Source organism: Limosilactobacillus gorillae (assembly GCF_001293735.1).
Lineage (GTDB): Bacteria > Bacillota > Bacilli > Lactobacillales > Lactobacillaceae > Limosilactobacillus > Limosilactobacillus gorillae.
On the sequence record NZ_BCAH01000022.1, the window covers coordinates 1 to 57,671 of the forward strand.

The window sequence follows — 57,671 nt, forward strand, 5'->3', positions numbered from 1 at the left end:
TAATATATCAATGAAAACCGCGCCCACTAAGCGGGTTAACCACCTTGAGCGTAAAATGGAGGCCCGCCACATCCAGATGATTTCTCTGGGCGGAGTGATTGGAACCGGACTGTTCTTAAGCTCTGGCTATACCATCAGCCAGGCTGGCCCGATTGGCACCATCATCGCTTACGCCGTCGGGGCGCTCCTGGTTTATACCGTCATGCTTTGCCTTGGTGAGCTATCAGTGGCCATGCCCTACACCGGTTCCTTTCACGTCTATGCCCGTAATCTGATCGGTCCAGCAACCGGCTTCACTGTTGCCCTGCTCTACTGGCTAACCTGGACGATTGCACTGGGCTCGGAGTTCACAGCTGCCGGGATTATCATGAAGGAATGGTTCCCCCACGTACCGACTTGGTACTGGAGTTTAGCTCTGATGATATTAATCTACCTATCCAATGTCTTCACCGTCCGTATTTTTGCCGAAAGCGAGTTTTGGTTTGCGGCCGTTAAGGTCTTTGCCATCGTCTCTTTCATCCTCTTGGGGGCCCTGGCAATCGTTGGCTTAATTCCGGTGAAGGGCTACAATCATGCTCCAGGATTAACCAACCTAACTAAGGACGGTCTCTTCTCGACTGGGATCGGTGGGGTCTTCACAACGATGCTGACGGTCAACTTCGCCTTCTCAGGTACCGAACTGATCGGGATCACGGCCGGAGAGGCCAAGGATCCGGAACGCACCCTGCCTAAAGCGATTCATACCACCCTTTGGCGCCTGGTCCTCTTCTTCATTGGCTCCATGATCGTAATGGCCGCCTTAATTCCCTACAAACAAGCCGGGGTTGACCAAAGCCCCTTTGTCCACGTTTTCCAAATGATGGGGATTCCCTATGCCGCTGATATCATGAATTTTGTTGTCTTGACCGCGATCGTATCAGCCGCCAATTCCGGCTTATACGCCTCAACGCGTATGTTGTGGTCTTTAGGCAACGAAGGAACCATCCCGCGTATCTTTTCCAAAACCAATAGCCATGGGACCCCGGTTCTCGCCGTTAGTTTTAGCATGCTAGGTGGTATTTTATCCTTACTATCCAGCATTTATGCGGCCGGCTCGATCTACTTGGTCCTGGTCTCTATCTCCGGCTTGGCAGTGGTAATCGTCTGGATGGCCATTGCCATTTGCCAACTTAACTTCCGCAAGCATTTCCTAGCAGCAGGTCTTCGGTAAGTGAGCTTAAATACAAGACCCCCTGGTACCCGGCGGTGCCCTGGTTCGCCTTCCTAGCCAGCCTGGCCTCGTGCCTGTTAATCTGGTTTGATCCGGCCCAGCGCGTTGCCCTCTACTGGACGGTTCCCTTCGTGGCCCTTTGCTACGGTAGTTACTACCTGGCCCGCTATGTCAAACACGGCAGGGCGCTGCCACCGTCAACCAAATCAAACAGGTAAAATCGTCGCTAATAAACCAAAGTGATAAACGGGATCATGGCGAGACTGCCGACCTTACAAAATAGCCCTGGGTAGGAAACTACTCAGGGCTATTTTTCAAAAATTTCGGTTTTATTTTTCATATAAAATTGTGACTGGCCCATCGTTGACCAGAGCCACCTGCATATCAGCACCAAACTCACCAGTGGCTACCGGGATCCCAGTAGCGGCTAGCTTTTCGTTAAAGCACTGGTAAAGTGGCTTGGCCAAAGACGGTTTCGCGGCCTGAGAAAAACCTGGCCGGTTGCCATGTTTGACGTCGGCGTACAGAGTAAATTGGGAAACCGACAGGATCGAGCCGTTGATATCTTTTAGACCCAGGTTCATCTTACCCGGTTCACTTTCGAAGACCCGTAAATTGGTGATCTTGTGGACCATGTAATCCAGCGTTTCATCGGTATCATCTGGACCAAAGCCCACTAAAAGCAGGAAGCCCCGGTCTATTTGACCGACAACTTCTTGAGCAATGGTGACACTAGCCGATTTGACCCGTTGCAATACTACCCGCATAAAAATCCTCCTAGTGAATGACTCGCTTGACTACGTACACATCCGGCAGGTTCTTTAGCGAATCCATGATCAGCTGAAGGTGTTGAAAGTTGCGTACCCCAACAGTTGCCGAGATAACGGCCATCTTATCGTGATCAACCTTCCCATTTAACGACGTCAGATAGCGAGTATTATTATTAATCGCCCGAATGATGTCATTGAGCAAACCGTTACGATTGTAACCTTCAACCTCAATGTCAGTGTTGTAATTAGTCTTATCGCCGGATGGATTAGCCCAATAAACACTAACCACCCGCTGGCCACTCTTTTCGGCGGCCTTGATGTTCGGGCAGTCAATCCGGTGAACCGAGATCCCGCGTCCCTTAGTAATGTAGCCGACGATGGCGTCGCCTGGTACCGGTGAGCAGCAGTGTGACAGCCGGGTCAAGAGGTTATCGACCCCTTCAACGACCACACCTTCGGAAGACTTAGCAACCTTCTGCCGAGTTGGCGGTTCCTGTTCCAAGGTCTTGTGCTCTTCCAAGAGCGCTTTTTGAGCGGCGTTTTGCTTCTCCTCTTCCTTGTGCTTACGGATATCTTCAGTGAAACGATTCCGGAGTCCAATCGGGGTCAGGTCACCGAAGCCCAGGGCCGCATACATATCATCGGCGGTCTTGTAATGAAGCTTTTGCGCCACGGCCTCCTCTTTGTCGCTGGTCATCAGCGGAGCCGGATCGTAACCAGCATCCCGGAGCATTTGTTCCAGACTATGGCGCCCGTCAACAATATTTTCCTCCCGGTCGTGAGTCCGGAAGAACTGGCGGATCTTGTTCCGGGCCCGCCGGGTGGAGACCAGGTCCAACCAATCCCGGCTTGGACCGGCCGAAGAAGATGACGTTAGAATGTCGACAATGTCACCGTTTTTAATCTCGTAATTGAGTGGCACGATCCGGCCGTTGACCTTCGCCCCGGTAGTATGGTTTCCAACCTCGGTATGGATTTGGTAGGCCATATCTAACGGACCGGCGCCCTTTGGCATTTCAATAGCGTCGCCCTTTGGCGTAAAGGCGTAAACCTTGTCAGCAAAGACATCGGACTGAATTCCCTGCATGAACTCATCGGTCCCGTCGGACTCACTACGCAGTTCGAGGATTTCCTTAACCACGTTGAGTTTCTTGGAATCAAGACTGGCCTGGTCGACCCCGTTGGTCTTCCCCTCCTTATATGCCCAGTGAGCGGCAACCCCATACTCGGCAACTTCGTGCATTTGGTGGGTCCGAATTTGGATTTCCAGCGGCCGACCCTCGGGGCCAATCACGGTCGTGTGCAAGGATTGGTAACCGTTCGCCTTTGGCATGGCAATGTAGTCTTTAAAACGGCCTGGCATCGGGGTCCATGAGGTGTGGATCGCCCCTAAAACAGCGTAACAATCCTTGATTGAATCAACCACCACCCGAATTGCCAGCAGGTCATAAATCTGCGAGAACTGCTTGTGCTGGGTAACCATCTTACGGTAAATCGAATAGATATGCTTAGGACGTCCGTAGATCTCAACGTCTGGTCCCAAGTCAAGGTCTTGAATCGCCTTTTTAACCACCGTAATAGCGGCGTTAATGTAGTTAATCCGTTGGTCACGCCGGGAATTCATCAAATGAACGATCCGGTAGTACTGCTGAGGGTTCAAGTAACGAAGAGAGAGGTCCTCTAATTCCCACTTAATGGTGGAAATCCCTAGCCGGTCAGCAATCGGAGCGTAAATTTCAAGGGTTTCGTTGGAGATCCGCCGCTGCTTGTCAGGGCGGAGATGTCTTAAGGTCCGCATGTTATGTAGACGGTCAGCCAACTTGACGATCATCACCCGAATGTCCTTGCTCATCGCCAACAGGAGCTTACGGTGATTTTCGGCCATCTGTTCCTTGTTGGACTTATAGTGAATCTTGGAGATTTTGGTATCACCATCAACGATCATCGCAATTGTGGGCCCAAATAGTTCCTTGATGTCACTTAACGTGGCGCCGGTATCCTCCACCAAGTCGTGTAAATAGCCGGCACAAACAGTTTCCGGATCCATTCGTAGCTCGGCCAAGATCCCGGCTACCTGGATCGGATGGATGATGTATGGTTCCCCTGACTTACGTACCTGTCCCTGATGGGCAACTTCAGCAAAGTAATAGGCCCGTTCCACCAAGTCGACATGCTCTTCGTTCATGTACTTGGAAACCATTTTTTTCACATCGGTGTGAGTTAATTCCTTTATTTGCGACATCAAGACACCTCCAATCAATTATTCTTCTTGGTTCTAGCCATTGACCAAGCTAGGTAAGCGATGGCAAGGTAGGCAGGTGCAAAATACAAACTGTACCTTGGCCCAAAGAGATAGGCGGCCACTAAGAAGCTAACTGGAAAGATAAAGGCCCGCCAGCAACGGGGCTCCTTCGTTAAGGCTAATCCCGTCCAGATAGCAAAAGCCCCATAAATCACCAGGTAAAAAATTACAAACCGTGCCACCTTATCGATGAACGGTAAAACGTTAACTAACCAAGTTAAGCCAAACCCAACTAAGATACTTAGGACCCACAAACGACGGTCGGCCCGTTGCCATAAACTCTTCAAACTCTTCATCCCTTATTCGATTGATTGCTAAGTAGTACTATTTTAGCACAAACCGTCTGGTTAATCGGCGGCTAATGTTCGGCTAATTCAAAATTATATGAAACGGCGGCCATCAAATAAAGTGGCGCCGTTTCGGTCCGCAAAATCCGTGGCCCCAAGCCGCAGGCCACTACGTCCCCTTCGGTCAGTCGGGCAACCTCGTTTTCGGTCAGGCCTCCCTCAGGCCCAAAGATGGCCAATAAACTCTGGCCCTTCTTAAGGCGATTAAAGACAGCGGCCAAAGCTGATTGTTCACCTTGTTTGGCCGATTCTTCCCAGGCTACAATTTGTTGGTCACTCCGAAAATCAGTTAACAACCCCGCCAAGTTTTTGACGTAGTGAACTTCAGGAATTCGGTTACGGTGTGACTGCTCGGCCGCGGCAGCCGCAATTTTTTGCAGCCGCTCGATCTTCTTAGCCTGGCGCTGGTCATTCCAATGGCTGACTGACCGGGCGCTTTCAAAGAAAACAATCCGACTTGCCCCCATTTCAGTGGCCTTTTGAACGATTAGCTCTGGCTTCTCCTTGGTCTTAGGCAGGCCACAAGCCAGGGTAACTTCAATTGGTAGCTCGCTATCGGTACCGAGGCCCTGATCAATCTTAACCTCGGCAGTAGTCGGGTCCAGCAGGGTCGCCAGGTAGGCGTGATGATCACTCAAGACCAGCTCAACCTGGGTGCCTGCCGTAGCTCGCATCACCGTGATCAGATGGTGGGCAACGTCAGCAGGGAGTTTTAAACGCCGGTGAGCTGGCAAGGGGTGGTTAATAAAGTAGCGCTGCATTATTCTTCCTCCTGGGATGGCTTATGAGCAATGATACCGTACCAATCCTTGATTCGCATCGTCTCGTCGATCAAGAAGCCTTGGTTTTGAATTGCCTCTTTAACCGTTTCAAACTTGGTGTTAATGATCCCAGAGGTTAAGAACTTACCGCCCGGCTTAAGGTTTTCAAAGGCCTGGGGTACCAGTGGCAAAATAATTTCGGCTAAGATATTAGCCACCACTAGGTCAACCTGAGTGTGAATACCGTCCAACAGTGAGTTAACGCCGGTATGAACATCCTTGGCAATTGGGTTTAGGGCCAGGTTCTTTTCAGCTGACTTAACCGCTATGTCATCAATATCGTAAGCCCAGACCTCACCGGCCCCTAATTGCTTGGCTGCAATTGACAAAACTCCAGAGCCGGTTCCAACGTCAATCATTGATTCCCCGCCACGCAGGGCCATCGTTAGGGCCTGAAGCATCAACTGGGTAGTTGGGTGCGTTCCGGTCCCAAAGGCCATCCCAGGGTCTAAGACCAGTAGTTTTTCGTCCGTTGTGGTCGGCGTGTATTCCTCCCACTGTGGCACGATCGTCAGCTCCCGGGTTACACGGACCGGGTGGTAGTACTTCTGCCAGGCCGTTGCCCAGTCCTGGTTGTCAATCTCTTCAGCCGTTACCCTTGCCGGAGCTGGATTAAGGCCAAAATCAGCTAACTTAGTCACCCGTTGGCGGATGTCTTCAATCTTTTCGGGAACAAAAACCGTTGGCGGGTAGTAACCAGTCACGGCGGCCCCAACTTCACGGTGAGGCAAGGTGGCTGGATTAACTATTTCACCGTAGGGACCGTACTTACCAGGTTTGAGCTTTTCAAAATCAGCGGCATCATCGATTTTAACCCCAGTCGCCCCGGTATCAGTTAGGATGTAGGAAACCGCATCAACGGCCTCAGTGCTGGTTTCAACCACAATGGCTGTCCAATTCATTTCTTAATTCCTCCTTAAAAAAACAATGGGAAAGCAAAAGGCGCCCCCGCGGACGCCCATTGTTTTATTCATCCTTTTGCTCGGTGTGAAGCCGGGCAGCGTTTTCTTTGGCTTGACGCTTTTCCAAGTGGTGGGCCAAGTATTCCACCATATCATCTTCGGTCTTGAAGATCCGGGGATGGCGTTGGTGGTGCATCCGGACATCAATTTCGTTAATCTTAACCCGTCCCGTCCAGGTGTGGGAGTAGCGAATGATTACCCGATTGTTCAGCCGGTGCTTGCCGAAGCGAAATACGTAAACGTGTTCCGGAGTCATCATCGGCCGGATATACTCCTTCTTATAAGTAAGATCATGTTCGCGCATGAATTGCTTTGTTCGATTTAGCATGGTAATCACCTCCTTATCATCGGACCCGTCGTGGGTTCTTTCGTCTTTAATGGATCTATTTTAACACACGGCGCCCCGCTTGCCAAAGGTCTCTGACCAGGATTAAGCAATCTAAAAGGATTCGGAGACCCGTCCCAACTTTGAAGATTAATTCTTCCCTAACAAAGTCGTCTCACCCGTCCTCTCAACCGGTACCATGCTATAATTTAGATACCAATAAACGAAAAGGAGGAGCCTGAATGGGCCTAATTTTATTACTACTTTTCTTGTGGATCATGTGGAAGCTTTTCAAGCTATCCTTTTGGTTACTAGGAGTTTTGATCACTATTGCACTGATTGTTTTCACCGTGAAAGTCCTTGTCATTCCCGGAATTATTCTAATCTTCTTGATTTTTGCAGGAAGAATTTTCACAAATTAACCATTTACTGAGCAAACATGCTATAATTACTATTGACTTAATAACATTTAAGTGGTTAAGAGATTTTTTAAGGAGTGTATTACTGTGTCTAAAACTCATCAAAAAGTTGTTTTAGTTGGTGACGGAGCCGTTGGTTCTAGCTACGCCTTCTCCATGGTTCAACAAGGTCTGGCCCAAGAATTTGCCATTATTGACCTAAACAAGAAACGGACTGAAGGGGACGCGCTTGACCTTGAAGATGCGACTGCCTTTACTGCCCCGAAGCTGGTTTACGGTGCCGATTACGACACTTGCAAGGACGCTGACCTGGTTGTTATCACGGCCGGTGCCCCACAAAAGCCGGGTGAAACCCGTCTTGACTTAGTTGACAAGAACTTGAAGATCATCAAGTCCGTTGTTGAACCAGTTGTTAAGGCTGGTTTCCAAGGAATCTTCTTAGTTGCTGCTAACCCAGTCGACATCCTGACTTATGCTGTCCAAAAGTTCTCTGGTTTCCCACGCAACAAGGTGGTTGGTTCCGGTACTTCTTTGGACTCTGCTCGTCTGCGGGTTGCCCTTTCCAAGAAGTTTAACGTCAGCCCACTTGACGTTAACGCCAACATGATGGCTGAACACGGTGATACTGAATTCGCCGCCTTCTCTTCCGCAACGATCGGTGGTTTGCCACTGTACGACCTGGCAGAAGCCAAGGGAATTTCCAAGGAAGAACTTTACCAATTGGAAGATGATGTTCGTAACAAGGCTTACACCATCATTAACTCCAAGGGAGCAACCTTCTACGGGGTTGCAACTGCCCTGATGCGGATTTCCCGTGCAATCCTACGTGACGAAAACGCAGTCCTCCCGGTAGGTGCCCCAATGAGTGGTGAATACGGTTTGAAGGATATCTACATTGGTACGCCAGCCGTTGTTAACGCCAACGGGATCGCCGAAGTCCTCGAAGTTCCGCTGGATGAACGCGAAGCAAAGGCCATGGCTGATTCTGCCAAGACCTTGGAAGAAATCGCCAAGAATGGAATGGCTAAGCTGCAAGGCTAATCACTCCCCTTGTGATTCATAATTAAAAGTGTAACGCCCCGACTCTCTACGCGGAAAGTCAGGGCGTTATTTTTTTACTAACTACCAAATCCTGTTAACGAACTACCACTATGGTAATTTGTTGACGGGACTTTTTTGACTACTAAGGTACAAAAACGGCACCCGGGTAATCTTCATACACCGGTTGCCGCCTAAAGCCCCTATCAATATTTGCAAAGTGCCTTAAAGATTGAGTCTGCCTGGATAAGCTGACCGACAATCTCTAAAGGTGATCACTGACAATCCCCCGTAGCTAACCAGCTGAATGATTGTCAGTGGTAAGAGATTAATTACACTATCGATTTGCAGGAGGTAGCGTATATACACAATGGTACTGATGACTACCGCCACTACGGCCACCCCCACTAACCGACGGTCTAAGCAGGCTAACATAGCTAGCAAAACCATTACTAAGTAGGTGTAACGATCGTGCATCGAGGGTAAAAACATGACGCAAGTCCAAAAGCTCCAGGTTGCCACCAGCAAGAAACACTTGGGCGTCAGGTCCACGCGTTTCAAAAAGCTGAAGCCGACCAGGAGGATCAGGCCCGTTAAAGCGATCAACCCCCACTTGATAGATTCGTAGTACGTAAGGCTTATCCCCGGCCAGAGGAGCTGAATGAGCTTGGGAAAGTTGGCAATATTTAGAGCTAACGTCTTATAGGTGGTTGTCTGGGCCGCGTAAACCGTAAGCGGGGTCAAGAAGCTACGTCCAGCCAGGAAGCCAGGTAGGTTCATGGCGTACAAACTGACGGCTGCCCAACCAAACTGAGCCCAATGACGGAGATCACGACGGATCCAGTAAACAAAAGCAAAGAACGGTAATAGCAAGATTGCCTGCAGCTTAAAGGCCAGGGCGATGCCGTAAAAAAGCATCGCCCTTACGTTGTTATGGTTAAGTAAGTACCACAGGGCAATCAGAAGCCAGGCCACATAGATTGAATCAGCCTGACCCCAGGCACTGGAGTCCAAGACCACGGTTGGCAGGGCCAGGACCAGCGTGTATGGGAGAACAAAGTTAATCTTGGGGTTAACCCTGGTAACCAACTTAGCGCTATAAGTAGCCACGATAAGATCGAAAAAGACTGATAGAGCCTTATAGAGATACAGAGACTTGATTGGCAAGTAGGAAAATAGGGCGATTAAAAACTGGTATGGAACACCGTAGTTGCCGACCTGCTGATGTAAGGCAGCCAATCCCCCTAATTCCTTAATCTTAGTAGCCCAGTCCTGCAGGTAAATTAGGTAGTCATTAGACTGAACATTAAACCAGAGCAGCCGGACCCCGACCAAGCCAATAGTAATACCAATTAAGCTAATTATTTGGCCCCGGGTTAACCGGGTTGATTTGAATTGATCCATGACGATCCCTCACTTGGTTAGGTATTGATAATAGCGACCGCCAAAAGTAACGTGGTAGCCTTCAGAAAGAGCCCGTTGCACGTTACTTCCCCGGCGGACAATCAGAACGGCATGGTCGGGCAAGTGATCCGGTAACTGAGCACTAAAGTGGTAGCGCCCGTAGCGGTAGTAGTGGATGAACTCCCCGCCCCCAGCCTTGACGGCCTGTTTTTGAAAGGTTACCGGTTTTACCGGGTGGTTGAAGAGGGCCACCGTGTAGACCGAGCCGGCCGAATGATTATTGGTAACCAAATAAATTGGCTCCCCCGTCGCCCGGGCTCTGGTTAGCAATGTCTGCAACTCCAGCGGGGTTTCACTTTGCCCTGCTTCTAACGCCCGATGATACGTCCCGAAGTAAAGTGATGCCCAAACACCAAACGTTAGACCGAAAATGGCTAGCCCCACCACTGGCCACTTGGCTCCTGGGCGAATGGTAAAGACGGTCGCGGCCAAGTACAGAGCCGGGACCAGTAAGGCGTTCAGGTGAGTATTGTTGGGGGCAATCAAGAGAACGGTCGGCAGATTGGCTCCCAACATCATTAGCATCAAACTATCAAAATCACTTCTGGGGTGCTGTTTGATTAAATATAACGCCCCAACGATCGCAGCAAGGACCAGCACGGGTGTTATAATCCCAATCCCCGGCAGACCGTTTTTTAGGTAGCCATCTGAGCCAGTAACCAGTAAGGCCGCCGTTTGACCCAGGTTCTTGATCACGGCGCCGATCCCGTGGCCGTGACCAATCACAAATTGAGAGCCGCCCCGTGAGGCCACCAGGTGAGTGATGGTTAAGCCCAGAACCCGGATCTGATGATGGCTTACATAGTTGACCCACAAAAAGAGGGCCAGTGGCCATGCTAAGGCAAGGTCAAGTATGCAGGCAAGCCCTAGTTGCCTCAAGGAGGCTAAATGACGGCGCCAGCCAATCAACCAAAAACCAAGGATAAAGGTGGCTAAAAAGAGCCAGTTATTAGCGTAAGTATAGGCCCCTAACACCAGGAGGATGTTGACCAAATAAAAATAACGCGCCTGGCGGGTAGTCGTCCACAGCAAAAGGACTGCCATCACTAAGGTCATTAACGCTGGGAAGAGATTACTTTCGACTGCCCAGCGGCTGGTGTTGACCATTCCTGGACTAAGGGCTAGCGCGGCCAATACCAGGAGCAACCGCCAGTTTGACCAGCGGGCCTTTAGCATCGCTGCCGTTAAACACAATAGGCTGACAACCCCAATTAAAATCATCGGGAAGCGGTAAACGGTGATCGAAAGCCCCCAAAATTTAACTAAGGGGCTTACGATCAAGGGGTAAAGCAGGTTCATACCTGACCCCCAGGCGTAGAGATAGACCGGATGTGGCGCCAAGGTAAAGTAATCAATCCCCCACTTAGCCAGTGACCAGGCGTTAATCCCACCCATTGCCTCATCGTAATCAATTCCCATTGCTGAATTGTACTTATACAGCCGGGCAACGGTGGCAATTAAGATAAGTAAAAACAGGGTGATTTTAAACCACCGGGGGCGGTTTTGAAAGGCTGGGGCCTTGGTAAAGGCAATTAGAGCGATAGCATCCACCAGCAAAAGCATGATTGTTGCAGTGAGCATTGATAGGAATCCCTTCCGCCGGGTCATCACGAACCCGGCGCCACTTTTTTATTCAATCTATCACTTTCTTTATTGGTTAGTTAAGCGCCCTTTAAAAGCTTTAAAAAGTCTTCACCTTCTTGAAAAGTACTCACCCCCGCCTAGCATGAAAGATGCTAAACAGGGGTGATTTTAATTGGTCTCTTAAGGAAATTGATTTTTTTATGAACTTCAAAACTACTGATCTGACACTCATCCAAGACTTGTAAGCTAATGCGGGCAGAAAGCAAGTGGTATTCGGAACTACTGATCTGACACTCATCCAAGACCGCCATAGCAAACCATGCTTACCAAGTAGCGTATTCGGAACTACTGATCTGACACTCATCCAAGACGTCAGATACCAGAACTTTGTTTTCTTGGTTGTATTCGGAACTACTGATCTGACACTCATCCAAGACTTATCGTTAGCAATAATAACGGTAGTATCAGTATTCGGAACTACTGATCTGACACTCATCCAAGACAATGCTTGAGAACTCAACGGTAATATCAGTGTATTCGGAACTACTGATCTGACACTCATCCAAGACTGCTTAGCAAGCTTAAAACCGGGGTCGTGAGTATTCGGAACTACTGATCTGACACTCATCCAAGACTTTATCACGTGGGGCGTGTCGGCGACATCAGTATTCGGAACTACTGATCTGACACTCATCCAAGACTACTTCTTGCGGTTATTGGTAAGGGTTGCGGTATTCGGAACTACTGATCTGACACTCATCCAAGACCATAGTTGCCAGACAGCACACCCATGTCAAGTATTCGGAACTACTGATCTGACACTCATCCAAGACTTAAAAATCGTAATGATTTGCATCTCAAAGGTATTCGGAACTACTGATCTGACACTCATCCAAGACAGCCGCACGTGACGGACCTGTAAGCCCGCGGTATTCGGAACTACTGATCTGACACTCATCCAAGACAGTTCGAACATTTCATCTTGGGTGAACTCGGTATTCGGAACTACTGATCTGACACTCATCCAAGACTCGTTACGGCTTGGCTATCCTGCGTAAATTGTATTCGGAACTACTGATCTGACACTCATCCAAGACCATTAAGACGATCCATGACTTCTTGCGTTGGTATTCGGAACTACTGATCTGACACTCATCCAAGACAGTTGAAGTACCAATCACGAGAAGTGATCGGTATTCGGAACTACTGATCTGACACTCATCCAAGACCCGCCGGTCGTCTTGATGGCGTTCACGTCGGTATTCGGAACTACTGATCTGACACTCATCCAAGACTAAAACTGTGCCTTAGCGTAAGGCGTCGTGGTATTCGGAACTACTGATCTGACACTCATCCAAGACCACAGTCAGGTGTGAGCTTAGGTAATGGATGTATTCGGAACTACTGATCTGACACTCATCCAAGACCGCTGTTTTCTAATCAAAAACTAACGACCTAATTATGCCAATCATCAAAGTCCCGATCAATTCGGTAAATTTCTTGTTTGAGTTGCTGTAGTGTTTCTCGCTTTTCTGAGAATTCTACTAATAAAACTGCCACATTGGTATCCTGAACAAGAGTAGCGAATTCTTGTATTTGCTCGGGTAATAGATAATTAGCGACATTACAATACCCAAGAACCTGACAGTCATTTAATTCGAGATGTAATTTAAAATCTGTTTCCATTATACCATACGGTTTATTTATTGCCTGAGGTAAATATTGAATTCTAGAATATTTGTATAACCGCTGTAAATTTTCGTCATACCTTACTTCTAAGGGGAGATCAAATTCAAACAGCGACTCTTGAATTTCTGAAAAGACCTGCCGTGCTAATTCATTCATCGCTTCCCGCTGTGTAACACTTAATTCTTGCACAATTCGCTTATCTAACGCTGTTTGATAACTTCCAAGCTTTTCCGGGTTTAAGATTAGGTCTCCTTCCCATTTAACACATCTGCTCATATTCAGCTCTTGGTAATCATCATCAAGTAATCGAATACTGTCATTGCGGCCCTGCATCCCCTGAATGAAGTCAGTATTAACACCCGGATTTTCAATTTGAAGAATTGTTACCTTTCCCCCAGAAAGCTCAATTGCATCGTGACCATGATATTGTAACTTCATAGAATCACCGTCCTTTTGGATGAATTCCGAACTTCTTCAATCATCTTTCCACGTAAAAAGTGCATATCACTATATTGCTTTTCAGTTAACACTAGAGACTGAATAATTCCTTCATCAGGTAGAAAATCTTTAATTCGTTTTTCTAAAAATTCCGCCGCACTTTTAGTGGTACACACTCGGACATACACGGAGTACTGAATCATGATAAACCCTTCATTGATTAGCTTTTTTCGGAATTGTCGATACTGCTTTCGTTGCTTACTTGTTTCGGTTGGTAAATCAAACATGACCATCAAGCGCATTATTCGGTACCTCATTTTTTATCCCCACCTTGATTTCAATCTCGTCTTGCTCCCCGCTGAGGTAAGCAAGACACTCCCGCACATATTGATGAATTGCATTTTCTGTTAACATAGAGACGCCGTTATACTCGATCTCCAGGTGCATTGCATCCACTAGCCCCCATCTTACATATGAGGTAAATTCATTAAATGTTTGTCCCCTTACCCAATAATCAATCACTGGCCGAAATGGTTCCATTAAATCTGACCCTAAATTAAACCGATTTCCGCGGTTTTGATGATGGATCCCTAACTCCATCAAGTATCCATTCTCAGTAATTGACTGGTTCGTTTCAGAAAGCAAGATCGAATAACCGTAATTCAGTGCCGCATTATAATGATTGTCTTGCTTACGACTGAAATCGTCCCCAAAAAGCATTGGAAAATATTTTCGAGCTACTACCGCCTCACGGTTTGTAACATCGTTGACTTCAAGTAGTTCTAACTCATCTTCTAGCTCCTTAACTGGACAGCCATTATACTTGGCCACCGCAATTTGTCCCTGAATCTTTGCATGTGCGATCTTAGTCCAAAGGTGATTCCTTCGCTCCGGCGACCACATGAACTGTCGTTCCAACAATTCATAATCTCTTGCTGCCGGCTGATAACCAACCGTTTCCCCCACCGGTTGGTGCTGACGATCGATAAAAATAACTTTAATGTTACGCCGTAAACAAGCACTCATGAAGTCAGATGACATCATTGCTTGCGTTGTTTCAACTAAAACCTTACTAACATCATCCAACGGAATTTCATTAATCCCATCATTTGTCTGAACAACCATCATGTGTGCTGAATGTGAAATCTTTGCGTGCTGGGTGATAACTACCGAACGCCATCCCATTTTTCAAAACTCCTCCTTGCCAAATAGATTTAAATTCCATATAATTAATTTGTCGGGTAGCTCCCGACATTCGAGACTACTGATTTGATACTCATAGTCAAGATCAAACGAGTGGTTTTACCACAAGTTACATTTTCTAAGGTCTTTTTATGGCCTATACATAAAAAAGGAGTCGGTTTTAGCCGGCTCCTTTTTCTATATATTACTTATTTTCAAGCGCCGGATAAATAGACCTGTTGGTGATTCAAACACTACCTCAGCATCTTTAGTTAGTGTTATAGCACATCTAATGCGACCAAACTCACTAACATTTAATGTTTTCAAATCGTGTCTAGTTCCATTATTTGCGTGAATAGCAGCTAAAATATTATTTAATTCCCTCTCTTTTTTTACTACATCAGCCTCATAAAATTTTCGCCTATTACTTTCTATTTTTAAAATCTTTTTTCGCAGGAGAGGTAAATACTTAGCAGAAGTTTTAATTATTTCATCAAATAATTCATCAAATTCCTGTGAAGGATTATCAGATTTTTTTATCTCGCTAAAGTTATTGTTGATCTTTTTTAAGGTTTCTTTTTTTAGAACTAACTCTGTTGCTAAATGTTTAGTATCATACCCACCTAACCTATAGCTAACTCGTTCACCTCCCACCTTATCTAAAATCAGTTGATTAAAGCCTAACTGTGGTAATATGATTATAAAATCATTGATTATATTATTGTTATTTTTAATTGTCTTATAAAGCTCATCTAAATATTCCTTACTATGTTTTTCATACTTAGAAAGTTTACTTAGTGCATCAACAGGGACTCTAACTATCCTAGCGGTCCTTTGGCCTTTTATCCTAATTAAAGACATAAACGAAGTTTCTTTAGATAAATAAGATCCGTATAAATCAACCGGCATCTCTTTTTTCAAAGGTATATTTACATTTCCTAAATTTTTAGTTGAATTTATAGTAGCCTTATAAAGCATGCCATTTTCTATTCTGATTTCTTTAGTTACCCTCATTATTTTCATTCTGATTATTTGATTTAGATAATTAGCTAAAGAGGACCTTGATATTATTAACATTCCCCTATCATCATAAACTTTTTTATCTTCGTTATTTTTTTCATGCTTATCTTTCACTAATTCGTGGAAAAAGTCAAAGTTACGTAAGTTTAGATCCGTTCCCTTAGTAAACTTCATATACTCACCGTAAACGAAGAAGGAGCGTAGTTTCGGATAACGGCGAGTCAAGAATTGTCCTGCAAAGGTTGTTAAGTAGGCATCTACCGCGTGGTGATAGTCATTAACCTCCCGGACCTTCGGTAAATCAAATTCTTCTCGTAATTGCTTTGTTAAACTTGCCCGCGTTTCGATAATGTCAGTCCCGGCATCCCGATACATACTTCCTAAAATATCAGCCGTCAGCTTAATTACCTGGCGTGTTTCAACCAACTGGCGCTTCACAAAACCTAGTGAGCGGTATTTGACAATTTGATCAATATCTAAAGTAAGATTTTCAAATTTTTGCTTTGTGATCAATCCCTGCTTTAAAAGGTATTCCCAGTACGGACGCATCTTTGTTGCATACAACTTAGCCGGTACACGATCAGACTTCTTACTATTTTCCGCCTGACTGACTAACACACGATTATCTAGCGAATTATCTTTAAGGAATGACTGTGGGAGGATGTGATCAATTTCATACCGCTTTGTTGGAATATCATCAAAGTTGATTGGCTCACCGGTATATACATCCTTACCACCTTGGGTAAAGTAAAAATAGTAACGGTCAGACAGATCCGGCGTGTTTTCCAATTCTTCAAGCAAGCTCGTATCCTTTACTAGCTCTCGGGCTTGATTTTGGAACAGGCTACGCAATTGATTACGTCGGCTACGTGTTCGTTCGCCCTTGTTGCCCTCATTTCGAGCAAACTCAATCGAAATTGACTTTGGTGCATTCCCAACGGCTTTAGTAATGTCATTAACTACCCGAACAACTTGCCAAATTGCCTTCTTATTTTGCGGTGAAGTGTAGGCATCATCCAAAATGCTTTCCACTTGGTCCCCTAGGGTTGTCCCTTCCTTAGCAATGGCACTTTGATTAAGCTGATCGATTTGTTCCTTGAAAACGGGCTGATTAACGATCTGCATGAAGTTTTGGTCGGTATTCCAGAGCAAGTCAATGATCCGCTGCCCATTTTCATCAACCAAGCCGGTTAACAACTTCTTGGATAATCGTCCCCAACCCTTATAACGTTTCTTACCAAGAGCTGAGCGTTGAGCGTCAGTTAACCATGCCACTTCCGTTAACTTATCGGCAAAGATTTCGCCATCTTCAAATACAGAACGCCATTCAATAATCCTTTCAAGGTCGTCTCGATACCGGTTGTCATTAACCTTATCACCAATAATCGCTTTTAAGTCCAGGTAAGTTGCTAAGCTAGAGTTGAACTTTTTCGGATCTGATAACCCTTCGATCATTGGTTTATTAACCCCACGTGTCTTTGCCATCACTAAACTGGCAACGTCACTTGCTTTAACCGTTTTCTTGCTCTCGAAAAGCTCATTAAAGATGTCTTGCTTCATCCCTACTGATAAGCGATGATTATTTACCCGAACGTTATTCAATTCGTTTAAAACATTATATTTTTGATAAAGCAGACTGTTTGCCGGAAGAACATCTTCGTTTAACAAGTAGGTATCTTTAACTGTCATCCGCTTAATAAAGGCTTCCGCGGATTCAGCCCGGTCAATCTTACCCCAGAGGTTCCAAGGTGTAATTTCACCCGCAGCCCTCCGTTTAGCCCAGGCAAACTTAGCCCCGGAAGTTCTTTCTTGATCCTTAAGCGTTACCAGCGGCCCAACGTAGTAAGGAATTCGGAAGGAAACCAGCTGATCCAATTCATACTTGGCCTTGTGCCGATCCCGGTCGTCTGTAGCTGGATTTTTCTTTGCCAACCAGGGGTAGTACTTCGCCTGCTTTTCAATGATTCGATCCAGTTCTTGTTGGTGCATTTGATGCGGGATCACCCCATTAGCCGACGTTCGTTGTTTTGGTAAGAACTCTCCCGCCTTAAGTTGCCCCTCAATCTCCTTCCAGTTTGGCATTTCCTTGAGGAGTTTTTTAAGACCCTTTTCAAAATCATAACCCTTTGTCTTTGGCTCCTGGCCAATATATTGGTTATACAAAGAATTGAAGGATTTACGTACTTCGGATGGCTGTGTCGCCAGGAATTTCTTTACCTCTGCTAGTTGACGTTGGTGCGTCCAGTAACGATCCATCATTGATTCAGAAATCGACATCCCATTAGGGACGATTTCATTCAGCATCAGCTGCGAAAACAGGCTCGTGATTTCCGTTAAAATGTCGTTTTGCGCATCGTTAAGCTCCCCACTGAACTTTTCAATATCATCGTCACTGGTTTCAGAGCTCAAGTCAATTTTCCAATCATTGGCCTTGTCATCAACCAGTGCATCCGTGGCGAAGTTCGCCTTGTAGCCTAAGATCAATTTGCTAATCGCCGTAGCAACCTTTTTATTGCTCTTGGTTTCATCCTTATCAGCTACCTTTACCGCTAGGAGTTTGGCAACTTCCTTTTGGCGATCCAGCTTTTTCTTACTAGTATCCAAGAGTAACTTCCCAATTTCATCAATCTGATCTAGGTCAATCGCAAATGAGCCCTCACCATTTTGAAGCTCTTTATAAGCCTCGTTTAAAACGTTAAAGGACTTTGCAAAGTCAATCTTACCCACCTTAAACTTATCAACACTGGCGTTATTTAGAAAGTGTCCCCGGTACTTTACGATATGGTGCACAGCTAGGTAAACTTCTCGTAGATCAAATTGGCGATCTTCGTTAATCATTGCCTCGCGCAACTTGTAGATATTAGTAACCGGGTAGTGAGCACGTTCTTCCTCTGGTGCTTCATCCCGTATCTTAATCAGAGTTGGGTAACCACGTTCAGCCTTCTTTAAAAGATCCGGGAATAAAAGCTTACCAATGAAGGCCTGATTCTTAGCCGGATCATCTGGATGAATATTTGATTGTTTAAGGCGCCGCAAGAAGTTTTCATCGACTTCCTGAAGGTGCGGGGCAAAGACTTCATTTAAATAGTGCAACCGCCACTTCCGTCGCTTCAAACGACGCCGGGTTGTCCGAAAGCCCCGCCGGTCAGCAGCCGTCTTTCCTTCTTCAAATAACCGAACCCCAATTGCCGTCTTACCCTTGATACGCATAAGTTTGAACTGACTATCAGTCACTGCCCAACCAATCGAGCTTGTTCCGATATCTAATCCAACGTGATACTCCTTCATATGGTTCACTCCTTTGTTACTGTATTAACAAGACAAATTATAGCAAACAAATATTTACTAAGACCTGATTTGTAAAAGAAAATGAGAATTCACGAGTAGCTGACTTTTACTAACGCTAGTGCCTTTTCTGAATAACTTAATTATAGAACTGTGCTACGTCATATTTTGTCGTTAACATAATTTTTTCAAAAAAATTCCGTCACGCCATTCCATTTAGCGTGACGGAATTTTCATTTTATTATTCATCTGCTTCCCGCTCATTACGGAACCAGTAAATCAGCGACGTGTTCTGATAAACACGACCCTGATTGTTCATTGGGTATGGGGCCATCCGATAGTGCGGAATGTGGACGATATCGACCTTTTGAGCGGTTGAAGCGGTGTTGAGGATTTGGAACTGGTAGGCTCCGGCAGCCACCTGGCCAGTATAGTCAAACTCATCGTCCCGCTGGCGTAGGACGTACTGCTCGCCGCTAATTAGGTTCACCAGGGTAACCTCAACCTTGGACTTGGCATGGACCTGAACGGAAATCCTGTTGGCCGTCCCGTTTAGCTTAACAATCTGAGTGATCTGGTTGCCAGGCTTAAGATCAATCGGCTTGGCACCATACTGAGTCGATAACTGGGAGCGCTGCGCGGTAACAGTTACCGTTTGACCGCTAGAATTAACCCCCAAAGCCGTGGTGGCGGCCAACCCTAGCGCCAGGGCCCCGGCGCCAGCTACTTCCCATTTCTGCCAGGTTTTAATTTCCTTTCTGTCACCCGCTGGCAGCAGCATCAGTAATAGCCAGCTCAGCGGTACCAGCACCTGACCATAGCGTTCTTCCACCTCCCACAATAAGACGTGAAAGGCTAAGTAGCCTAGGGTAGTTAGAATTACAATCAGGGCGACTTGATTGTTCGTCGTCGCAAGGGCCATTTGATTCACCAAGAGGCGCTTAATAATGAAACCAAACACCAAACAAGTCGCTACCTGGTAGCTAATTGCCACTAACCCCGAGATGACCGGTGCGTGACGCAAGTACCCCCCGGGAGCCTCCTGCATCCCCCCGTTGTACCAGTGTAAAATATTGGCGCTGTTAGTTAAAACCATCAGCTTAATTAGCCAGTGCCGAACCAGGCCCCAGTTTTGTTTAATCAGACGCTTTTTAATCACTTTAATGTTACGCTGGTTACGGGCCGCCTTGGACCTGAGTTTAACATTTGCTTTGACGTCCTTGGTGTTGAAGGTCCCGTGAGAGCTTTTGTTTAATCCCATCGCTACCCACTCGGTGATCGGGAACTCGTACCTAGATTGGCGAGTGAAATTGGCTGCCTTATCAAAGGCGCTCGACAGCGGAAATGACAGGCCAATTCCCAGCGCAATCAAAACTATTGGCACCAGTAAGTGACTTTGTTTGAATTGGCGGCGCCCCCACATTAACAAGGAAGCCAATAAAAGGGCCGGTAACACCACGATCATGTTCGCCTTCGTCACCTGACCGAGCATAGCCGCCACTACCAAAAGGACGCCGCTGATGCTTCGCTGCCACCAATTCCGCCGCCTCCATAGAACTAGCGTCCGCATCATGTATAAGAGGACGAACATGACTGGCAGATCAGTGTAAAAAACCTGCAGGTAATATGTATAGGCGAAGGGCGACAGAAGGGCAAAGGCCAGGATACCAACCACTAGGTGCTTTTTGCGGCTAACCCGCCAGGCGGTATCGATTCCAAGTAAAACCATCCCATCAAGCAAGAGCATTGACAGTAAATGAACGCCGCGGTTAACGCTCATCCCCAGCTCCATTGTTAATTTTAACCAACGCGATAAGAGGTAGGCGACCGGCACGTTTTGCGGGTAACGCCAGAAGTAGGTAATCTTCCAATTGGTGTGGCCGACCGCCATGCGGGCCGCCTGGTCTAACACCCGAAGCGGATCATGATAGACCGTCACCGGTAACCACTTTATGACTGCTATTTGCAGGACCACCATTACCGCCATCCCGCTCCCGGCCAGCCAGAATAACTGGACCTTTGACAGCCGCTCAATGGCGGGGATTAGCTTAGGCAGTCCCCACCAGCCAATGGCGGTTAGGATCGCGACCCCCAGGGCGGCTACCCAGTTTTGAGAGGAGGTGAAATTGGAAATCAGCCCAATTACAAGGCAAACAACCAGCAGTCCGGTCAAAAAGCGGCTTGCAGTTTGTGCAGCCCTCACATCGTCCAGCTCCTTTTTTCGAAGTCTAACCACATTTGCATTGTCTCCGCTCCTTTTTAGTGCCCTTCATCCTTGATGGTCAGGGCGCGGCTATTTTCAACAATTATAGCACTCATTACATTTAAAATTTAAGCTATGACCCTTTAACGCATCCGTATTAATGGAAAAATAATAGTTGCTCGAGGTGTCGGAACACACCTATTACACAAAACCGGCTCGCTCAGTCTCAGCTGAACAAGCCGGTATTTTACTTATTGAGTAGCCGCTGTTTGGCCGGCCCAATGGTTGATCGGCCCAAATTGATGACCGATCTCAATTTCGTTTTGAATGGCTTGGTGGACCACTCGTTTAGCCAAGCGGACCCCCGCCTCAACGGAGTGCCCCTTAGCCAGTTCAGCGGTAATAATGGCCGAAAAGGTATCGCCCGTCCCATTGACCCGGTTAGTCGGGATGTAGTCCTCCTCTAGCCAGAAGGTCTCCCCATTTGCCAAGGAAACAAAGTCCCGAACTGGAGTGGTCTGCCCTTCAACGTGCTGACCCTTAATGACAACATTTTTGGCACCCATTGCATCGAGCTGGCGAGCTGCTTCTAACACTTCTTCATCATCCCTCAAGTCTAGCCCGGTCAGTTTTTGGGCCTCGTAAAAGTTGGGGGTAATGACGGTCGCCAGTGGGATAATTCGCTCGCGAAAGAGTTCATAAGCCGACGGTTCCAAAAGCATTACCCCATGTTTGGTAATGATGACCGGGTCAACCACCAGCGGGCCAAACTTGGCCGGATCGTAGGAATCGGCAACAACGTTGATTACGTCGTCGTTAGCTAACATCCCGGTCTTGGCAGCCTTGATTTTAAAGTCTTCTCCCAAGACCCGGAACTGTTCCTTGATGAAGGCAGCTGGCATGATTTGTTGCTGAGTAATCCCGTAGGAATTCCCGGACACAGCAGCGGTTAGAATCCCATGACCGTATACCCCATCAATAAAGAAGGCATGCAGATCGGCCGGCATTCCGGCACTTCCATCGGAATCATGGCCAGCAATGGTTAATGCTTGAACAGATTGCGTCATCAAAAGACCTCCCGTCAATTCCTCTTCTCATAGCTCTCTTCTGGGTCGTGAACAAACCGTCGGTAAATTGCTAGTCCGATCGTTAGTAGGACAATTGCCCCCACCTCAATGATCGTTTCAATTCCGTTAGAGTTGCTAGCGGCTAAAAGATGCCGTAGCAGGGCCGTCAGCCCTAGTCCCATTAGCATCGTGATTGAGATGTGCCCATGATTGCGCAGGGCTTCGATTACCATCACGATAAACTCGAAGATGATGAAAAAGGACGTCACTTCGTTCAAAAAACTATAGAAGGCCGGGTCCGAAACCGGGGCGAGCGCCAACCTGATAATTACCAACAATTCCATCCCCAGTTGGACAATTAACGCCAGCCCTAAGAGGCCTACGGCTATTAATGCTACCAGCTCAAGTAGGTGAGCAATTTTTCGAAACCATTCTTGACTTAACACCTCAATCACCATTCCTTTCCAGTAGTCACATTATACCATCTTAACGGAACGAAATTTGGTGAAATTTAACTTTTGTTCGTTTCTTTTGTAATGACGGTGCTAAGCCCCTATGCTTAGATATTAATCGATTCATGAACTGCTTACGTCCACCCTCCTTTTCTAGTTTCATCCGTTCTGGGTCCTTCTTGTAGAAGTCCTGATGGTAGTCTTCAGCAACGTAGAATGGCTGGACTGGCTCAATCTTAGTGACGATCGGGTCCTTGAACAAACCGCTTTTTTGAAGGGATTCTTTTGAGGCCTGGGCGATTGCTCGTTGTTCTTCGTCCTCGACAAAGATTACCGGGCGGTAGTTATCACCGCGGTCCTGAAATTGGCCAAAGGCGTCCGTCGGGTCAGTCTGTTGCCAGTAAATTTCAACCAAGTCCCTGTAAGAAACCACGGTGGGATCAAAGGTAATCCGGACTGCCTCGGTATGACCAGTTGTACCAGAACAAACCTGCTCATAAGTTGGGTTAGCAACGTGGCCACCGGTGTAGCCTGACTCAACCTTTTTAATCCCCGGGTAGGTATCAAATGGCTGTACCATGCACCAAAAGCACCCACCAGCGAAAATTGCCGTTTTCTTTGTCATATTATCTCCTCCTTAATTCTTACCGAACTGTGGCCATGCCGCAATTTGAGCACCCTTGTAAGTCTTATCAATGACTTCCTTGGTGGCCTCGGTTTGATAAGTGGCCACGATCTTCTCGTAGACCGGATTATCCCTATCCTTTTCCTGGGCGGCAATAATATTGACGTAGGGCTTGGTGGACTTGTTGACTGGTTCGAGGTAGATTGAATCCTTCTTTGGATTTAAGTTCGCCGCCTCAGCATAGTTCCCGTTAATAATTGAAGCATCTACAGAATCTAAGGTCCGCGCCGCCATAGCTGGTTCAACTTCTTTGAACTTGAAGTTGCGTGGATTGGACGTGATGTCTTGCAAAGATGGCTTAATGCCACTATCTTTTTTAACTTTGATCAGGCCAGCTGATTGAAGCAGATTCAGTCCCCGCCCCAAGGTAGTCGGCTCGTTTGGAATCGCGATTGTGGCACCATCCGGCAAATCTTTTAGTGCATTGTATTTCTTGGAATACAGCCCCAGCGGTGAAATCACCGTATTCCCAATTGAAACCAGGTGAGCGTCTTCCTTTTTGTTATAGGACTCAAAGTAGTAACGGGTTAAACAGGAGTGAAGGTCAATCTTACCATCTTTTAAGGCCACGTCTGGTTGGACATAGTCATTAAAGGTCACAAATTTAAGTGTAATCCCCTCCTTTTTAAGCCGCTTGGCCACGTCTTGCCAAACCGGCAGTGCATCGGTCCCAACCAAGCCAACCCTAACTGTCTTATTACTAGTGGTAAAACGTTGGTAGATTAGACCGCCAATTCCCCCGATTACAACCAAGGCCACTAAAATCACCCACAACCACTTCAAATGATGTTTCTTCATGATAATCCTCCCTTCAAAGTTAAAAAAGAAAACGTCCCATAAGGCACCGTAATGCCTTATGGGACGTTGATCAACGTGTTACCACCCACTTTTAGCCCTTCAAAAAGGACCCTCTCCCAGCTCCAACAAGCTGTAACGGTGATAACGGGTGTTGACCCGGCGGGAGCTTATCGTAACTCGCCCCAGCGATTTAACAAAGACCATTTTCGGCCAGCTAGGATTATCAGCTTCCACCACCCGCTGACTCGCTGTGCATCCCCTTCTGGTTTACTCATCTTTTCTAACTTTTTTCTAATTTAATTTTAACCATATCATACTAACCTAATGCCAATATGTCAACGTATAATTTTACGTATCTTAACCAACTAATAGCAACACCCCCAACAAGAGGATTAACAATTCAAATTGGTTTCTAACCTTAGCGGATACGATCTTAGTATGGGCGCTACACCCTCATCTAAAACCATGTATAATAAACGGGTTAGATCACTTTTAGAAATGAGGAATAATACATTATGATTGGAATTTGGGCCAACGTCGCCGCTATCATCGTTGGGACTGTGATCGGCTGGGGCTTCAAAAAGATCTTGACCGACAAGTACGTGGCAACCTTTTGGACCGCCCTGGGACTAGCAGCCCTTGGGGTGGGGGCACAAACTGTCGTCTCCAACATGCCTAAGAGCCACTACCCCTTACTCTTCATCATCTCACTAGCCGTTGGACTGCCGATCGGAACATGGCTTAAACTTGACGACCGGGCTAACGCATGGATCAATCGTACTTTTCACACTGAACTGGGTGAAGCTGTCGCCACCGCTAGTTTCCTGGACTGCATCGGGGCCCTAGCGATCCTGGGACCAGTCAACGCTGCCACCAACGGAAACCAAACCTTCCTGTATACTAACGCCATGCTAACACTGGTTTGTGCGATCGTATTTGGAGCCGGCTTTGGTCTTGGGATGCTCTTAGAGGTGCCGGTCCTCTTTATTTGGTTCACCGCCATCTACCTAGTAGCTAAATTCTTGTCAGCCTCCTTCTTCTCTTCAGCCCTAATCACCGAACTATCGATTGTCGGAGGCCTTTTAATCGTGGCGGCTTCCTTCTCCCTACTTAAAATCCGGGAGTTCAAAAGCATTGATATGCTACCGGCCCTGGCCGTGCCGCTACTTTTCTTCATTGGCTTGGCCATCTTTTAGGTGACGCTGAATGACAACTATTCTCAACGGAATCATCACCTTTGTATCGACCGGGATGGACTATTTAATGGTCCTCTTGGTCCTTTTTCATCGCTTCAAGCACCCGCGCCAGCGCCTGGCGATTATCTGTGCCGATTATACCGGCACCAGCATTCTAGTTATCATCGCCCTTGTGGCAGCCTTGGTCTTACGCCAAGCTCCTGATCAGTGGTTACTGGGTTTCTTGGGGCTTGTTCCCCTAATGTTAGGCGGCCACCTCTTAATTCACGGCCAAACCGAACCCTCCGCCGCCCAAAGAGTTAGCGGTCACCACCTTTTCCTAACGGTAACTACGATCACCGTGACAGCGTGCGGGGCCGATAACCTTGGCGTCTACATCCCCTACTTCACCATCCTGGACCGCCGCGAATTAATCCTTACCCTGGTGACCTTCGCCGTCATGGTAGCCATCTTCTGCCTACTGGCCTACACAATTACCCACCTGCCCGTAATCAAGGCCGGCCTCGACCACTTTGGCCCCCTCTTAACCGGAATATTATACCTGTGGCTTGGAACCTTTATTTTGATTGATAATGGCACCATTCTTCACCTGTGGCGGATGCTTGGTCATTAGCAATTTCCCGGCCCTCTCAAACTAAAAAAAGCCCCGCGTGACTGAACCACGTCGGGGCTTCATTTTATAAACGACAACCTGGATCTTTAATCTAACGTTGACCGCGGTCAGTCTTGTCCTTTAATAGCGGTACGTACTTGGCTAACACCTTAATTAAGGTGTCGATCTCTTCCCTGGTATTGTAAATACCAAAGGAAAAACGCAGGGTCTCCCAAACCCGTGGGCTATCGGAACCGTACATGGCCACCAAGACATGGGACGGGTCCAAAGATCCCGAGGTGCAGGCTGAACCAGCTGCCCCAATAATCCCTGCCAAATCAAGGTTAGTCAAAAGGGCGTCGTTAGGCACCCCCTTGAACCACAACGATAATACTTGGGGCGCTGTCCCTTCATCCAAACTCCCGTTGACTTCAAAGTCAATTCCAGCTTTTTTCAGACCATCAACCAAACGGTGCTTCAAGTCCACGTAGGCCCGTTGGTGCGCTTCCATTCCCGATTGGTGCAACTCAACAGCCCGGGCAAAGCCCGCCACGGCGGGCACATTTTCGGTTCCGGCTCGGCGCTTTAATTCCTGATCACCTCCGCGCACAAAGGCCGGGAAGACAATTCCGCGACGCCGGTATAAAAATCCGATCATCTTGGGCCCATTGAGTTTATGGCCCGACACCGACAAGAGATCAATTTGGTCTTCTTGAACATCCAGCGGCAGGGTCCCGTATGCCTGGACGGCATCAGTATGGAACCAGGCGTTAGAATCCGCCACAATCTGGCCAATTTCGTGAATTGGCAAGTGACTACCGACCTCGTTATTAACGGTCATGACCGTAACCAAGATTGTGTCGTTACGCAAGGCCGCTCTTAAATCACCCAGACTAATTTGACCACGCTTGTCAACGGGGAGGTAAGTCACTTCGAACCCCTCTTTTTCAAGATCCTCCAAAGGTCGCAAGATAGCCTCATGCTCAAAGGCCGTGGTGATGATGTGACGTCCCACATTTTGACGCGCCTTGGCTACCTGCTTGACCACCGTGTTATCACTCTCAGTTCCCCCACTGGTAAAGACAATTTCATCGTCGAACTGGGCATTAATCGACCGGGCTAGGAGATGGCGCGAGTCTTCCAGTACCTGTTTGGCCTGGCGACCATAGTAGTTAGTCGTCGAGGCGTTTCCCCAAGTTGTTTCCATTGCTTCGGTCATTGTTTCAATAACCTCTGGAGCCGTCTTGGTCGTGCCGGCGTTATCAATGTAAATTCGCTTATCCAAATAAATCGCTCCTCGTATAGTATTTGCTGGCCGAATTCTTAACCGTTTTAGTATACTACTAATTTCGTTGCTTAAAAGGGAAATGGCCTTGATTGGGTATCGGTAAGCCAAGTAGTTGTCAACTACCCCCGAATGAGATTCGGTGGCTTGTAGGCTTCACCCACTGATTCATCATCGAATGGGTTACTAGCTGCAATTTGCCTAGATAAGGCCTTGCAGCGATTCTTCTCGACTAGCAAACTAGTTTCGGCAGAAAAGCTGACTTACGAGCTAAAACTAGGCCATTTATACCAAGCTCACGCTTGGCAAAGGACGCAAGTTGCCAAACGCCCCAAAAAGAATTAGCCATAGATGGCGGCTAAGTACTTGCCGCTTTGTAGCCATTGTTGACCCTTAGTTAGAATGTTTTGGGCGGCATTATGGTCACGAATGTGGTGAACGTGGCAAGCCGGACAAGTCCATTCCCGATCACGCAAAGTAAGCCGTTTGGTATCGGCACTGCCCATTACAAAGCCACAATCATGACAAGTTTGGGTGGTATAGGCTGGATTAACTTCAACGAAAAGCCGACCGTATAAAGGGGCTTTGTCCTCCAGCATACTCAGGAAAGTACGCCAGCCAACATCGGAGATACTCATAGCGAGGGCATGATTACGAAGCATGTTCTTACTCTTCAAGTTTTCAGCAACTACCAAATCGTGGTTCTTGATAAGTGTAGTTGCGCGGCCATGAAGGAAGTTTTGCCGTTGACAACGAACTTGAGCGTGAATTTTGGCAACTAAGCCCCGTTGCTTTTGGTAATTCCGGCTCTTACGTAAGGAACGATGTTCCTTTTTAGCCCGGCGTTCTCGGCGTGATAACACTCGTTGGGCCTTAGCTAGTCGTTTCTTAATAGTGCAATAGTAGCGTGGATTAGCCGTTACCGCCGCCTCGCTAGTGGTTAGGAAGTTATCGGTATTTAGGTCAATGCCAACCGTTTGATGGGTTTTCGGCAAGGCTTGGTGGAATGGTTTATCGCTTTTCAGCAGTAACGAAACCGTCCAATCACCCGTAGCGTAGTGCTTAATTGTTATGGTGGCAATTCTTACCAACCGATTGGTTGGCAAGGCCCGGTGCAACTTGACCTTAATGCGGCCAACTTTTGGGAGCTGGATATGACTGCCATCAAGGAACTTGATCGAGCCATTATAGAGCGAAAAAACGCCGCCATTATTTTTAACCGTCTTGGTCGAATAGTGGCTAGACGTTGAGTATGACTGAACCGGCCGGTCTTTTCGCTTAAATTTAGGAATCCCCGCTGAATGAACCTTGCGAAACATGTTCCATGCGTTTTGGTAATGAACCTTCATGTTGGTGAACATGTCACTATCAAGATCTTCATCGCCAAGCCATGGATATTGTTTAGTAGTAATTCGATCTAAACCTGTCGGCCGTTTAGTACTCTTTTTAATCACTTGGCCCTTCTTGTTGTAACGCCAATACTGTTCCGGAATCGGAAACTGTTGATCAAGCTTATTCTTGATGATTAAGCTATCAGTGCGACTGTGGGCTAAAAGTTGATTATAGATGAAACGCGAAGCGTTCAAGTTCTGCTAAAGAATTTTTGCCTGCTTACGGTTCGGATATAAGCGCAATTTCAATCTCATTATGTAAGGGTAATTTGTTTGTTTAGCCATGTCAGTTCACCTTCTTTACTAATTACCATTATACTACTAAAATGACTGTCAAGATACTATTATCAAAAGGAGGTCGATTCCTAATGGTTAAGTTAGATAATGCAGTTTACGAGCGTGATTACGTCTATAACTTCCATTTTCATCTCGTATGGGTGACCAAGTATCGGCACGCAACCTTCACCACTCCCGTCCTAGTTAAGGAAATGAAAGAAATCCTCAGCCACATTGCGGAACTACATGACATCACCATCGAAAAGATGGAAGTCATGCCAGACCACGTTCACATGTTAATTAGCTTTAAGCCAAAGTGCTCGGCAACTAATGTTATCAAGGCACTCAAAGGCGGCAGTGCGCGGATTTTCTTGCGTCATCACCCCGAAATTCGGCAACAGCCATATTGGGGTGGTCACTTATGGTCACGGAGTTACTACATGGGAACACTCGGTAATATGAGCAAGGAGGTCGTCGAAAACTACATTGCCAATCAACGAACGACTAAAAGCAACGCGGGTCGGCCTCCACTAAAGCGGCAAAAGTAGCGCCGACAGCGCTAACGGGGGGCATTCCTCTCCCGATTAAAATCGTGGGCTTCCTGCCCAAAACTTAATTGAATTTTACCTTTGACAAAAGAAGCTGTCACTAGCATAATGTAGTCAATTAAATACACCATTTCTTCGGGGCAGGGTGAAATTCCCGACCGACGGTGACAAGCAGTGCTTGAAGTCCGTGACCCGCAAGTTTGCGGCTGAACCAGTGCGATTCTGGTACCGACAGTGAAAGTCTGGATGGGAGAAGAAAGAGAAGGGGATTATATTCCCCCCTTCATTTTTTGATCATGCTTTCATCCAGGGGTCCCGGAATTTTCCGGGGCCCCTTTTAATTTACCGAAGATGAAAGGAAGGTATCACCTTGAATTCAGACGAACAGTTCATGCGCCTTGCTCTAAGCGAGGCCGCCAAGGGGGGAAGCGCCACGTGGAAGAACCCCCAAGTTGGTGCCGTGATCGTCAAAAATGGTCACCTGCTGGCAACGGGCTACCATCATCAATATGGTCAGATTCATGCCGAACGAGACGCGATCGAAAAGCTACCTAAGGAGCAATTGAATGGGGCTACCCTCTATGTCACCCTGGAGCCCTGCTCGCACTTTGGCAAGCAACCTCCCTGTAGCCAGCTAATCATTGATAGTAACATCGCCCTGGTGGTCGTAGCCTGCGTTGATCCTCATCAGGTAGTTGGCGGTAAGGGGATCGCTCAACTCCGGGCGGCCGGTATTAAAGTTACCGTTGGTTGTTTAAGAAAAGCGGCTGAAGAGCTGAATCGCCACTACTTCTACTTTTACCGCCATAACCGCCCTTGGATCACGGCTAAACAAGCCCTCTCCTTGGATGGCAAGGTGGCTGAGGTGCCGGGTCGACAAACGGTTATCACCAACCAGGAAGCCCACCGGCTTGTCCACCAGGAACGTCAGGACTACCACGCCATTGTGGTTGGGGCTACAACCGTACTCACCGACGATCCGCACCTTCTTTGTGCCACCCCTCAGCTTTTTACCCCCGTCCGGGCGATTCTCGATAAATCGGGGTGCCTAGGCGAGCATCCCAACCGCTTCATCTTCACCGACAATTCAGCTCCCACCTGGCTGATCACAACTAATCCGGCCCTAAAAAGGCTTCCCTGGCCCGCCCACGTAAGCGTTAAGGTTCTTACCACCTGCTCATGGGATGAGATCATGGCCTGCTTCGCAAACGAGGAGCTCCAATCCCTGTACGTTGAGGGCGGTCCAACCGTATTGACAAACCTCTTTAAAGAGGTCCCCGTCAACCAGCTTTTGACCTACCTCGACCCGCAAATCATTGGTGCCCAGGGCCTGACCGGGGCCCAGTTCCCGGCTGGCACCCGCTTTGAACACCAAATAATCACCCGCTTGGGGAATAACCTACGGATTGACGAAAGGAATGATGACGAATGTTTTCTGGCTTAGTAAACGGAACTGGCACGCTCACCCACATCGAACAAAATGAACACACGATTCGGCTAACGATTGACTTGGATCCGGCCCTGCAAGAAGGGATGGAAGTTGGGTCATCGCTAGCAGTAAACGGGACCTGCCTGACGGTGGAGACAAAACAGCCCGGCCGTCTAACCGTCACTTTAATGCCCCAGACCTATAACTTGACGACCTTTAAGGATCAACAGGTGGGCGCTCTGGTTAACTTAGAACGCTCCTTAAAGGTTGGCGCCCGCCTGGAGGGCCACCTCGTCACCGGTCACGTCGACCAAACTACCGCCGTTATTAAGCGCGCGGTCAACGAAAACGCCATTGAACTGACCTTTCAGCTCCCTGCTAATCTGCGGGGACAAATTATCAGCCAGGGAAGTGTTGCCATTAACGGGGTGAGCCTAACGGTGATGAAGCAAGCTGACGATTGGTTCTCCGTTGGTCTGATCCCCCACACCCAGGCGGTCACTAACCTTGATAATCTTCAGGTGGGCGACCTGGTTAATCTAGAAACCGATATCTTAGGTAAGTATGTTCACGCACAATTAGGAGGAATTAACGATGGACGTTCATAAGATTCAAACTGCCCTCACCCACTTGAAAAATGGCGGCCTGATTATCGTTACCGACGATGAAGACCGTGAAGCCGAAGGAGACTTGTTGGGGCTTGCCAGTAAAGTCACCCCGGAAGCAGTCAACTTCATGACTAAGCACGCTCGGGGCCTCCTGTGTGCTCCAATGAGTCCGGAAATTGTCAAGCGGCTTGGCCTCGATTTGATGGTACAAGACAACACCGAGCCCTACCACACCGCCTTCACAGTCTCTTTAGACCATAAGTCTACCAGCACCGGGATCTCGGCCTTTGACCGGTCAGCCACCATTAAGGCCCTGGCTGACCCTGCCAGCACCCACGATGACTTCTACTTTCCCGGTCACGTCTTCCCGTTAATTGGGAAAGAGAACGGTGTCCTAAAGCGTAATGGTCACACCGAAGCCGCCGTTGATCTAGCTGAATTGGCGTGCGAGCCCGGGGCTGGCTACATCTGTGAAATTCTAGGTTCCGACGGTCACATGGCCCGACGTCCAGCCCTAGAACAAATGGCCAAGGAATTACGTTTGCCCATCATAACCATCAAGGACCTCCAGGAGTACCGGCGCTCCCGGGTGAGTCAGCCAGTTCCCCCGGTTCACCTCCCGAGCTCCTACGGTGACTTTACCCTACGCTACTTTACGGACGGCAATTTGGCTTTTATCAAGGGTGATTTGGCTCAGACACCCCTGCTCGTTCGGATCCACTCCGAGTGTTTTACCGGCGATGTCCTTGGTTCCTTACGTTGTGACTGTGGCCCCCAGCTCCACGAAGCCATGAACGCTATCAATCAAGCCGGTGCCGGGATTTTAATCTACCTACGCCAGGAAGGACGGGGGATTGGCTTAGCTAACAAACTCCGCGCTTACCGGCTCCAGGAAGAAGGGTTGGACACAATCGAAGCTAACCACCAGCTGGGGTTTGAAGCTGATGAGCGCCATTACGAGGCCGCAAGTCAAATTCTAAGGGCGCTTGGGGTTTTTACCATTAACCTTTTGACAAACAATCCGGATAAAATCGATCAGCTGGAGGAAATGGGAATCAAGGTTGCCCACCGAATCCCCTTAGAAATACCTGCCACTGATTACGACCGGGCCTACCTACACACAAAGCAAACTAAAATGCACCACCTACTCAATCTAACGGAGGATTAACAAAATGCCTAATCAATTGGAAGGAAACTATACCGCTGTTATAAATAAGAAGGTCGCCATCGTAGTTGGTAAGTTCAATGAGACGGTCACTAAGAACCTCGCTGATGGGGCCGTCCACACCCTGAAGCAATTCGGCCTTTCAGACGACCAGATCGATATCATCTGGGTACCGGGTGCCTTTGAAATTGCTTATGTAGCTAAGAAATTAGTGGATAAGGATAAATACAACGGGATTTTGACCCTAGGAGCCGTTATCAAAGGGGATACCGACCACTACGATTTAATTTGCCAAACAACCACCAGTGCCATCATGAATCTCAACGCCCAAGGGAAGATTCCTGTTCTCTTCGGAATTTTAACCACTGATACCATTGATCAGGCCATGCAACGGGCCGGGTTAAAGGCCGGCAACGAGGGTGCCATGACGGCCCAAAGCCTCTTAGAAATGATTAGCTTGACTGACCAACTAGATGCCAAGTAACCGCTTAAAATTGTATCACAACTTGTCGCCGTGCCTAGTGGACGGGCCGCTTAAGCAGGCGGACCCGGCTAACAGCATCAATTTGTCCCAGAGCAGTTACAAGAGTTGTTACCTGTTCCGGTGTCAGTTCGCCCACATCCACCATCGTATAGGCGTAGTCGCCCTTAGCACGGTTGACTAAATTATCAATGTTGACGGCGGCCTTAGCGATCACCGTGGAGATTTGACCTAACATGTTAGGAATGTTGCGGTGAATGATCGTGAAACGGTGCTGGCTGGTGAAAGGGACCACCACATTGGGCAAGTTGACCGAGTTGGTGGTGTTCCCCGTTTCCAGATACTGGATTAACTCATCGGCGGCCATCTTAGCACAGTTAATTTCAGCCTCTTCGGTTGAGCCGCCAAGGTAAGGTGTAATTATAACCTGCGGATTGTCTTGCAGACATGTCTCACCAAAGTCGGTTACGTACTGGCCAAGTCGACCTGCCGTCAGAGCCTCAACGGCTGCTTGGTTATCGACAATTCCTAGTCGCGAATAATTGAATAGAATTGTCCCAGGCTTGACCTCCTCTAACAGGTTCTTACCAATCATCCCCAATGTCCCCTCATTTTTTGGCACATGAACGGTAATGAAGTCCGCACCCTTAACGACCTCAGTCAGGGTTGCCGCTCGTTGAACTCGGGCAGCTAACTTCCAGGCATCCTCAACTGATAAGTACGGGTCATAGCCGATCACGTCCATCCCTAGGCTGATGGCGGCATTGGCAACTAGGGAGCCAACGTGACCCATTCCAATTACGGCCAGGCGTTTACCAGCCAGCTCATGGCCGTTAAAACGTGACCTCTCGCGTTCCGCACGCAGTGAGAGGTCTTCATCTCCCCACTTGGTACTCCAGTTAGCCGCTTCAATCAGGTTACGGCTAGCAATCACCATCAGGGCGAGGACGACTTCCTTGACCGCGTTGGCGTTGCCACCCGGGGTGTTAAAAACGGCGATCCCCCTTCTTAAACAATCATTGAGTGGGATATTGTTAAAGTCAGCCCCGCAACGAGCAATTGCCAGCTGGTTGGGGCCAAAGTTATGTCCGTGCATATCAGTGCTTTGGATCATGTAGGCGTCTGGTTCCTGACCGGTATTGATCAGGTAGTTGTTGGGAAAGGTGGCTAAGCCCTCATCCGCAATTGCGTCGTAAGTTTTGATTTGAAACATGTGCGCCCCTCCTAATTGTTTTCTTCGAGTGTATACCGATAAAATCCTGCCCAGTGTAAGAGGAAAGGATCCTGTTGGCCAAGCAGCTAGCAGGATCCTTTGCTTTTTAATTGTCCAATTCTTCGTCAGCTTGTAAGACGGCCATAAAAGCGGCTTGTGGAACTTCCACCTTACCAACCGCCTTCATCCGCTTCTTCCCGCGCTTTTGCTTATCGAGTAGCTTAGCCCGCCGGTCGGGATCCCCGGTGTGAATCCGGGCGGTCACATCCTTACGGTAAGCCTTAATGTTGGTCCGAGCAATAATCTTAGAGCCAATCGCTGCTTGAACCGGTATTTCAAAGTTCTGCCGTGGGATGATCTTTTTGAGCTTAGAAGCAATATCACGCCCCCGCTCCTCGGCAAAGTCCCGGTGGGAAATGAAACTCAAGGCATCAACCCGGTCGCCATTCAAGAGAATATCAATCTTAACCAGGTCGGATGGCCGGTAGTCATCGATTTCGTAATCCAAGGAGGCATAGCCCCGCGTGGAGGACTTTAGGCGATCAAAGAAGTCGTAGATAATTTCTGATAGCGGGATGTGATATATGACGTTGACCCGTGTGTCAGACAGATATTCCATCGTATCAAACTGGCCGCGCTTGCGCTGACACAGTTCCATCACAGCCCCGACATAATCGTTTGGGACCATAATTGAGGCTTTAACAAAGGGTTCTTCAATTGACTTGATCTCAGTGACGTCTGGCATTTCAGCTGGATTTTCAACGTTTTTGGTCGACCCATCGTGTAAGTTAACATGGTAGGTAACAGACGGGGCGGTAGTGATTAAATCAAGGTCAAACTCCCGCTCCAACCGTTCTTGAATCACATCCATGTGTAGCATCCCCAAGAAGCCACAGCGGAAACCAAAACCAAGGGCCTGAGAACTTTCCGGCTCAAAGGTTAAGGCGGCATCATTTAACTGTAGTTTTTCCAGGGCGTCCCGTAAGTCGTTAAACTTGGCATTATCGGTTGGGTAAAGCCCTGCGTAAACCATTGGTTGCATCTGCCGGTAGCCAGCCAGCGGCTTATCCGTTGGGTTATCGGCATCGGTGATCGTATCCCCAACCCGGGCATCCTTAATATCCTTAATGGCCGCCGTAATGTAGCCAACATCCCCAGCCATCAAGATATCACGAGCGAGGGGCTTGGGTGAGTTAATCCCTACTTCAGCGACTTCATATACCGCTTTTGAGTTCATAAACTCAATGCGATCTCCCTTTTTGACGGTTCCTTCCTTAACCCGGACGGACAGAACCACTCCCCGGTAATCATCGTACTTGGAGTCAAAGATCAACGCCTTTAGTGGTGCCTCGAGGTCGCCGGTTGGGGCCGGGATGTCTTGAACAATTTTTTCTAGAACCTGGTCGACATTAACCCCGGTCTTAGCCGAGATGTCAACGGCCTCATCAGTGTCCAAGCCGATTTCGTCCTCAATCTGTTTCTTAGTCCCTTCCGGATCCGCGGATGGGAGATCCACCTTATTAATTACCGGTAGAATCTCAAGATCGTTATCGATAGCCAAGTAAGTGTTGGCCAGAGTTTGGGCCTCGACCCCCTGGGTTGCGTCAACTACTAGAATTGCCCCTTCACAGGCGGCCAAGGACCGTGATACCTCGTAGGAGAAGTCAACGTGGCCCGGGGTATCAATTAGATGAAAGATGTAATCTTTACCATCCTTGGCGTGATAAGTCAGGGCCACGGCGTTTAACTTGATCGTGATCCCCCGCTCCCGTTCCAGGGGCATGTCGTCCAAGATCTGGTTTTTCATCTCGCGCTTACTGATCGTATCGGTCATTTCCAAAATCCGGTCGGCCAGCGTCGACTTCCCGTGATCAATGTGGGCCACAATCGAAAAGTTACGAATTCGCCGTTGGCGTTCCTTCATCGCTGCTAAATCCATGCACTATGCCTACTTTCTTCCGTAAAGTCTGCTACTAGTATAGCAAAGACCGCCGCCAAGCGCCAAATTAAGCTGCCTGCTTCAACTGAACGGCCGCCTTAATTATTTGCGATCCCGTAACTTTAGTCGTGGGAATTAACAACGCTGTTATCCATGACAGCAATTTGAGCTAACATAACCTCCTGGTACAGGTTATAGATGATGTTTTCAATATCGGCATACTCCTGCTGAACCTCACTAAGGTACTCCCGCTCCTCACGAAAGGCCAGTTGGTAAGCCTGAAATAAGAGGAGCCGTTCCTCTTTGGGCAAAGTTGGCTGACGCACGTTTTTAACCCATTCCTTTAAAAACTCCCCTAAGGAGGTATCGCTCTGCTGGGAGCGTAGATCGTAAACGATCAAGTTCCTTAATTCTTGTGGTAGATAGATTTGGTTTATTTTTTCAATTGCCCGTTCAATCATCGCCGTCCGAATCTTAATTGTCTTATCTTGAAGAGACTGATTGGTTTGCTGGTGCGGCAGAATAAAGCGGAACAAAATGGTTGGTACCAGCATACTCAAAACGATTAGGACTGATTCAGACATGATCACTAAGTTAAAATCCTTAGTTTGAACACTGGTTTCAGCCACCGTATACGCCAGGGCGAAGGTTACCGTTCCGTGAATCCCACCCAGGGCAAAAATCATTGACCGCTTCCAAGCAGTCCGGTGAACGAAACGGACGTAGATAAAGCGGACCACCAAGTTTGCTAAGTACAAGAGAATTCCAATAATCAGCCAATCCCAGGAACCATGGGTAATTTCTTCATCCAAGGTTACCCGGGTTAGTACAATCCCAAGGATAATGAAAACCATTACGTTCAAAAGGTCAGTAATCAAGTTTACCAGTTGAACAGAATCATAGGCCACCTTAGGGTTTAATAAGCGACTTCGTTCGGCTTCAACCCGGCTGACTAACCCCCCGCAAACAACGGCAATAATTCCGGAAACGTGAATTGCTTCGGCCCCATAGTAGATCGCAAAGGGAGTTAAGAGGTACATGATCTTAACCGGCGTTCCGCTATTTAAAGTGTTATTAATAAAGTTCATCCGGGAGTGGAAGAGGGCTTGCCGAATCACCATCGAGGCTCCACCAATAACACCACCGGCAATTACTCCCCCACCGGCAGAATACAAAAAGTCAAGGAAGGTTTGTCCTACGTTGACGCCCCCATTGACGTACCACAGGACTCCCATGTTTAATAGGATGATCCCGGAAGCATCGTTGAAAAGAGATTCAAACTTGAGGTTATTACCAACCGATTCTGGAATAATCAGTCCATTTGATACTGCTTCCGAAGCAGTCGCATCCGTTGGGGTACTGATGGCCGCCAAGATTACCGCTACCGATAGTGACCCCACCAGAGGATAAACCATTGCCGTGGCAGCAATCGCACACAAAATAACCATGGTAACCGTCAAACTAACAATTGTTCGCCAAGTTTTTACTACTAAGTTCAACCGAACCTGTTGTCCTTCAAAGAACAAGAGCGGTGCCACAATCATCCCCAAGAAGATCTCCGAGTGAAACTCCGCAATTAGGTGGTTTGTAAACGGAATTAGGGCCACAATTATCCCAATTACTAGGGCAACATAGTTAGTGGCAACCTGCGGAAAAAACTGGCGTTTAATAATGATTGCTAAAGCAGCAATAATACTTATCGAAACCGTTGAGATTAACATTATACTCCCCCTATTTAATATATTTGTTATATCTTAACACATAAAAAGCAGGGCCCCCTCAATAGGGTAGGGACCCCGCTTTTCATATCTTATTTTTCTTCAAAGGCATCCTTGAGACGGTCAAAGAAACCAGGTTTGACACCCTTAACGTCTTCACCGGAGGCCGCCGCAAAGGCTAACATTGCCTCGCGTTGCCGTTTATTCAGGTTCTTTGGCGTCTTCACGTGAATAGTCACGTACTCATCACCGTTACCGTTCCCGTTGATCCGTGGAACCCCCTTACCCCGCAAACGGAAGCGGGTTTCTGATTGAGTCCCCGCTGGGATTTTTAAGTCAACGTCGCCATGAACGGTCTTAGCTTGGATGTGATCTCCAAGGGCCGCTTGGGAAATTGAAATATCTTGATCAACATTGATCGTATCTCCATCCCGCTTAAACTCACGGCTTGGGGTGACCTTAAAGATAATGTATAAATCACCGTACGGGCCACCGTTTTGACCAGCTTCCCCCTGCCCTTGCAGACGCATTTGCTGACCATCGTCGATTCCTTGAGGTACCTTGACCTTTAACTCATGGCGCTCATCAACCACACCAGCACCGTGACAAGTGTCACACTGGTCAGCCGGGTCAATCACTTGGCCCTTCCCGCCACAGGTTGGGCAAACCTCTTGGGACTGCATTACCCCCATCATTGTTTGCCGCTGGCGCAAGACATAGCCTTGCCCATGACAAGTTGAACAGGTGTGAGCGGACTTACCAGGCTTAACGCCTGACCCGTGACAAGTATCGCACTCTGCTGAACGATTGTACTTAATCGTGGTTTCCTTACCAAAGATGGCGTCCATGAAATCAAGAGTCATCGTGTACTGAAGGTCCCGGCCCTGCCGGGGAGCGGATGGATCACGCCGGGCTCGGCCACCACCAAAGAGATCGCCAAAGATATCGGAAAAGTCACCGAAACCACCCTGACTAAAACCGCCCTGGCCAAAGCCACCTTGACCACCAAAGCCTGCCTGAGGGCCAGCAGAACCGTACTGATCGTATTGGGCCCGTTTTTGCTCGTCACTCAAGGTTTCGTAGGCTTCGTTAATCTTTTTAAATTTCTCTTCGGCACCCGCCTCATGATTTACATCGGGGTGGTACTTGGCCGCCAGTTTTCGGTAGGCCCGCTTAATTTCGGCCTCGGAGGCGTCCTTTTTAACACCGAGGACATCGTATAAATCTTGTTCTGCCATGAATACCCCTCACTTAAATTTGTAGGTTATTATCGCATAGACCACCATAGCAAGCAAGAAGCCAAAGTCCGGTTTCCTGGCCTTTGGCTTCTTGCTTAATTATGGGAGGACCTAACTACTTCTTGTCGTCCGGGTTAACTTCTTCAAAATCCCCGTCAACAGTGTTGTCGTCGCCCTTCTTATCCGTATCTTGGTTACCCTTTGGTTGGTCGCCATTGGCTTGGTTTTCTTGTTGGGCTTGTTGGTATAATTTGACAGTCAGGTCTTGAACAATCTTGTTCAAATCGTCTTTCTTGGCCTTCATGTCCTCTAAGTTATTGTCATCCTTAGCCTTTTGAAGGGCATCTTTTGCATCCTTAGCCTTCTTGATTTCATCATCTGAAACCTTACCCTTCAATTCTTCAAGGGTCTTATCAGTTTGGAAGAGAAGTTGGTCAGTTTCGTTTCGAACGTCGGCTTCTTCCTTCTTCTTCTTGTCGGCTTCGGCGTTTGCTTCAGCATCCTTCTTCATCCGTTCGATTTCTTCATCGGACAAGCCGGAGTTAGACTTGATAGTGATGTTTTGCTTCTTGTGGGTCCCTTGATCTTCAGCAGAAACGTTAACAATCCCGTTCTTATCAATGTCGAAGGTCACTTTGATTTGTGGAACCCCACGTGGTGCAGGCGGAATATCCGTTAATTGGAAGTTCCCAAGCGTCTTGTTGTCAGCAGCCATTGGCCGTTCACCTTGTAAGACGTGGATATCAACAGCCGGTTGGTTATCAGCAGCCGTAGAGAAGACCTGGCTCTTAGAAGTTGGGATCGTGGTGTTGCGATCGATCAGCTTGGTGAACACGCCCCCCATGGTTTCAATCCCCAATGAAAGTGGCGTAACATCCAAGAGGACCACGTCCTTAACGTCACCGGTCAGAACCCCACCTTGGATGGCAGCCCCAAGGGCAACGGCTTCATCAGGGTTGATGGAGTGGTTAGGTTCCTTCCCTGTCAGGGACTTAACCATTTCTTGCACGGCTGGAATCCGGGTAGAACCACCGTTTAAGATGACTTCATCAATGTCAGAGAAGTCTAATTCGGCGTCCTTTAAGGCATTTAAGACTGGTTGCTTAGTCTTTTCAACTAGTTCGTTCGTCAATTGGTTGAATTGGGCCCGGGTTAAAGTCTTTTCCAAGTGGAGTGGGCCATTATCACCAGAGGTGATGAACGGAAGGGAAATTTGGGCTTCTTGAACCCCAGAAAGATCTTTCTTAGCCTTTTCAGCAGCATCCTTGAGCCGTTGGAGTGCCATCTTGTCTTGGGAAAGATCAATGCCGTTTTCTTGCTTGAAGCCGTCAATCAACCAGTCCATGATCTTTTGGTCGAAGTCATCACCACCAAGGTGTGTGTCCCCGTTTGTGGAGAGCACTTGGAAGACCCCGTCACCAAGTTCAAGAATCGAAACGTCAAAGGTACCCCCACCAAGGTCGTAAACCAGGATCTTTTCATCCTTGTCCTTCTTGTCTAACCCGTAGGCCAGAGAAGAAGCGGTTGGTTCGTTGATAATCCGCTTAACGTCAAGTCCAGCAATCTTCCCGGCGTCCTTAGTAGCTTGACGTTGGGCATCGTTAAAGTAAGCTGGCACCGTGATTACGGCTTCAGAAACCGTGTCCCCAATGTAGTCTTCCGCGTACTTCTTAATGTATTGAAGAATCATTGCGGAAATTTCTTGTGGCGTGTACTTCTTACCTTCGATATCAACGGTATAGCCTGCTTCACCCATGTGACTCTTAATGGACTTAACCGTGTTTGGATTGGTAATTGCTTGACGCTTAGCCACTTCCCCAACTTGAACTTCCCCATTCTTAAAGGAAACAACGGACGGGGTGGTCCGGCCCCCTTCTGGGTTAGTGATAATCTTTGGCTCGTTACCTTCCATTACGGCAACGGCGGAGTTAGTGGTACCAAGGTCGATACCGATAATCTTGTTACTTGCCATACTTATATCCCTCTTTTTAGTTTTACTTACTTAATTTATTGGGCAACGATTACCATGGCTGGGCGTAACACCCGGTCATGCAAAACGTAGCCGGCTTGAAGAACCTGCACAACGGTTTCAGGCTTTTGATCACCACTAGCAGCCACGGTTTGGACCGCTTGCTGCGTGGTCGGATCAAACGGCTTGTTTAATGCCTCAATTTCTTTAATATCATGGTCTTCTAAGGCCTTTTCCAGGTGATCGTGGACCATCTGAATTCCCTTTTTGAGCTGTTGACCGTTTTCGTCTTCCACCTCAATTTCAAGGGCCCGCTTTAAGTTGTCTAAGACGGGTAAGATCCCCTTGGCCAGGTCCTGACCATCATACTTTAACAGTTGCGCTTGTTCCTTTTTAAAACGCTTGGTCATGTTTTGGATTTCTGCTTGCGCCCGCAAGTTCTGGTCCTTTTGATCTTCAACTTGCTTTTGCAGCTCTTTAACCTGCTTTTCTAGCTCTTTAACACGAGTGTCAGCATCATTTGCAGGTCGCTCTTTCGTTGCTTTCGCTTGGTCACCCTTGACCGGACCTTCTTGCGGGTCAACGGAAGCTTGGTCTTTTTTTTCCTCTTCTTTTGCCATTTAATCCCTCCTAGGAGTCGTAATAGCGATGGTAGTGGTCAAGTAGCCGCTTGGTTAGTTCACGACGAAAGGCGTCGACAATTCCAAGCGTCCGGGCATAAGGCATCCGGGTTGGACCGAGAACAGCAATAATGCCCTCCCCATACTGATCAACCTGATACTTTGCCGTGATCAAACTATAATCATCCAAAATTTGGTTATCGGCGATTTCATTCCCGATCCGTACTGAGATATCGGCGGCATCATCAGGATCTAAAATCTCCTGCAGGTTGTTGCCGTGGTCTAAGAGTGCATATAGATCCTGGACAACGGCTGGATTCTGTTGATTGGCAAAGCCCAATAGGTTTAAACGTCCCCCCACAAAGAAGCGTTCGTTAGCCGCCCGGGAAGCGACCGAATCAAAGATGTTCAAAAAACCTTCTGGCTGATGAAGGTAACGGTTTACCTGTAACGGGATGTCCGTAACAAGTCGTTTCATCACCTCAGGCAAGGTAAGGCCAGTCAATTGGTCGTTAATCAATCGGATCACGGCTTCCAGGGCCTCCGTATCGATCCCCGGGGGTAAGATGGAGGATTGACTCTCAACTTCACCCGTATCCGTTACTAAAATAGCAATTACCTTTTGATTTCCCAGCGGAACCAGTCGAAAGCCACTCAATCGAGCATCTTTTTGCTCCGGTTTTAAGGTAAAAGCGGTGTAGCTGGTGAGGTTCGACAAGATATCAGCCGAGTGTGAAATAATTTCATCAAGCTTTTGGTACTCGGTGCCTAGTGAATTTTGAATTACAATCAGGTCATTTTTGGTTACCGACAACGGATCCAACAAGTGATCAACATAGTAACGATAACCCAGCCTGGACGGTACCCGCCCGGAGCTGGAGTGTTCCTTGGCTACCAATCCCTCGTGCTCTAAGACGACCATTTCATTTCTGATCGTGGCCGATGAAACCTTAGTTGTAAGGTGGTCGACCAGGGCCTTAGAGCCAACCGGTTGACCGGTCGTGGTGTATTGGCGTACAATCGCTTGCAGGACTTCTTCTTGGCGTTTAGTTAGCATCTTGATCACTTCCTTTTAGCACTCTGACCATCTAAGTGCTAAATACAATGTATAATATACCAACCGTTCCGCTAAAAGTCAACAAAAGTCAAAGATCTTTTCGTAATTTATCACCGAGGAATACCATGCCAGATGACAACCGCTATGTTAAACCCCAGAGCGCTAAAGAAGCAATGGAGTTGATTCAAAAACTTTTTAATTCATATCGCAACGCCCCGCTTACCAGCGAACTATTAAACTACCACACTAACCTAGTGGCCCGTTTGAACAGCGATATCCTGCTGGCCGCTAAACAGGAAGGACCAAAACGAGTCGCCGACCTCAAATCAATGGTGGCACTCATGCAATCCTGGACCAGAATTCGGCTCAGCGGCCGCCCCTTCTTGGGTAAGATGCATCACTTCAAGCTTAGCAATGGTAATCAGCCCAAGTTTAAACGTCGTGTCCACAAGATGAATGGGGGCAGTAATCATCGAGCCAGCCGTCATTGATTATGGAAGGAAGTTTCAGTAGCCACAATACGTCAACCACCTCTGACTAAAGTTACGAAATTTCCGACCAAACCAATTAAATGGAAAAACGCCCAGCTGATATTCAAACCAGTGGACGCTGTAGTTGCCTTAGAGCATCATTTTAACGCGCTTACTAGACACACGGTGAGGATAGTTAGGTAAATGTGCCATAATAACTAGGTGAAAATGTTAGGTCGGTTGATGCTTTAATAGACTGGTCCCAAGTGCCCTTATTAACTATTCTTAATCAAAAATATCCGGTAAAGCCGCCAAATCTTCTAAGATTGTCATTGAATCAACCTGGTCTTGCTTTAACTGAGCAACCAAACCTTCAACCCCGTTAAACTTAACTTCGCCCCGTAGGCGCTTGAGCCAGGTAACGGTGACGTGTTCACCGTAAATGTTGTCATGGAAGTCAAAGAGGTAAACCTCAATTGTCTTGTGTTTATTTTGGCCAAAGGTAACGTTATAGCCCACCGAAGCCATCCCACCATACCAGTGACCATCAACCTTGAAACGGACGGTGTAGACCCCGACGGCCGGAATCCGTTCAAGTGGATTCCAAGCCACGTTAGCGGTCGGAAAGCCAATTGTCCGGCCCCGCGCTAGACCATGAACAACTATTCCGCTAGTTTGGTAACGATAGCCCAACATTTCGTTGGCCGTCGTCACCCTTCCTTCGTCAATTAGGTGGCGAATCCGACTGGAACTGATCTTCTGTTTTTCACTTTCCTGTTTTTCAACCGTGATTACATCAAACTGCCCTCCCGCATACTCAGGGAGCCGCTGCATGGTGGCAACGTCCTTGGGTCCGTACGTGTGATCAAAGCCAGCTACCACCGCCACTGCGTGCATCTTCACCAGGTATTGGTTAACAAATTCGACCGGGGTGAGGCCTCCCAGTTTAGCCGTAAAGTCAACCAAGTAAACCAAGTCACATCCAAGCTTGTCCAGCAGGGCGAGCTTTTTTTCAATCGTGGTTAAATAGTGTACTCCTTCGTCATAACGCTGGTAAACAATCCCCGGGAGCTTATCATAGGTTAAAACCGCTAAGGGAACATGACGCCGGACCGCCTCTTCTTTGGCCCGGGCAATCACCGCCTGATGCCCTCGGTGGACCCCATCGAAAAAGCCCATCGCAACCACCACCGGTCCCTCAGGAACCTGTGCTTCCACCAACGGATGGTGAACCTTAATTACTTCCATCGTATCCCTTCTAACTATTTTTAAACATTTTTTCAGGTTGATAGTGGTGGTCGACCAGCTTGTAGACGGCCTTGGTATCACCCTGATAAGTTACAACCACCCGTGCCTTCTGTGGGTTTAGCTCGGTCTGTTTAAGCCATCCCCCATTCTGAACCCTTTGCCACTGCTCGGCGTTCAACTCAGCATGAGGTAGGTCCTTAACGGCGTAATCTAATGGGTATAAGTTAACCATTCCACTGGCCGTGACCATGTCCTGAATATCATCCAGGCTTAGGGTCTGGTCCAGGGTGAAGCCCCCAGATTTAAGTCGGGTTAGAGAAGACATCACCCCCGGATAGCCTAGCTTATTAGCCAGGTCAACCGCAAGCGTCCGAACGTAGGTCCCCTTAGAGCAGCCAACCCTAAAACGAACCCGTTGAACCTGCTCTTCTTGGTCGTAAGTACTTGAAATTAGCGTAAAATGATCGATTGTAACCTGGCGCCTGGGGCGTTCAACGGTCTCACCAGCTCGGGCGTACTCGTAAAGACGCTTACCGTTAACCTTGACGGCTGAGTACATGGGTGGGATTTGGACGATCGTCCCAGTCATATCAGTCATCGTTTTTTCTAACGTTTCCTTATCAATGGGAATTTTAACTGGCTTCTGGTCGATCACCTCACCATCGAGATCCTCCGTTGTGGTTGCCTTGCCAATTAAAACCTCGCCAGAATACTCCTTACCAGAGGCCATTAGATACTCAACTGTCTTGGTAGTGTTGCCGATTGCGATTGGTAAGACTCCGTCAACATTAGGGTCCAAGGTCCCTGAGTGGCCAATCTTCTTGGTGTGGAGAATCCGTCGTAAGCGGGCGATGCAGTCAAATGAGGTCATCCCCCGCTCCTTATAAAGTGGAATGATTCCGTCCATGTGTCTTCCTTTCTATACCAAAAAAGAGCCCGCAGTCCTGGGCTGGGGCCCCTTTTTAATTAAAGTTCGTTCTTACGGTGTAATTCGTTAATTAGTTCGTCAATTCGACTCCCGTACTCAATCGATGGGTCACGGACAAACTTGATTTCTGGTGCCTTGAAGATGTTTAAACGGCTCCCCAATTCACTCCTGACCAGCCCACTAGCCTTATCCAACCCAGTTTGGGTCTTCTCAGCATCTGAAGCTAGCTTGGAGAGAATCGTATAGTAAATCGTTGCCTGCTGAAGGTCACCAGTTACGTCAACACCGGTTACCGTAACCCCCTGAACCCGGGGATCACGAACCCGCTTTAAAAGAATGTCATCAACTTCGCGCTGGATTTGTTGCGCCAAGCGTTCCACCCGAAATTGCTTATTGGGCATGCGTGTCCCTCCTTACTTAACTGGAACTTCCTTCATGTGGTAGGCTTCGATAACGTCGCCTTCCTTAACATCATTGTAGTTCTTAATTGTCAAACCACATTCAAAGCCCATCTTAACTTCCTTAGCATCATCTTTGAAACGCTTCAGGGAGCCCAGTTCACCTTCGTAGACAACTACACCGTCGCGAATTAGGCGAACCTTCGCGTCCCGGGTAACCTTACCAGAGACAACCATCCCCCCGGCGATCGTTCCAATCTTGGAAGCCTTGTAGAGTTGACGTACTTCAACTTGACCCAGTACTTCTTCTTCGTAGACTGGTTCTAGCATCCCCTTCATGGCATCTTCAACTTCTGCAATGGCGTTGTAGATAACCCGGTGTAAGCGAATGTCAATGCTGTTAGATTCGGCTTCTGACTTGGCTAGTGGCGTTGGCCGAACATTAAACCCAATGATGATAGCATTAGATGCTTCGGCCAGGGTAACGTCGGATTCAGAAATTGCCCCAACGGCCTTGTGAATAATGTCAACACGAACCCCATCAACCTGGATCTTTTGCAGACTCTGAGCAAGGGCTTCGACGGACCCTTGGACGTCAGCCTTGATAATAATCGGCAGGGACTTCATTTCCCCCTTCTTCATCGTGTCAAAGAGGTTGTCCAAGGTTACGTGACTAGTCTGGCGCCGCTTTTCGTCCTCGGCACGCTTAGCACGTTCTTCACCGGCAGCCCGGGCCGTTTTTTCGTCGTCAAAGACAACAAAATGATCTCCGGCTTCCGGAACCCCGTTGAGCCCAGTAATTTCTACTGGTGTTGACGGTGAAGCATCCTTGATCCGGCGTCCGTTTTCGTTGGTCATCGTCCGTACCCGACCAAAGGTGTCCCCAACAACAATTGGGTCACCAACGTGAAGTGTCCCCTGTTGAACCAAGAGGGTGGCAACAGATCCTTTCCCATGGTCCAGACGGGCTTCAACAACCGCTCCGGCCGCATTTTGGTCCGGATTAGCCTTTAATTCCATCACTTCGGCTTGCAGAAGAATCATATCGAGCAGTTCGTCGATGTTCTTGCCGAACTTGGCGGAAACCTTAACATAAATCGTGTCCCCGCCCCAATCTTCAGGAATTAAGCCGTATTCAGTCAGCTGTTCCGTCACGTGATCTGGGTTAGCACCTGGCTTATCAATCTTGTTAACCACAACGATGATCGGGGTCCCAGCAGCCTTGGCGTGGTTAATGGCTTCAATTGTCTGTGGCATTACCCCGTCATCGGCGGCTACAACTAAGACCGTGATGTCGGTGATGTTAGCTCCCCGCGCCCGCATTTCAGTGAAGGCAGCGTGTCCTGGGGTATCCAGGAAGGTAATCAACTTATCGTTGTATTTAACCTGGTAGGCCCCGATTGCCTGAGTGATTCCCCCGGCTTCGCCTTCGGTAACGTGAGAATGACGAATCTTATCCAGAAGCGTGGTCTTCCCGTGGTCAACGTGTCCCATAACCGTTACAACCGGTGGCCGGCTCTCAAGGTTAGCGTCGTTGTTAATCCGTTCGTCAAAGAAGTGGTCTAAATCGGCCACGTCGACTTGAACCTTTTCCTTGGCTTCGATGCCATAATCGGCTGCCAGGATCTCAATCGTATCCGCATCCAGGGATTGGTTTTGGTTAACCATTACACCCAGCATGAAGAGTTTCTTGATAATTTCGGCTGGAGAGCGGTGTAATACCTTCCCCAGGTCTTGAGCGTTCATCCCATCCGTATATTCAAGAACCTCTGGCAACGGCCGATCCTTACGTTGGGTTGGTGCCTTTGGAGCCGTATCACGTAAGCGTTGGTTATGGTTGTTACGATTCTTCTTCTTATTTTTTTTACCGTTTTTGAACCAGTGAGCGCCCTGTCCCTGGCTGTTGTTATTGTTTCGGCCACCCTGCTTATTACGCTTAGCTTGGCTATTGTTACCATTACCGTTATTGCTGTTGCGCTGGTTATGGTTGTTATTACCACCATTACTGTGGTTAGCCCGGTTACCGTTGTGGCTCCCCTGATTATTTTGTTCCCCGTGGCGCTTATTGTCCGCGTGAGCTTGGTTAGCTGGCTTGGAAGCCACCTTTTGTTTGGAAGCTTTTTGTTCCTTAGCCGGTCCCTTTGCAAGGGAACGTAATTTGTTTGCTTCGTCAGTTGTAACGGAAGACATATGGGTCTTAACGTCCATCCCTTCCTTTTTAGCTACGTTAACCAGGTCCCTGCTTGGCATATTGAGCTCTTTAGCTAATTCATAGATTCTTTCTTTGGCCATACGCTCACTCTCCCTCATTTAGTTTAGTTATTAATTGATGGATTTTCTTCGCAAAACCTGCCCCGGTAACCCCAATAATTGTACGGGCCTGTCCAATTGACTGGCTAATCTCAAACCGTGAGAAGTCATTGACTACTTCCACACCATAGCTTTGGCACTTATCATTGATCTTTTTTCCGGTCGAACTCCCAACATCGCTAGCGATGAAGACCAACTTTAATTGCCCCTTTTGGATCGCCGTTAGGACCGTCCCTTCGCCGGTTACCAATTGACCGGCACGACGGGCTAGGCCGAGAAGGTTTAAAATTTGCTGACGCTGATTAACCATTTTTTCCAAACAGCTCTTGGCGGGCTTGCTGGTGATCAGCGTACTTAATCAACTCATCATAGAATTCGTCAGTGAGCGTTACCCCGAAGGCCTTATCAAAGGTCCGTTCCTTTTTTGCCCGTTGTGCAATATCCACGCTCACAGCAACATAGGCTCCACGCCCTGGTTTCTTCCCAGTTGGATCAAGTGAAACTTCATTTTCCCTATTCTTGACAACCCGGATTAGTTGCCGTTTAGGTACCATTTCTCCGGTCACGATATCCTTACGCATCGGTATTTTTTTCTTTTTCAACATTTTTTCACCCCGTTGCTTTTTTTGATAAGGACTTAGACTAGTTTTCGTCTTCGAAGATGTCGTCTTCATCATCTTCTTGAACCGGTGCTGCTGAATCAGTTTCAATTGGCTTGACAATCTCAACTGGTGTATCAAAAACTTCAGTATCCTCTTCTTCAGCACTGGCTTCAGCTTCTGAGGTCGACTTGATGTCGATCTTGTAGCCGGTTAGTTGGGCAGCAAGCCGGACGTTTTGTCCGCGCTTACCAATCGCTAGTGATAATTGATCATCCGGTACGATTACCGTACAACCACGGTGAATTCGTTCTTCATGCTCACGTCCGTTTTCGTCAATGCCGGCCGGTTCATCAACTTCACCGTTATTTTTATCAAAGAGAATCCCCTCCACTTCGGCTGGGTTCAGCGCGTTGCGGATAAATTCTTCTGGTGCTTCTTCATACTTAACGATATCAATGTTTTCGCCGCCCAACTGGTTGACAATGGCTTGAACTCGGGAACCACGTGGTCCAACACAAGTCCCCACCGGATCGATATTTTCATCGCGGGAGAAGACGGCCACTTTGGCCCGGTCACCGGCTTCGCGGACGATTCCCCGAACTTCAACAATCCCCTCTTGAATTTCAGGAACTTCTTTTTCAAAGAGGCGCTTAAGTAGGTCTGGGCTGGTCCGGGAAACGAACACAAGCGGGCCACGGGAACCACTCTTATCATTGACCCGGGTAACATAAACCTGGATCCGGTCGTGAACCCGGTAGTGTTCATTTGGCATTTGATCGCGCTTGTTCATGGCTGCTTCAACCCCGTCGCCGAGATCAACATAAATGTAACGATCGTCTTCGCGTGACACTTCCCCCTCTACTAAATCATCCTTTAACTTGTTGTACTTGTCAAAGATGATGTTTCGTTCTTCATCACGCAGCTTTTGTAAAACAACGCTTTTAGCGGTTTGGGCCGCCAGGCGTCCGAAGTTTCGTGGCGTAACTTCTTCCTTGAAAAGGTCCCCTAATTCATAGCCCCGGTTAACCTTAAGTGCATCTTCTAAGGAGACTTCCTCGACCGGGTTGGTCACTTCTTCAACCACCGTCTTGGCAGCCAGAACGGTAAACTTACCAGTCCGGTCGTTGATTTCGACTTCGACGTTGGCCGAGTTGTCTTCGTAATTCTTTTGGTAAGCGTTGGCCAGGGCATCCTTTAAGGCCTCAATGATGACTTCCTTTTTGATCCCCTTTTCCTTTTCAAGGATGTCCATTGCATCAAGTAATTCTACTTGGTCTTTCTTGCTCATTCTTTCGACTCCTTCAACTCTTAAAATTTAATCGCTAGGCGGGCCTTGGCAACCTTGGCACGCGGGATTACTACTTGCTTTTGGCGAGTTTTATCCATGTATTCAATGGTTAACTCTTCTGGGTTTAATTGGCGAAGGTAACCTTCGTAGACCTTACGTCCGTCAATCCGTTGGTACAATGACACGTTTACGTATTGGTCAAGGGCCCGTTGGTAATCAACTTCTCGCTTTAAGGGCCGCTCAGCTCCCGGTGAAGAGACCTCCAGGAAGTAGGCCTGAGGGATTGGGTCCGGATCAGCAGCGTCCAGTTGTTCACTTAACTGATCGCTTACGATCGCACAATCCTCCAGCGTAATACCGCCCTCTTTATCGATGTACACCCGTAAATACCAGCTTTTGGCTTCCTGAACGAATTCCACTTCATAAAGTTCGAAATTGTGTTCCGAAAGAATGGGTTCCACCAGTGCCGTGACAGTCTCGACTACGGTTTTATTACTCATTTCGTCACCTCCCGCTTCATTGCAATAAAAAGAGTGAGCATCTCTGCTCACCCCCTCAACGAGTTATTTCAATTAATAATATACCATTCTTTGCCCGTTCTGACAAGCTTAGTACCCATTCCTTACCGTTAAGCATCTAAACTTTATCGCTTTTTATTGATTAACCCGATCGGCACCCCTTAAATTGGAGCCCGGTTTACAGCATATCAAACAGTGATAGCTGATTTTTGTCCGGGAGCCCATCTAGGACGTGGTTGGCGGACATAAACTCAATTAGGGTCTTAGAAACCTTCCCCCGTTCGGATAGGTCCTGCTTAGATAAGAAGGGCTTTTCTTCCCGGGCAGCTACAATCTGCTTGGCCACGCTGACCCCCAGCCCCGGAACGGCCCGGAACGGGGCAATCAAAGTATCACCGTCAATCAGCCAGTCAGTGGCATCAGAGCAATCAATATCAACCATCTTGAACTTAAAGCCCCGCTCCAACATTTCATTGGCTAATTCTAGAATCGTTAAAAGCGACTTTTCCTTGGCACTGGCATCATTACCTTTACTAGTGATTGCCTTCATGGCTTGCTTAACAGCATCCTTCCCGTGACTCATGGCCACGACATCAAAATCGTCAGCCCGGACGGAGAAGAAGGCGGCGTAATAAACCAGTGGAAAGTATACCTTGAAGTAGGCGATTCGCAGGGCCATTAGGACATAGGCGGCTGCGTGGGCCCGTGGGAACATGTACTTGATCTTCAGACATGAATCCAGGTACCACTGTGGAACCCCGACTTCGGTCATCTTTTCCTGCCATTCCTCGGGGATCCCCTTTCCCTTACGGACATGTTCCATGACCTGGAAGGAGGTCTCCGAATCAAGGCCATAGTGGATCAAGTCGGTCATGATGTTATCCCGGCACCCAATCACGTTAGCAATCGTAGCGGTGCCGTTTTTGATTAACTCCTGGGCATTATCCAGCCACACCCCGGTTCCATGGGATAAGCCAGAAATTTGGAGTAGCTGGGAATAGTTCTTTGGGTGGGTATCCTCCAGCATTCCCCGTACGAAACGGGTCCCAAATTCCGGCAACCCCAACGTCCCGGTCTTAGAGTAGATTTGTTCTTCAGTCACTCCAAGGGCGTCGGGACTGGAAAAGAGGCTCATCACGCCTGGGTCATCCATCGGGATCGACTGCGGGTCGATCCCCGACAAGTCCTGGAGAGCCCGAATCATGGTCGGGTCATCATGACCCAGGATATCCATCTTCAAGATGTTATCGTGAATTGAGTGAAAGTCAAAGTGGGTCGTTTCCCAGGCTGCGGTCTGATCGTCAGCTGGGTACTGAACCGGCGTAAAGTCATAAATCTCCATGTCATCCGGCACAATAATGATCCCGGCTGGGTGCTGACCGGTTGTCCGTTTGACCCCCGTTGCCCCGCTGGCCAGCCGGTCCTCTTCGGCCCCTCGGAACTGAACTTCTTTGTCGCGTTCATAGGCCTTCACGTATCCGTAGGCCGTCTTGTCAGCTACCGTTCCAATTGTACCGGCCCGGTAAACATTATTTTCACCGAACAAAACCTTCATGTAATTGTGGGCGATCGGCTGATAGTCTCCCGAGAAGTTCAAATCAATATCGGGAACCTTATTTCCCTTAAAGCCCAAGAAGGTTTGGAAGGGGATATCGTGGCCATCCCCGATCATCAGGGTCCCACACTGGGGGCACTTTTTGTCTGGCAAGTCAAAGCCCGAGGAGTACTCCCCCTTGGTGTAAAAGTGAGAATACTGACATTTTGGGCACCGGTAGTGCGGCGGTAGGGGGTTAACCTCGGTAATCCCGGATAAGGTGGCAACCACACTCGAGCCAACCGACCCCCGGGACCCGACGAGGTACCCGTCCTTGGTCGACTTAGCTACCAGGCGCTGAGCGATCAGGTAGTGCACGGAGAATCCATTGGAAACGATCGAATTAAGCTCTAACTCGACCCGGTCCTTAACCAGTTTTGGCAGGGGATCGCCGTACCACTCCTTGGCCGTCGTCCAGGTCCGATCTTGGATCTCCTGTTCGGCACCTTCCATGTGCGGTGGGTACAAGCCGGCCTTAACCGGGCGAATCCCGTCGTCAACCATCTCGACAATCAAGTGGGTGTTATCAACGACAATTCGCTTAGCCACGTCCGGAGCTAGGAAGTTAAAGAGCTCTAGCATCTCGTCGGTAGTCCGGAAGTGAACGTCAGGGCGCTGCGTCCGATTCAAGGGGTTCGCGCCACCTTGAGAGTTGATCAAAATCTTGCGGTAAATGGCATCTTCAGGATTGATATAGTGGACATCCCCCGTTGCCACGACCGGTTTATTAAGGGCGTCGCCGAGTTTAACCATGTTCTTAATGACGTCTTCTAATTGGGCTTGATCAGTGATGACCCCGCTTTCCAGCAGTGGAGCGTAATTTGGCTTCGGCTGGACCTCTAAGTAATCGTAAAAGGCCGCCAGTCGCTTAGCCTCACCGTACCCCTTTTGCACCATCGCCGTGAAGACTTCCCCATCGGCACAGGCGGTCCCCAATAAAAGTCCCTCACGGTGACTAGCTAATACCGAGCGTGGAATCCGGGGAACCCGGGCGAAGTACTCGACGTTAGACAAAGAAACCAATTTGTAAAGGTTTTTTAGCCCGGCCTGAGTAGCGGCCAGGATTGTGACGTGAAATGGCCGGGCATGCCGGTAAGCCCCGTTATCAGTCATGTGCTTATTTAAGTCATCGACGTAGGTGACCCCATAACGTTTCTCGGCATCCTTTAAAAAGATGTGCAAGAGGTGTCCCGTGGCCTCTGAGTCATAAGAAGCCAAGTGGTGGTGCTCCAAAGAGACTTTGAACCGCTTGCTCAAAGTATTCAAACGGTACCCGCGTAACTTAGGGTACAAAAAGCGGGCCAGCGGTAAGGTGTCGATCACCGGCTGGGCAATCTGCCCCATTCCGTGACGTTCGTAAGCTACATTCATGAAGCCCATATCGAAGGAAACGTTATGTCCGGCTAAGAGTGCCCCCTTAGCAAAGTCATCAAAGAGCTTTAAGACCTCTTCTTCGGTCTTGGAACCCTGGACCATGTCATCAGTGATTGAGGTTAAAGCAGTGGTCTGTTCCGACAGGTGGAAGCCCGGGTCGATAAATTCATCAAAGTGGGCTAAGACCTCGCCGTCTTGCATTTTAACCGCCGATACCTGGATGATGCGGTCGTAAATCGCAGATAACCCCGTGGTTTCAATATCGAAGATTACGTAGGGCTGTCCTTTTAGTTTTGCGTGATTTTCGTTATAAACTAAAGGCACCCCATCGTCAACCACGTTCGCCTCAACACCGTAAAGCATTTTGATTTTACTCTGGCCTTTTTTACTATCGTAAGAGGAGCTAAAGGCTTCTGGGAAGCCCTGCAGGCCGGCGTGATCAGTGATGGCAATTGCCGAATGCCCCCACTTAATAGCCTGTTTAACGTATTCACCAATCGTGTTGGTAGCGTCCATCGTCGACATGGTGGTGTGCAGGTGCAGCTCCACCCGTTTTTCCCCTTCTGGGGCCCGATCCTGACGCTGTTGGTGAGAAACCTCGTTGATATCACGGGCATTGATCACTAAATCGCGCATGTAGGTGTCTTCTTGGACTGAACCACGGACCTTAACCCACATCCCCTTTTCAAGGGCGGCGAACTGAGCCTTATCATTCCCCCGGTTGTCAGCAAATTTCTTGACCGAAAACGAAGAGGTATAGTCCGTAATCTCCATAATCAATAGCTGCCGATCGGAACGTAATTCCTTAATTTCCTTGGCAAAAACGTACCCTTCGACCACAACGCTACGTTCTTCTTCGGTGATCGTCGCCATTTGAGCTACTTCTTCTTTGGGGTTAATCTGCCGACCAATTATGACCGGCCCCTCGATAGCGGCGGTACTTGCTTGTTGCTGCTGCTTTTGCTTGGCCTGTTCAATCTGTGCCCGGGCCTGCTTAACCAGTTCTTCATCGGCCTTCTTTTGTTTAGCCTTTAGTTCCTCAATCTTCGCCTGGGAAGCCGACTGGTCGACCAGGGTATGAATATGAAAGGGAGCAAAACCCAGTTGCTGATAACATTCCTCAATTTTGCCCAATAACTTGGTGGCAAAAATCTGTTCCACTGCTTCATTTTCCATTAGCAGATTGACCCGACCGTCATCGATTTCCGGGGTCGTCTTCAAACAGATTTCTTGTGCCATCGGTGAATTACCAGCCACCATCCGAACCACATAAGCCCAGTAGTCCCCCAGTAAGTGTTGATCAAGTTCCGTTTCTTCTGAGGTCAGGACAAACTTCACCCGCGCCTTGGCAAGTTGGTGAAAGGAAACCGCCGTCTTCTGCTCCAATTGGGTATAAACGGCTAGTGGTAATACCTTGGGCAGGTGTAAGTGAATCTCCCACACCCGTGACTGCTGGTGAACAACCACTTGTTTTATCTCACCCCCGGTTAAACGGGGGTCGGTAAAGCCAATTTGCTCCAGTAGCTTTTCAAACTGTTCCTGTTTGTTTAAGGCCACAAAATCCCTCCTCAGTTTGTATCTTTCCATCAGGGCGTTGTTCTTTCAAACATTTGTTCGTAAGTCCGATTCTAACACCTTCCCAAAAATTTGCAATAAATAGTAAAAGTGGCCGGTGTTACACCAGAGCCACTCACTTACTCGTTATTCTGCACCCTGTTCTTGTTTCAAAAGGATTGCAATGTTCGTTGCCAACTCTTCCTTATGAACTTCCAGGGTTTCGCCAGTCTTGCGGATCTTAATTTCAACGATCCCTTCACCAGCCTTCTTCCCAACCGTCACCCGGATTGGGACTCCAATCAAGTCGGCGTCGGCAAATTTAACTCCGGCTCGCTCCTTACGATCATCCAAAAGGACTTCGTAACCGGCTTCTTCCAGGCTAGCCGTTAATTCTTCAGCCATCGCCATTTGGTCTTCCTTCTTCGCGTTAACTGGAATCACGTGAACGTCAAACGGTGCCACAGCTTGAGGCCAAACCAACCCATTTTCGTCTGCGTTTTGTTCCGAAATAGCTGAAAGGAGGCGGGAAACCCCAATCCCATATGATCCCATGATCATTGGTACTTCACGCCCATTTTGGTCTAGAACCGTGGCCCCTAAGACCTCAGAGTAGTGGGTTCCCAGCTTAAAGATGTGACCTATTTCGATCCCGTTAGTGAACTTGATTGGCAAACCGTCCGGCGCCGTTTCGCCCTCTTGGACCGTCCGGAAATCACCGAACTGGTCAACCTTAAAGTCACGGTCAAAGTTGGCGTTAATGTAGTGGTAGCCATCGTCGTTTGCTCCCATGGCCATGTTAACCATCCCTTGCAGGTGTTGATCGGCTAGAACCATCACTTCTTCGCCAACCCCAACCGGTCCTAGTGAACCAGGGTGAGCATTAAGGTACTTTTCAGTATCTTCTTCGGTCGCCATCGTCAAGTCTTCACACCCCAGGTATGAGGAGACCTTGGTTTCGTTGACCTCGTCGTTACCCCGCATTAGAACCATTACCGGCTTGATCTCTTCGCCCTCAAACTTAGCCAAGAAGAACATGCTCTTTAAGATTTGGGAAGCTTCCAGGCCTAAACTTTCGGCAGCTTCGTCAACCGTGTGGGCCCCCGGGGTAGCCATCTTGGTCAATTCACCAGGTTCGCCAATTTGGTTAACCGGGGTAAACTTCGTGGTTGCCTTTTCGAGGTTAGCTGCGTAATCACCGTCCGTGTAGGCGATGATGTCCTCCCCAATGGCGGCTGGTGCGGAGAATTCCTGGGAGTTCTTCCCCCCCATCGTCCCGGAGTCAGCTAAGATCACCTTGTAGTCTAAGCCGATCCGATCAAAGATGTTACGATAGGCCTTGGCCTGCAGGTTATAAGCTTGGTCTAAGCCTGCTTGATCAGCGGAGAAGGAGTAACCATCCAGCATTTCAAATTCCTTCCCCCGCAGAATTCCGTAACGTGGTCGATCTTCGTCACGGTACTTGTCTTGAAGCTGGTAAACCACCAACGGTAGCTTTTTGTAGGAGTGAACGCTGTCACGCAGGATGGATGTGAAGGTTTCTTCGTGGGTCGGCCCCAAAATGAAGTCGCGTTCGCGCCGGTCCTTTAACTTAAAGAGGTTGTCCCCGTATGCTTCGTAACGCCCTGATTCCCGCCACAGGTCGGCTGGTAAGAGGCCCGGCATCATCATTTCAACGGCCCCCGCCTTATCCATTTCCTCGCGGATAATCCGTTCAATCTTCTTAATCACCCGGTACGCTAGCGGCAGGTAAGCCCAAACCCCAGCCGAGACTTGGTAAATGTAACCTGCCCGGACCATCATCTTGTGAGATAAGACTTCGGCATCAGCCGGGGCCTCCTTTTGGGTTGGGATTAGCATCCGTGACTGTTTCATAAATTGATTTCTCCTTCTTCTTAATGAATTTTATTTAATGAATGAAGTAGCGCTGAATATCGTTGTAGGTTACCAAGATCATCAGCACCATTAAAAGGGCGAATCCGGCCAGATTCAAGATCCCCTCCACCTTTTCGGGAATCGGCCGACGAATAATCCCTTCAATAATATTTAAAAGCAACTTGCCCCCATCAAGGGCGGGAATCGGAATTAGGTTTACGATCCCCAAGTTGATAGAAAGCATTGCTAAAAAGCTTAAAACCCCGTTTAGTCCTAACGAGGTGGCCTGAGAAGTCCCGGCGTAAATCGCCACGGGGCCCCCAAGGTCGTTTAGGCTAAAGCCATGGGTTATCATGTGGCCCAAGACGGCAAAAATTAGGGTTCCAGCCGTGACAAATTGGTGCCAACCATAAGTGATGCGGGAAGCCGGGTCAAACTTTTCCTGCTCCCGAACCCCAATCATTCCAACCGTCTGTCCCCCCTGCTTAGTAGCCTTAGGAGTTAGTTGTGTTTGGTGGGTCTTACCATCACGTTGGTAGGTGATGGTCACCTTCTTACCCGCCTTGGGGGAGATTGCCTGGGAAATATCGGTCCAGCTATTAATCTTAGTGGACCCAACCTTAGTGATCTTATCACCACTAACCAAGCCAGCCTTCGCTGCCACCGAGTCCCTGGTAACCCCACCTAAGGTGTTGGAATTGGTCGGGATCCCCGGCAGAGTGAACC

44 protein-coding genes, 3 pseudogenes, 1 CRISPR repeat array and 1 riboswitch (1 of these 49 running past the window's edge) are annotated in these 57,671 nt (G+C 48.2%); of the genes and pseudogenes, 10 read left to right on the forward strand and 37 right to left on the reverse strand.

The window, feature by feature from the left end; all coding sequences use genetic code 11:
* Window positions 1-10: 10 nt before the first annotated feature.
* A pseudogene (locus AOQ57_RS03860) lies at window positions 11-1,428 on the forward strand (amino acid permease).
* A gap of 111 nt (window positions 1,429-1,539) precedes the next feature.
* Here AOQ57_RS03860 and dtd read toward each other — a convergent pair.
* The 6 genes from dtd to AOQ57_RS03890 all read right to left on the reverse strand — a co-directional run bounded on the left by dtd (window position 1,540) and on the right by AOQ57_RS03890 (window position 6,716).
* Window positions 1,540-1,977: a D-aminoacyl-tRNA deacylase gene (dtd, locus tag AOQ57_RS03865; protein ID WP_093625389.1), complete on the reverse strand. Its 438-nt coding sequence runs from the start codon at window positions 1,975-1,977 to the stop codon at window positions 1,540-1,542.
* 10 nt (window positions 1,978-1,987) lie between these two features.
* Entirely contained in the window at window positions 1,988-4,222 is a 2,235-nt protein-coding gene (locus AOQ57_RS03870; RefSeq protein WP_093625391.1) for a RelA/SpoT family protein, read from the reverse strand.
* A 14-nt stretch (window positions 4,223-4,236) separates the two neighbouring features.
* Window positions 4,237-4,578, reverse strand: a complete 342-nt coding sequence (locus AOQ57_RS03875; protein WP_093625393.1) for a hypothetical protein — start codon at window positions 4,576-4,578, stop codon at window positions 4,237-4,239.
* A 62-nt stretch (window positions 4,579-4,640) separates the two neighbouring features.
* Window positions 4,641-5,390, reverse strand: a complete 750-nt coding sequence (locus AOQ57_RS03880; RefSeq protein ID WP_093625395.1) for a 16S rRNA (uracil(1498)-N(3))-methyltransferase — start codon at window positions 5,388-5,390, stop codon at window positions 4,641-4,643.
* The gene (gene prmA / locus AOQ57_RS03885) at window positions 5,390-6,352 is read right to left on the reverse strand and encodes a 50S ribosomal protein L11 methyltransferase (RefSeq protein WP_093625397.1); all 963 of its coding nucleotides are present in this window, start codon (window positions 6,350-6,352) and stop codon (window positions 5,390-5,392) included. The genes AOQ57_RS03880 and prmA overlap by 1 nt, the downstream gene beginning before the upstream one ends.
* A gap of 64 nt (window positions 6,353-6,416) precedes the next feature.
* Entirely contained in the window at window positions 6,417-6,716 is a 300-nt protein-coding gene (locus tag AOQ57_RS03890) for a hypothetical protein (protein WP_174498188.1), read from the reverse strand.
* A 527-nt stretch (window positions 6,717-7,243) separates the two neighbouring features.
* Here AOQ57_RS03890 and AOQ57_RS03900 point away from each other — a divergent pair.
* Window positions 7,244-8,197: an L-lactate dehydrogenase gene (locus tag AOQ57_RS03900; protein ID WP_093625405.1), complete on the forward strand. Its 954-nt coding sequence runs from the start codon at window positions 7,244-7,246 to the stop codon at window positions 8,195-8,197.
* Between the two features lie 222 nt (window positions 8,198-8,419).
* On the opposite strand, the gene AOQ57_RS08295 is transcribed toward AOQ57_RS03900, so the two are convergent.
* The 11 genes and pseudogenes from AOQ57_RS08295 to AOQ57_RS03955 all read right to left on the reverse strand — a co-directional run bounded on the left by AOQ57_RS08295 (window position 8,420) and on the right by AOQ57_RS03955 (window position 24,061).
* Window positions 8,420-9,598: a putative hexosyltransferase gene (locus AOQ57_RS08295; RefSeq protein ID WP_235789000.1), complete on the reverse strand. Its 1,179-nt coding sequence runs from the start codon at window positions 9,596-9,598 to the stop codon at window positions 8,420-8,422.
* A gap of 9 nt (window positions 9,599-9,607) precedes the next feature.
* The gene (locus AOQ57_RS03910; RefSeq protein WP_093625407.1) at window positions 9,608-11,239 is read right to left on the reverse strand and encodes a hypothetical protein; all 1,632 of its coding nucleotides are present in this window, start codon (window positions 11,237-11,239) and stop codon (window positions 9,608-9,610) included.
* Window positions 11,240-11,445: 206 nt separating this feature from the next.
* A CRISPR array of direct repeats spans window positions 11,446-12,669; the repeat unit is 36 nt; unit sequence GTATTCGGAACTACTGATCTGACACTCATCCAAGAC.
* A 28-nt stretch (window positions 12,670-12,697) separates the two neighbouring features.
* A complete protein-coding gene (gene csn2, locus AOQ57_RS03915; protein ID WP_093625409.1) occupies window positions 12,698-13,369 on the reverse strand; it encodes a type II-A CRISPR-associated protein Csn2 in 672 nt (223 codons plus the stop codon).
* Entirely contained in the window at window positions 13,366-13,671 is a 306-nt protein-coding gene (cas2, locus tag AOQ57_RS03920; RefSeq protein ID WP_093625411.1) for a CRISPR-associated endonuclease Cas2, read from the reverse strand. The genes csn2 and cas2 overlap by 4 nt, the downstream gene beginning before the upstream one ends.
* Window positions 13,649-14,554 carry a type II CRISPR-associated endonuclease Cas1 gene (gene cas1 / locus AOQ57_RS03925; protein WP_093625413.1) on the reverse strand — a complete coding sequence of 302 codons (906 nt, stop codon included), beginning with the start codon at window positions 14,552-14,554 and terminating at the stop codon, window positions 13,649-13,651. Before cas1 ends, cas2 begins: the two co-directional genes overlap by 23 nt.
* Window positions 14,555-14,749: 195 nt before the next feature.
* Window positions 14,750-18,859: a type II CRISPR RNA-guided endonuclease Cas9 gene (gene cas9 / locus AOQ57_RS03930; protein WP_167336629.1), complete on the reverse strand. Its 4,110-nt coding sequence runs from the start codon at window positions 18,857-18,859 to the stop codon at window positions 14,750-14,752.
* Window positions 18,860-19,097: 238 nt separating this feature from the next.
* Window positions 19,098-21,059: a YfdI family membrane protein gene (locus AOQ57_RS03935; RefSeq protein WP_093625416.1), complete on the reverse strand. Its 1,962-nt coding sequence runs from the start codon at window positions 21,057-21,059 to the stop codon at window positions 19,098-19,100.
* A 251-nt stretch (window positions 21,060-21,310) separates the two neighbouring features.
* Window positions 21,311-22,129 carry a bifunctional hydroxymethylpyrimidine kinase/phosphomethylpyrimidine kinase gene (gene thiD / locus AOQ57_RS03940; protein ID WP_174498186.1) on the reverse strand — a complete coding sequence of 273 codons (819 nt, stop codon included), beginning with the start codon at window positions 22,127-22,129 and terminating at the stop codon, window positions 21,311-21,313.
* An 11-nt stretch (window positions 22,130-22,140) separates the two neighbouring features.
* The gene (gene psiE / locus AOQ57_RS03945; RefSeq protein ID WP_235789001.1) at window positions 22,141-22,572 is read right to left on the reverse strand and encodes a phosphate-starvation-inducible protein PsiE; all 432 of its coding nucleotides are present in this window, start codon (window positions 22,570-22,572) and stop codon (window positions 22,141-22,143) included.
* A 124-nt stretch (window positions 22,573-22,696) separates the two neighbouring features.
* A pseudogene (gene msrA, locus AOQ57_RS03950) lies at window positions 22,697-23,203 on the reverse strand (peptide-methionine (S)-S-oxide reductase MsrA); the annotation flags it as partial.
* 12 nt (window positions 23,204-23,215) lie between these two features.
* On the reverse strand, window positions 23,216-24,061 hold the full coding sequence (locus AOQ57_RS03955) for a MetQ/NlpA family ABC transporter substrate-binding protein (RefSeq protein WP_093625424.1): 846 nt from the start codon (window positions 24,059-24,061) through the stop codon (window positions 23,216-23,218).
* A 515-nt stretch (window positions 24,062-24,576) separates the two neighbouring features.
* Here AOQ57_RS03955 and AOQ57_RS03960 point away from each other — a divergent pair.
* The gene (locus tag AOQ57_RS03960) at window positions 24,577-25,257 is read left to right on the forward strand and encodes a DUF554 domain-containing protein (RefSeq protein ID WP_093625426.1); all 681 of its coding nucleotides are present in this window, start codon (window positions 24,577-24,579) and stop codon (window positions 25,255-25,257) included.
* A 10-nt stretch (window positions 25,258-25,267) separates the two neighbouring features.
* The gene (locus AOQ57_RS03965; protein ID WP_093625428.1) at window positions 25,268-25,870 is read left to right on the forward strand and encodes a cadmium resistance transporter; all 603 of its coding nucleotides are present in this window, start codon (window positions 25,268-25,270) and stop codon (window positions 25,868-25,870) included.
* 91 nt (window positions 25,871-25,961) lie between these two features.
* Here AOQ57_RS03965 and AOQ57_RS03970 read toward each other — a convergent pair whose 3' ends face one another.
* Together AOQ57_RS03970 and AOQ57_RS03975 are read right to left on the reverse strand one after the other, a co-directional pair.
* A complete protein-coding gene (locus tag AOQ57_RS03970; protein ID WP_093625430.1) occupies window positions 25,962-27,134 on the reverse strand; it encodes a cysteine desulfurase family protein in 1,173 nt (390 codons plus the stop codon).
* A 341-nt stretch (window positions 27,135-27,475) separates the two neighbouring features.
* Window positions 27,476-28,810: pseudogene (locus AOQ57_RS03975) on the reverse strand (RNA-guided endonuclease InsQ/TnpB family protein).
* An 83-nt stretch (window positions 28,811-28,893) separates the two neighbouring features.
* On the opposite strand from AOQ57_RS03975, the gene tnpA reads away from it, so the two are divergent.
* The 5 genes from tnpA (at window position 28,894) to ribH (ending at window position 33,035) form a co-directional block, all read left to right on the forward strand.
* Window positions 28,894-29,349, forward strand: a complete 456-nt coding sequence (gene tnpA / locus AOQ57_RS03980) for an IS200/IS605 family transposase (protein ID WP_093625432.1) — start codon at window positions 28,894-28,896, stop codon at window positions 29,347-29,349.
* A 127-nt stretch (window positions 29,350-29,476) separates the two neighbouring features.
* Window positions 29,477-29,611: riboswitch (FMN riboswitch) on the forward strand.
* Between the two features lie 108 nt (window positions 29,612-29,719).
* Entirely contained in the window at window positions 29,720-30,793 is a 1,074-nt protein-coding gene (gene ribD, locus AOQ57_RS03985) for a bifunctional diaminohydroxyphosphoribosylaminopyrimidine deaminase/5-amino-6-(5-phosphoribosylamino)uracil reductase RibD (protein WP_093625434.1), read from the forward strand.
* Window positions 30,778-31,386: a riboflavin synthase gene (locus tag AOQ57_RS03990; protein ID WP_093625436.1), complete on the forward strand. Its 609-nt coding sequence runs from the start codon at window positions 30,778-30,780 to the stop codon at window positions 31,384-31,386. The genes ribD and AOQ57_RS03990 overlap by 16 nt, the downstream gene beginning before the upstream one ends.
* A complete protein-coding gene (ribA, locus tag AOQ57_RS03995; protein ID WP_093625438.1) occupies window positions 31,373-32,554 on the forward strand; it encodes a GTP cyclohydrolase II in 1,182 nt (393 codons plus the stop codon). Before AOQ57_RS03990 ends, ribA begins: the two co-directional genes overlap by 14 nt.
* A 4-nt stretch (window positions 32,555-32,558) precedes the next feature.
* A complete protein-coding gene (gene ribH, locus AOQ57_RS04000; RefSeq protein ID WP_093625440.1) occupies window positions 32,559-33,035 on the forward strand; it encodes a 6,7-dimethyl-8-ribityllumazine synthase in 477 nt (158 codons plus the stop codon).
* Between the two features lie 34 nt (window positions 33,036-33,069).
* On the opposite strand, the gene AOQ57_RS04005 is transcribed toward ribH, so the two are convergent.
* From AOQ57_RS04005 to hrcA, 7 genes are all read right to left on the reverse strand, one after another.
* Entirely contained in the window at window positions 33,070-34,245 is a 1,176-nt protein-coding gene (locus AOQ57_RS04005; protein WP_093625442.1) for a phosphoglycerate dehydrogenase, read from the reverse strand.
* Window positions 34,246-34,351: 106 nt separating this feature from the next.
* Complete coding sequence (lepA, locus tag AOQ57_RS04010; protein WP_093625444.1) at window positions 34,352-36,184, reverse strand: translation elongation factor 4; 1,833 nt, start codon at window positions 36,182-36,184, stop codon at window positions 34,352-34,354.
* A 122-nt stretch (window positions 36,185-36,306) separates the two neighbouring features.
* On the reverse strand, window positions 36,307-37,905 hold the full coding sequence (locus AOQ57_RS04015; protein WP_093625446.1) for a cation:proton antiporter: 1,599 nt from the start codon (window positions 37,903-37,905) through the stop codon (window positions 36,307-36,309).
* Window positions 37,906-37,994: 89 nt separating this feature from the next.
* A complete protein-coding gene (dnaJ, locus tag AOQ57_RS04020; protein ID WP_093625448.1) occupies window positions 37,995-39,140 on the reverse strand; it encodes a molecular chaperone DnaJ in 1,146 nt (381 codons plus the stop codon).
* A gap of 115 nt (window positions 39,141-39,255) precedes the next feature.
* Window positions 39,256-41,112, reverse strand: coding sequence for a molecular chaperone DnaK (gene dnaK, locus AOQ57_RS04025; RefSeq protein WP_093625450.1), 1,857 nt, complete (start codon window positions 41,110-41,112; stop codon window positions 39,256-39,258).
* Window positions 41,113-41,147: 35 nt separating this feature from the next.
* Complete coding sequence (gene grpE / locus AOQ57_RS04030) at window positions 41,148-41,729, reverse strand: nucleotide exchange factor GrpE (protein WP_093625452.1); 582 nt, start codon at window positions 41,727-41,729, stop codon at window positions 41,148-41,150.
* Between the two features lie 10 nt (window positions 41,730-41,739).
* Window positions 41,740-42,786, reverse strand: a complete 1,047-nt coding sequence (gene hrcA, locus AOQ57_RS04035) for a heat-inducible transcriptional repressor HrcA (protein ID WP_093625454.1) — start codon at window positions 42,784-42,786, stop codon at window positions 41,740-41,742.
* A 125-nt stretch (window positions 42,787-42,911) separates the two neighbouring features.
* Between hrcA and AOQ57_RS04040 the strand changes: the two genes are divergently transcribed.
* Window positions 42,912-43,277 carry a hypothetical protein gene (locus AOQ57_RS04040; protein ID WP_093625456.1) on the forward strand — a complete coding sequence of 122 codons (366 nt, stop codon included), beginning with the start codon at window positions 42,912-42,914 and terminating at the stop codon, window positions 43,275-43,277.
* 264 nt (window positions 43,278-43,541) lie between these two features.
* On the opposite strand, the gene ribF is transcribed toward AOQ57_RS04040, so the two are convergent.
* The 11 genes from ribF to rseP all read right to left on the reverse strand — a co-directional run.
* Window positions 43,542-44,504, reverse strand: a complete 963-nt coding sequence (gene ribF, locus AOQ57_RS04045; RefSeq protein ID WP_093625458.1) for a riboflavin biosynthesis protein RibF — start codon at window positions 44,502-44,504, stop codon at window positions 43,542-43,544.
* A 10-nt stretch (window positions 44,505-44,514) separates the two neighbouring features.
* Window positions 44,515-45,411, reverse strand: coding sequence for a tRNA pseudouridine(55) synthase TruB (truB, locus tag AOQ57_RS04050; protein ID WP_093625460.1), 897 nt, complete (start codon window positions 45,409-45,411; stop codon window positions 44,515-44,517).
* A gap of 59 nt (window positions 45,412-45,470) precedes the next feature.
* Entirely contained in the window at window positions 45,471-45,833 is a 363-nt protein-coding gene (gene rbfA, locus AOQ57_RS04055) for a 30S ribosome-binding factor RbfA (protein WP_093625462.1), read from the reverse strand.
* Window positions 45,834-45,845: 12 nt separating this feature from the next.
* Window positions 45,846-48,122 carry a translation initiation factor IF-2 gene (gene infB, locus AOQ57_RS04060; protein WP_093625464.1) on the reverse strand — a complete coding sequence of 759 codons (2,277 nt, stop codon included), beginning with the start codon at window positions 48,120-48,122 and terminating at the stop codon, window positions 45,846-45,848.
* Window positions 48,123-48,126: 4 nt separating this feature from the next.
* Window positions 48,127-48,450 carry a YlxQ-related RNA-binding protein gene (locus tag AOQ57_RS04065; protein WP_093625466.1) on the reverse strand — a complete coding sequence of 108 codons (324 nt, stop codon included), beginning with the start codon at window positions 48,448-48,450 and terminating at the stop codon, window positions 48,127-48,129.
* Complete coding sequence (gene rnpM, locus AOQ57_RS04070; protein WP_093625512.1) at window positions 48,443-48,742, reverse strand: RNase P modulator RnpM; 300 nt, start codon at window positions 48,740-48,742, stop codon at window positions 48,443-48,445. Before rnpM ends, AOQ57_RS04065 begins: the two co-directional genes overlap by 8 nt.
* A 40-nt stretch (window positions 48,743-48,782) precedes the next feature.
* Window positions 48,783-50,030 (reverse strand): transcription termination factor NusA, encoded by a 1,248-nt coding sequence (gene nusA, locus AOQ57_RS04075; protein WP_093625468.1) that lies wholly within the window; start codon window positions 50,028-50,030, stop codon window positions 48,783-48,785.
* Window positions 50,031-50,050: 20 nt separating this feature from the next.
* Window positions 50,051-50,530 (reverse strand): ribosome maturation factor RimP, encoded by a 480-nt coding sequence (rimP, locus tag AOQ57_RS04080; protein ID WP_093625470.1) that lies wholly within the window; start codon window positions 50,528-50,530, stop codon window positions 50,051-50,053.
* 196 nt (window positions 50,531-50,726) lie between these two features.
* Window positions 50,727-55,073: a PolC-type DNA polymerase III gene (locus AOQ57_RS04085; RefSeq protein WP_093625472.1), complete on the reverse strand. Its 4,347-nt coding sequence runs from the start codon at window positions 55,071-55,073 to the stop codon at window positions 50,727-50,729.
* A 144-nt stretch (window positions 55,074-55,217) separates the two neighbouring features.
* The gene (locus AOQ57_RS04090) at window positions 55,218-56,945 is read right to left on the reverse strand and encodes a proline--tRNA ligase (RefSeq protein WP_093625474.1); all 1,728 of its coding nucleotides are present in this window, start codon (window positions 56,943-56,945) and stop codon (window positions 55,218-55,220) included.
* Between the two features lie 34 nt (window positions 56,946-56,979).
* Window positions 56,980-57,671, reverse strand: partial view of an RIP metalloprotease RseP gene (gene rseP, locus AOQ57_RS04095; protein WP_093625476.1) — the 3' portion only. Its footprint extends 580 nt past the window's final position; the window shows 692 of its 1,272 coding nt (coding positions 581-1,272); the start codon falls outside the window, past its right edge — the gene reads right to left on this strand; its stop codon occupies window positions 56,980-56,982.

Bases quoted from the DNA above. Each gene is read 5' to 3' on its own strand.
- dtd (WP_093625389.1), bottom strand. From the start codon at position 1,977: ATGCGGGTAGTATTGCAACGGGTCAAATCGGCTAGTGTCACCATTGCT.
- AOQ57_RS03870 (WP_093625391.1), bottom strand. From the start codon at position 4,222: ATGTCGCAAATAAAGGAATTAACTCACACCGATGTGAAAAAAATGGTT.
- AOQ57_RS03875 (WP_093625393.1), bottom strand. From the start codon at position 4,578: ATGAAGAGTTTGAAGAGTTTATGGCAACGGGCCGACCGTCGTTTGTGG.
- AOQ57_RS03880 (WP_093625395.1), bottom strand. From the start codon at position 5,390: ATGCAGCGCTACTTTATTAACCACCCCTTGCCAGCTCACCGGCGTTTA.
- prmA (WP_093625397.1), bottom strand. From the start codon at position 6,352: ATGAATTGGACAGCCATTGTGGTTGAAACCAGCACTGAGGCCGTTGAT.
- AOQ57_RS03890 (WP_174498188.1), bottom strand. From the start codon at position 6,716: ATGCGCGAACATGATCTTACTTATAAGAAGGAGTATATCCGGCCGATG.
- AOQ57_RS08295 (WP_235789000.1), bottom strand. From the start codon at position 9,598: ATGGATCAATTCAAATCAACCCGGTTAACCCGGGGCCAAATAATTAGC.
- AOQ57_RS03910 (WP_093625407.1), bottom strand. From the start codon at position 11,239: ATGCTCACTGCAACAATCATGCTTTTGCTGGTGGATGCTATCGCTCTA.
- csn2 (WP_093625409.1), bottom strand. From the start codon at position 13,369: ATGAAGTTACAATATCATGGTCACGATGCAATTGAGCTTTCTGGGGGA.
- cas2 (WP_093625411.1), bottom strand. From the start codon at position 13,671: ATGCGCTTGATGGTCATGTTTGATTTACCAACCGAAACAAGTAAGCAA.
- cas1 (WP_093625413.1), bottom strand. From the start codon at position 14,554: ATGGGATGGCGTTCGGTAGTTATCACCCAGCACGCAAAGATTTCACAT.
- cas9 (WP_167336629.1), bottom strand. From the start codon at position 18,859: ATGAAGGAGTATCACGTTGGATTAGATATCGGAACAAGCTCGATTGGT.
- AOQ57_RS03955 (WP_093625424.1), bottom strand. From the start codon at position 24,061: ATGAAGAAACATCATTTGAAGTGGTTGTGGGTGATTTTAGTGGCCTTG.
- AOQ57_RS03960 (WP_093625426.1), top strand. From the start codon at position 24,577: ATGATTGGAATTTGGGCCAACGTCGCCGCTATCATCGTTGGGACTGTG.
- AOQ57_RS03965 (WP_093625428.1), top strand. From the start codon at position 25,268: ATGACAACTATTCTCAACGGAATCATCACCTTTGTATCGACCGGGATG.
- tnpA (WP_093625432.1), top strand. From the start codon at position 28,894: ATGGTTAAGTTAGATAATGCAGTTTACGAGCGTGATTACGTCTATAAC.
- AOQ57_RS03990 (WP_093625436.1), top strand. From the start codon at position 30,778: ATGTTTTCTGGCTTAGTAAACGGAACTGGCACGCTCACCCACATCGAA.
- ribA (WP_093625438.1), top strand. From the start codon at position 31,373: ATGGACGTTCATAAGATTCAAACTGCCCTCACCCACTTGAAAAATGGC.
- ribH (WP_093625440.1), top strand. From the start codon at position 32,559: ATGCCTAATCAATTGGAAGGAAACTATACCGCTGTTATAAATAAGAAG.
- AOQ57_RS04005 (WP_093625442.1), bottom strand. From the start codon at position 34,245: ATGTTTCAAATCAAAACTTACGACGCAATTGCGGATGAGGGCTTAGCC.
- lepA (WP_093625444.1), bottom strand. From the start codon at position 36,184: ATGGATTTAGCAGCGATGAAGGAACGCCAACGGCGAATTCGTAACTTT.
- AOQ57_RS04015 (WP_093625446.1), bottom strand. From the start codon at position 37,905: ATGTTAATCTCAACGGTTTCGATAAGTATTATTGCTGCTTTAGCAATC.
- dnaJ (WP_093625448.1), bottom strand. From the start codon at position 39,140: ATGGCAGAACAAGATTTATACGATGTCCTCGGTGTTAAAAAGGACGCC.
- dnaK (WP_093625450.1), bottom strand. From the start codon at position 41,112: ATGGCAAGTAACAAGATTATCGGTATCGACCTTGGTACCACTAACTCC.
- grpE (WP_093625452.1), bottom strand. From the start codon at position 41,729: ATGGCAAAAGAAGAGGAAAAAAAAGACCAAGCTTCCGTTGACCCGCAA.
- hrcA (WP_093625454.1), bottom strand. From the start codon at position 42,786: ATGCTAACTAAACGCCAAGAAGAAGTCCTGCAAGCGATTGTACGCCAA.
- AOQ57_RS04040 (WP_093625456.1), top strand. From the start codon at position 42,912: ATGCCAGATGACAACCGCTATGTTAAACCCCAGAGCGCTAAAGAAGCA.
- ribF (WP_093625458.1), bottom strand. From the start codon at position 44,504: ATGGAAGTAATTAAGGTTCACCATCCGTTGGTGGAAGCACAGGTTCCT.
- truB (WP_093625460.1), bottom strand. From the start codon at position 45,411: ATGGACGGAATCATTCCACTTTATAAGGAGCGGGGGATGACCTCATTT.
- rbfA (WP_093625462.1), bottom strand. From the start codon at position 45,833: ATGCCCAATAAGCAATTTCGGGTGGAACGCTTGGCGCAACAAATCCAG.
- infB (WP_093625464.1), bottom strand. From the start codon at position 48,122: ATGGCCAAAGAAAGAATCTATGAATTAGCTAAAGAGCTCAATATGCCA.
- AOQ57_RS04065 (WP_093625466.1), bottom strand. From the start codon at position 48,450: ATGGTTAATCAGCGTCAGCAAATTTTAAACCTTCTCGGCCTAGCCCGT.
- nusA (WP_093625468.1), bottom strand. From the start codon at position 50,030: ATGAGCAAGAAAGACCAAGTAGAATTACTTGATGCAATGGACATCCTT.
- rimP (WP_093625470.1), bottom strand. From the start codon at position 50,530: ATGAGTAATAAAACCGTAGTCGAGACTGTCACGGCACTGGTGGAACCC.
- AOQ57_RS04090 (WP_093625474.1), bottom strand. From the start codon at position 56,945: ATGAAACAGTCACGGATGCTAATCCCAACCCAAAAGGAGGCCCCGGCT.